The 57671-nt window shown below is 65.7% G+C and carries 47 protein-coding genes and 3 pseudogenes (2 of these 50 only partly in view); 26 read left to right on the top strand and 24 right to left on the bottom strand.

Going from position 1 to position 57671, the window contains the following annotated elements:
• The 3 genes from ACQP2D_RS12845 to ACQP2D_RS12835 all read left to right on the top strand — a co-directional run.
• Nucleotides 1–785 carry the 3' portion of an FIST signal transduction protein gene (locus ACQP2D_RS12845; protein WP_433683930.1) on the top strand. It extends 373 nt beyond the left edge of the window, so only the last 785 of its 1158 coding nucleotides appear in the window; its start codon lies off the left edge, out of view; the stop codon is at nucleotides 783–785.
• Nucleotides 782–1531 carry a Mut7-C RNAse domain-containing protein gene (locus ACQP2D_RS12840; RefSeq protein ID WP_433683929.1) on the top strand — a complete coding sequence of 250 codons (750 nt, stop codon included), beginning with the start codon at nucleotides 782–784 and terminating at the stop codon, nucleotides 1529–1531. Before ACQP2D_RS12845 ends, ACQP2D_RS12840 begins: the two co-directional genes overlap by 4 nt.
• A 232-nt stretch (nucleotides 1532–1763) precedes the next feature.
• Complete coding sequence (locus ACQP2D_RS12835) at nucleotides 1764–2111, top strand: Rieske (2Fe-2S) protein (protein WP_433683928.1); 348 nt, start codon at nucleotides 1764–1766, stop codon at nucleotides 2109–2111.
• A gap of 174 nt (nucleotides 2112–2285) precedes the next feature.
• Here the strand turns inward: ACQP2D_RS12835 and ACQP2D_RS12830 are convergent, their stop codons facing one another.
• Entirely contained in the window at nucleotides 2286–2963 is a 678-nt protein-coding gene (locus tag ACQP2D_RS12830; protein ID WP_433683927.1) for a FadR/GntR family transcriptional regulator, read from the bottom strand.
• Nucleotides 2964–3166: 203 nt separating this feature from the next.
• On the opposite strand from ACQP2D_RS12830, the gene ACQP2D_RS12825 reads away from it, so the two are divergent.
• The 6 genes from ACQP2D_RS12825 (at nucleotide 3167) to ACQP2D_RS12800 (ending at nucleotide 9322) form a co-directional block, all read left to right on the top strand.
• Nucleotides 3167–4648, top strand: coding sequence for an amino acid permease (locus tag ACQP2D_RS12825; protein WP_433683926.1), 1482 nt, complete (start codon nucleotides 3167–3169; stop codon nucleotides 4646–4648).
• On the top strand, nucleotides 4645–5712 hold the full coding sequence (locus tag ACQP2D_RS12820; protein WP_433683925.1) for an asparaginase domain-containing protein: 1068 nt from the start codon (nucleotides 4645–4647) through the stop codon (nucleotides 5710–5712). The genes ACQP2D_RS12825 and ACQP2D_RS12820 overlap by 4 nt, the downstream gene beginning before the upstream one ends.
• 13 nt (nucleotides 5713–5725) lie before the next feature.
• Nucleotides 5726–7159: an aspartate ammonia-lyase gene (locus ACQP2D_RS12815; protein WP_433683924.1), complete on the top strand. Its 1434-nt coding sequence runs from the start codon at nucleotides 5726–5728 to the stop codon at nucleotides 7157–7159.
• A 295-nt stretch (nucleotides 7160–7454) separates the two neighbouring features.
• The gene (locus ACQP2D_RS12810; protein WP_433685630.1) at nucleotides 7455–8027 is read left to right on the top strand and encodes an aminotransferase class I/II-fold pyridoxal phosphate-dependent enzyme; all 573 of its coding nucleotides are present in this window, start codon (nucleotides 7455–7457) and stop codon (nucleotides 8025–8027) included.
• Nucleotides 8028–8169: 142 nt separating this feature from the next.
• Nucleotides 8170–8655, top strand: a complete 486-nt coding sequence (locus tag ACQP2D_RS12805; protein ID WP_433683923.1) for a YbhB/YbcL family Raf kinase inhibitor-like protein — start codon at nucleotides 8170–8172, stop codon at nucleotides 8653–8655.
• Nucleotides 8656–8737: 82 nt separating this feature from the next.
• Nucleotides 8738–9322 (top strand): DUF3558 family protein, encoded by a 585-nt coding sequence (locus ACQP2D_RS12800; protein ID WP_433683922.1) that lies wholly within the window; start codon nucleotides 8738–8740, stop codon nucleotides 9320–9322.
• A gap of 74 nt (nucleotides 9323–9396) precedes the next feature.
• On the opposite strand, the gene ACQP2D_RS12795 is transcribed toward ACQP2D_RS12800, so the two are convergent.
• Nucleotides 9397–10173 carry an NAD(P)H-dependent oxidoreductase gene (locus ACQP2D_RS12795; protein WP_433683921.1) on the bottom strand — a complete coding sequence of 259 codons (777 nt, stop codon included), beginning with the start codon at nucleotides 10171–10173 and terminating at the stop codon, nucleotides 9397–9399.
• Between the two features lie 139 nt (nucleotides 10174–10312).
• On the opposite strand from ACQP2D_RS12795, the gene ACQP2D_RS12790 reads away from it, so the two are divergent.
• The 6 genes from ACQP2D_RS12790 (at nucleotide 10313) to ACQP2D_RS12765 (ending at nucleotide 15647) form a co-directional block, all read left to right on the top strand.
• Entirely contained in the window at nucleotides 10313–11182 is an 870-nt protein-coding gene (locus ACQP2D_RS12790; RefSeq protein WP_433683920.1) for a helix-turn-helix transcriptional regulator, read from the top strand.
• Nucleotides 11183–11239: 57 nt separating this feature from the next.
• Complete coding sequence (locus tag ACQP2D_RS12785; RefSeq protein WP_433683919.1) at nucleotides 11240–12088, top strand: tryptophan 2,3-dioxygenase; 849 nt, start codon at nucleotides 11240–11242, stop codon at nucleotides 12086–12088.
• A gap of 23 nt (nucleotides 12089–12111) precedes the next feature.
• A complete protein-coding gene (locus ACQP2D_RS12780; protein WP_433683918.1) occupies nucleotides 12112–13020 on the top strand; it encodes a PaaX family transcriptional regulator in 909 nt (302 codons plus the stop codon).
• A 309-nt stretch (nucleotides 13021–13329) separates the two neighbouring features.
• The gene (locus ACQP2D_RS12775; RefSeq protein WP_433683917.1) at nucleotides 13330–13827 is read left to right on the top strand and encodes a GbsR/MarR family transcriptional regulator; all 498 of its coding nucleotides are present in this window, start codon (nucleotides 13330–13332) and stop codon (nucleotides 13825–13827) included.
• 72 nt (nucleotides 13828–13899) lie between these two features.
• Entirely contained in the window at nucleotides 13900–15345 is a 1446-nt protein-coding gene (gene gndA, locus ACQP2D_RS12770; protein WP_433683916.1) for an NADP-dependent phosphogluconate dehydrogenase, read from the top strand.
• An 80-nt stretch (nucleotides 15346–15425) separates the two neighbouring features.
• On the top strand, nucleotides 15426–15647 hold the full coding sequence (locus ACQP2D_RS12765; RefSeq protein WP_433683915.1) for a hypothetical protein: 222 nt from the start codon (nucleotides 15426–15428) through the stop codon (nucleotides 15645–15647).
• Nucleotides 15648–15720: 73 nt separating this feature from the next.
• Here the strand turns inward: ACQP2D_RS12765 and ACQP2D_RS12760 are convergent, their stop codons facing one another.
• Genes ACQP2D_RS12760 through ACQP2D_RS12750 form a run of 3 tightly spaced genes read right to left on the bottom strand, consistent with a single transcriptional unit; the run spans nucleotide 15721 to nucleotide 19285 of the window.
• Nucleotides 15721–17004 (bottom strand): KamA family radical SAM protein, encoded by a 1284-nt coding sequence (locus tag ACQP2D_RS12760; RefSeq protein WP_433683914.1) that lies wholly within the window; start codon nucleotides 17002–17004, stop codon nucleotides 15721–15723.
• The gene (locus ACQP2D_RS12755; protein WP_433683913.1) at nucleotides 17001–18254 is read right to left on the bottom strand and encodes an MFS transporter; all 1254 of its coding nucleotides are present in this window, start codon (nucleotides 18252–18254) and stop codon (nucleotides 17001–17003) included. The genes ACQP2D_RS12760 and ACQP2D_RS12755 overlap by 4 nt, the downstream gene beginning before the upstream one ends.
• Nucleotides 18242–19285 (bottom strand): GNAT family N-acetyltransferase, encoded by a 1044-nt coding sequence (locus tag ACQP2D_RS12750; RefSeq protein ID WP_433683912.1) that lies wholly within the window; start codon nucleotides 19283–19285, stop codon nucleotides 18242–18244. The genes ACQP2D_RS12755 and ACQP2D_RS12750 overlap by 13 nt, the downstream gene beginning before the upstream one ends.
• 312 nt (nucleotides 19286–19597) lie before the next feature.
• Between ACQP2D_RS12750 and ACQP2D_RS12745 the strand changes: the two genes are divergently transcribed.
• A complete protein-coding gene (locus ACQP2D_RS12745) occupies nucleotides 19598–20329 on the top strand; it encodes a response regulator transcription factor (RefSeq protein ID WP_433683911.1) in 732 nt (243 codons plus the stop codon).
• A gap of 72 nt (nucleotides 20330–20401) precedes the next feature.
• Here the strand turns inward: ACQP2D_RS12745 and ACQP2D_RS12740 are convergent, their stop codons facing one another.
• The 7 genes from ACQP2D_RS12740 to ACQP2D_RS12710 all read right to left on the bottom strand — a co-directional run bounded on the left by ACQP2D_RS12740 (nucleotide 20402) and on the right by ACQP2D_RS12710 (nucleotide 30227).
• Complete coding sequence (locus ACQP2D_RS12740) at nucleotides 20402–21160, bottom strand: LysE family translocator (RefSeq protein WP_433683910.1); 759 nt, start codon at nucleotides 21158–21160, stop codon at nucleotides 20402–20404.
• Nucleotides 21138–22370 carry a hypothetical protein gene (locus ACQP2D_RS12735; RefSeq protein ID WP_433683909.1) on the bottom strand — a complete coding sequence of 411 codons (1233 nt, stop codon included), beginning with the start codon at nucleotides 22368–22370 and terminating at the stop codon, nucleotides 21138–21140. Before ACQP2D_RS12735 ends, ACQP2D_RS12740 begins: the two co-directional genes overlap by 23 nt.
• An 18-nt stretch (nucleotides 22371–22388) precedes the next feature.
• Nucleotides 22389–23462 (bottom strand): ATP-grasp domain-containing protein, encoded by a 1074-nt coding sequence (locus tag ACQP2D_RS12730; RefSeq protein WP_433683908.1) that lies wholly within the window; start codon nucleotides 23460–23462, stop codon nucleotides 22389–22391.
• A 512-nt stretch (nucleotides 23463–23974) separates the two neighbouring features.
• Complete coding sequence (locus tag ACQP2D_RS12725; protein ID WP_433685629.1) at nucleotides 23975–25306, bottom strand: DHA2 family efflux MFS transporter permease subunit; 1332 nt, start codon at nucleotides 25304–25306, stop codon at nucleotides 23975–23977.
• A gap of 503 nt (nucleotides 25307–25809) precedes the next feature.
• Nucleotides 25810–26181, bottom strand: coding sequence for a hypothetical protein (locus tag ACQP2D_RS12720; protein ID WP_433683907.1), 372 nt, complete (start codon nucleotides 26179–26181; stop codon nucleotides 25810–25812).
• Between the two features lie 49 nt (nucleotides 26182–26230).
• On the bottom strand, nucleotides 26231–27400 hold the full coding sequence (locus tag ACQP2D_RS12715; protein ID WP_433683906.1) for an FAD-dependent monooxygenase: 1170 nt from the start codon (nucleotides 27398–27400) through the stop codon (nucleotides 26231–26233).
• 79 nt (nucleotides 27401–27479) lie between these two features.
• Entirely contained in the window at nucleotides 27480–30227 is a 2748-nt protein-coding gene (locus tag ACQP2D_RS12710; RefSeq protein WP_433683905.1) for an AAA family ATPase, read from the bottom strand.
• Between the two features lie 83 nt (nucleotides 30228–30310).
• Between ACQP2D_RS12710 and ACQP2D_RS12705 the strand changes: the two genes are divergently transcribed.
• The 3 genes and pseudogenes from ACQP2D_RS12705 (at nucleotide 30311) to ACQP2D_RS12695 (ending at nucleotide 33311) form a co-directional block, all read left to right on the top strand.
• Nucleotides 30311–31381 (top strand): helix-turn-helix domain-containing protein, encoded by a 1071-nt coding sequence (locus tag ACQP2D_RS12705; RefSeq protein ID WP_433683904.1) that lies wholly within the window; start codon nucleotides 30311–30313, stop codon nucleotides 31379–31381.
• Nucleotides 31347–32240, top strand: coding sequence for an alpha/beta hydrolase (locus ACQP2D_RS12700; RefSeq protein WP_433683903.1), 894 nt, complete (start codon nucleotides 31347–31349; stop codon nucleotides 32238–32240). The genes ACQP2D_RS12705 and ACQP2D_RS12700 overlap by 35 nt, the downstream gene beginning before the upstream one ends.
• 170 nt (nucleotides 32241–32410) lie before the next feature.
• Nucleotides 32411–33311, top strand: a pseudogene (locus ACQP2D_RS12695) (IS5 family transposase).
• Here ACQP2D_RS12695 and ACQP2D_RS12690 read toward each other — a convergent pair.
• Genes ACQP2D_RS12690 through ACQP2D_RS12680 form a run of 3 tightly spaced genes read right to left on the bottom strand, consistent with a single transcriptional unit; the run spans nucleotide 33312 to nucleotide 37097 of the window.
• Nucleotides 33312–35000 (bottom strand): ATP-binding cassette domain-containing protein, encoded by a 1689-nt coding sequence (locus ACQP2D_RS12690; RefSeq protein ID WP_433683902.1) that lies wholly within the window; start codon nucleotides 34998–35000, stop codon nucleotides 33312–33314. It lies immediately after the preceding pseudogene.
• Entirely contained in the window at nucleotides 34981–36654 is a 1674-nt protein-coding gene (locus ACQP2D_RS12685) for an asparagine synthase-related protein (protein ID WP_433683901.1), read from the bottom strand. Before ACQP2D_RS12685 ends, ACQP2D_RS12690 begins: the two co-directional genes overlap by 20 nt.
• Complete coding sequence (locus ACQP2D_RS12680) at nucleotides 36651–37097, bottom strand: lasso peptide biosynthesis B2 protein (protein WP_433685628.1); 447 nt, start codon at nucleotides 37095–37097, stop codon at nucleotides 36651–36653. The genes ACQP2D_RS12685 and ACQP2D_RS12680 overlap by 4 nt, the downstream gene beginning before the upstream one ends.
• 760 nt (nucleotides 37098–37857) lie before the next feature.
• On the opposite strand from ACQP2D_RS12680, the pseudogene ACQP2D_RS12675 reads away from it, so the two are divergent.
• A pseudogene (locus tag ACQP2D_RS12675) lies at nucleotides 37858–38758 on the top strand (IS5 family transposase).
• 155 nt (nucleotides 38759–38913) lie between these two features.
• Here ACQP2D_RS12675 and ACQP2D_RS12670 read toward each other — a convergent pair.
• On the bottom strand, nucleotides 38914–39846 hold the full coding sequence (locus ACQP2D_RS12670) for a class I SAM-dependent methyltransferase (RefSeq protein ID WP_433683900.1): 933 nt from the start codon (nucleotides 39844–39846) through the stop codon (nucleotides 38914–38916).
• Between the two features lie 249 nt (nucleotides 39847–40095).
• A complete protein-coding gene (locus ACQP2D_RS12665) occupies nucleotides 40096–42870 on the bottom strand; it encodes a helix-turn-helix transcriptional regulator (RefSeq protein ID WP_433683899.1) in 2775 nt (924 codons plus the stop codon).
• A 211-nt stretch (nucleotides 42871–43081) separates the two neighbouring features.
• Here ACQP2D_RS12665 and ACQP2D_RS12660 point away from each other — a divergent pair, with 211 nt between their 5' ends.
• From ACQP2D_RS12660 to ACQP2D_RS12645, 4 genes are all read left to right on the top strand, one after another.
• Nucleotides 43082–44287, top strand: coding sequence for an aminoglycoside phosphotransferase family protein (locus ACQP2D_RS12660; RefSeq protein ID WP_433683898.1), 1206 nt, complete (start codon nucleotides 43082–43084; stop codon nucleotides 44285–44287).
• An 18-nt stretch (nucleotides 44288–44305) separates the two neighbouring features.
• Complete coding sequence (locus ACQP2D_RS12655) at nucleotides 44306–44869, top strand: threonyl-tRNA synthetase editing domain-containing protein (RefSeq protein WP_433683897.1); 564 nt, start codon at nucleotides 44306–44308, stop codon at nucleotides 44867–44869.
• A gap of 9 nt (nucleotides 44870–44878) precedes the next feature.
• On the top strand, nucleotides 44879–45301 hold the full coding sequence (locus ACQP2D_RS12650) for a threonyl-tRNA synthetase editing domain-containing protein (protein ID WP_433683896.1): 423 nt from the start codon (nucleotides 44879–44881) through the stop codon (nucleotides 45299–45301).
• A 336-nt stretch (nucleotides 45302–45637) separates the two neighbouring features.
• Entirely contained in the window at nucleotides 45638–45934 is a 297-nt protein-coding gene (locus ACQP2D_RS12645) for a hypothetical protein (RefSeq protein WP_433683895.1), read from the top strand.
• A 269-nt stretch (nucleotides 45935–46203) separates the two neighbouring features.
• On the opposite strand, the gene ACQP2D_RS12640 is transcribed toward ACQP2D_RS12645, so the two are convergent.
• A complete protein-coding gene (locus ACQP2D_RS12640; protein ID WP_433683894.1) occupies nucleotides 46204–46785 on the bottom strand; it encodes a hypothetical protein in 582 nt (193 codons plus the stop codon).
• 223 nt (nucleotides 46786–47008) lie between these two features.
• Nucleotides 47009–47743, bottom strand: coding sequence for a MerR family transcriptional regulator (locus tag ACQP2D_RS12635; protein WP_433683893.1), 735 nt, complete (start codon nucleotides 47741–47743; stop codon nucleotides 47009–47011).
• A gap of 171 nt (nucleotides 47744–47914) precedes the next feature.
• Here ACQP2D_RS12635 and ACQP2D_RS12630 point away from each other — a divergent pair, with 171 nt between their 5' ends.
• Nucleotides 47915–48268: a DUF1707 SHOCT-like domain-containing protein gene (locus tag ACQP2D_RS12630; RefSeq protein WP_433683892.1), complete on the top strand. Its 354-nt coding sequence runs from the start codon at nucleotides 47915–47917 to the stop codon at nucleotides 48266–48268.
• A gap of 12 nt (nucleotides 48269–48280) precedes the next feature.
• On the opposite strand, the gene ACQP2D_RS12625 is transcribed toward ACQP2D_RS12630, so the two are convergent.
• Nucleotides 48281–50503, bottom strand: a complete 2223-nt coding sequence (locus ACQP2D_RS12625) for a tetratricopeptide repeat protein (protein WP_433683891.1) — start codon at nucleotides 50501–50503, stop codon at nucleotides 48281–48283.
• A 369-nt stretch (nucleotides 50504–50872) separates the two neighbouring features.
• A complete protein-coding gene (locus ACQP2D_RS12620; protein ID WP_433683890.1) occupies nucleotides 50873–52408 on the bottom strand; it encodes an amino acid permease in 1536 nt (511 codons plus the stop codon).
• 198 nt (nucleotides 52409–52606) lie between these two features.
• On the opposite strand from ACQP2D_RS12620, the gene ACQP2D_RS12615 reads away from it, so the two are divergent.
• The gene (locus ACQP2D_RS12615; protein ID WP_433683889.1) at nucleotides 52607–53653 is read left to right on the top strand and encodes an SPFH domain-containing protein; all 1047 of its coding nucleotides are present in this window, start codon (nucleotides 52607–52609) and stop codon (nucleotides 53651–53653) included.
• A gap of 267 nt (nucleotides 53654–53920) precedes the next feature.
• On the opposite strand, the gene ACQP2D_RS12610 is transcribed toward ACQP2D_RS12615, so the two are convergent.
• From ACQP2D_RS12610 to ACQP2D_RS12600, 3 genes and pseudogenes are all read right to left on the bottom strand, one after another.
• Nucleotides 53921–54193 (bottom strand): type VII secretion target, encoded by a 273-nt coding sequence (locus ACQP2D_RS12610; protein WP_433683888.1) that lies wholly within the window; start codon nucleotides 54191–54193, stop codon nucleotides 53921–53923.
• Between the two features lie 213 nt (nucleotides 54194–54406).
• A pseudogene (locus tag ACQP2D_RS12605) lies at nucleotides 54407–54532 on the bottom strand (DUF397 domain-containing protein); the annotation flags it as partial.
• Between the two features lie 176 nt (nucleotides 54533–54708).
• Nucleotides 54709–57671 carry the 3' portion of an NAD-glutamate dehydrogenase gene (locus ACQP2D_RS12600; protein WP_433683887.1) on the bottom strand. 1942 nt of this gene lie beyond the right edge of the window, so only the last 2963 of its 4905 coding nucleotides appear in the window; its start codon lies off the right edge, out of view; its stop codon occupies nucleotides 54709–54711.

Genomic DNA, 57671 nt, shown 5'->3' with positions numbered 1-57671 from the left:
TCCACCTGCTGCTGCCCGACCCGTTCTCCTTCCCCGCCGACATACTGCTCCAGCACTTGAACACCGATCTGCCCGGCACCACCGTGATGGGCGGGCTGGTGAGCGGCGCGCAGTGGCCCGGCGGCAGCAGACTGTTCTGCGACCATGAGCTGGTGACCTCCGGTGCCGTCGGCGTGCGACTGCCCGGCCTGCACAGTGTCCCCATCGTGTCGCAGGGCTGCCGTCCGATCGGGTACCCGTATATCGTCACCGGCGCGCGTGGTGCGCTGATCACCGAACTGGGCGGCCGCCCACCGTTCGATCGGTTGCGCGAGATGGTCGAGGCGCTGCCGCCCGACCAGCAGGAACTGGTGACGCGCGGGCTGCAGATCGGAATAGTGGTCGACGAACATCTGGCGACGCCCGGACAGGGCGATTTCCTGATCCGCGGCCTGCTCGGTGCCGACCCGTCCAGCGGCGCGATCGAAATCGGTGAGCTCGTCGAGGTCGGCACGACCGTGCAGTTCCAGGTCCGCGACGCGGTCGGGGCGGACGAGGATCTGCGGGCGGCCCTCGTTCACATGGGTTCGGATCTGCCGGGACGCCCGGCCGGTGCATTGCTGTTCACCTGCAACGGACGCGGTCGGCGGATGTTCGGGGTCGCCGACCACGACGCCGCGACCATCGAGGACCTGCTCGACGGCATACCGCTCGCGGGCTTCTTCGCCGCGGGCGAGATCGGTCCCATCGCGGGCCGCAATGCGTTGCACGGATTCACGGCGTCGATGGCGGTCTTCACCGAATGAGCGTCGATATGCGGGTCTACGCCGAACTGAACGACTTCCTGCGGCCCGGCGAGCGATACACGGTGCAGCGCCGACAGTTTCGTTCGCACCAGACTGTGAAGGATGTCATCGAGGCGGCTGGCATTCCGCACACCGAGGTCGACCTGGTCCTGGTCAACGGGCACCCGGTGGCCTTCGACAAGCGTCCGCACGACGGCGATCGGATCACCGCCTATCCGGTGTTCGAGAGCCTGGATATCGGCCCGGTCACCAAGGTGCGTCCTCGCCCGCTGCGCGAGCCGCGCTTCGTTGTCGATGTCAATCTCGGCGGCCTTGCCAAGCTGATGCGGCTGATGGGCTTGGACGTGCGCTGTCCGTGGGACGCCGAGGATGCCGCACTCGCCGAACTGTCGGCGGCCGAGCATCGGACCCTGCTCACCCGCGACCGCGGACTGCTGAAGCGGCGCAACGTAACTCACGGCGTGTACATCCGCTCGGACCGGCCGGTCGATCAGATCGTCGAGGTGATCCGGCGGCTCGACCTCGGCGAGCAACTCGCACCGTTCACCCGCTGCCTGCGCTGCGGTGGCGCCGTCGTCGCGGTCGCCAAAGCCGAGGTCGAAGATCTGCTGGAGCCGCTCACCCGCCGCCATTACGACACGTTTCGGCGGTGCCACGGCTGCGGGCGGGTCTACTGGCAGGGCTCGCACCAGCGTCGGCTCGATGCCACGGTCGAGGCGATCCGCAGCGAGCTGACTCGATCCTGACACCGGTGTCGTGGTGACACGGCCGGGCTATTTCGACACCGATGCCGCGGTCGGAATCTAGTGTTGAACCAGATGGTGCTGCATCCGCTATCCGCTCGTCGGCCTCGGCCGACCGGTGCCGCCGCGTTGAGCGCGGTGGCGCGTGCGTAGCCGCTGACGTTGTCACCGGTCACCGGCTCGATGCCGTCCTCCAGCCAGATCCATCTTCTTGTGGCTCGAACGGGAGAAAAGCATGACGAAGCAGATCAAGGTGTGCTCGGTCGAGGACCTACCTCCGGGAACCGTGACCGGCGCGGGCCCGTATGCCGTCGGAAATATCGACGGTGAATACTTCGCGGTCACGCGCCGGTGCCGACATCTGCGGGCCGATCTCGCGGGCGGGTCGATCGAGAACGGCCGACTCGTCTGTCCATGGCATCAGGCTGCCTACGACGTGCAGACTGGGCACATGGTGCGCGGGCCGCAGCAGATCTTCGCGAAGATCCCCGGGCTCGGCACCATGTACACGACGCTGACCAAGGTGTGGCCGCTCGGACGCGGCAGGGTGACGTTTTCGGGCGACGACATCGTGGTCGAGTAGATCCGACCAGCCGGGCTCGGTCCGGTCTGCGCACCTACCCCGCCGAGCAGGTCTTGACGTCGGGTCACCCGAATCCCACACCGCCGGAGGGGTTTTCGTCGCGCGAGAGGTACTGCCCAACCACGAGCGACGACCGGGAATTCGCACGGAGCGCTGTCGCTCTGAGCGTTGGCGTCAGGCGCCGATGCGGGCCACCGTCGCGGCCACTCGCTCCAGGTGATCGGTCATCGCGGCGCGTGCGGACTCCGGCGAACCGGCCTCGATGGCGCGCACGATGGCCTCGTGCTCGCGGTCGGAATCGGTGCGGCGGTCCTGGGTCAGATTGAGGAATTCCGACTGTAGGTCCAGCGCGCGGCGAGTGTCGGCGACCATGGCGGCGAGCATGGTGTTACCGCTGGCGGCCGCGATGGCGGTGTGCAGTTCGCCGTCGTAGCGCACCCAGTCCTGCGCATCGGTGGCCGTCGCCAGCTTGTCGAGGATCTCGAACAGCAGCCGCACCTGGTCCAGCGTGCGCCGCTCGGCGGCGAAACCGGCGGCCGGTATCTCGACGAGCCGTCGCGCCTCGATCAGGTCATCGGCGCCGACACCCGCGAAGGTCGGCTGCGTATCGGCATTCTTGGAGACGATGAAAGTGCCTCGGCCGGTATGGGTTTCGGTGAGTCCGAGGATCGCGCAGGCATGCAGTGCCTCGCGGACCACCGGTCGGCTCACGCCGAACTGCTTGGCCAGCGCCAGCTCCGCCGGCAGGCGGTCGCCCACCGCGTAGTCCTCGCTCTGGATGAGACTCTTCAGCCGACGAAAGACCGCCTCGGTGGCGCCGATGCGCTGCACGTATCCCTCTTCGACTGTCACGCGACCAGTATGGAGACTTCCGCGATATGGCGTCAAAATGCTCGTTCCAGCGGGTATCGGCCACTGGCGGACCCGCGTTGACAGCCGCTGTGACCCCCGTTACAGTCAACCTGTCTGACAGCCTGACAGCCTTACTCCTCAGCGCTCCGAAGCGCTGAGCCCGCCCATCCGCGGAGGCTGGATCCGGCCCATGGAAGGTTTCGATGCAAGACCACGACCAACAGTCGACCGCCACCGCCATCGCGCCCCAGTCGCGCATCGATATCGGCGACCTCGGCTACCAGAAGCGGCTGCGCAAGCGCCATATGCAGATGATCGCGATCGGCGGTTCGATCGGCACCGGGTTGTTCCTCGGCGCCAGCGGCCGAATGGCGCTGGCCGGCCCCTCCCTCGCCCTCGTCTACATCGTGTGCGGGATCTTCACGTTCATGGTGGTGCGCGCGCTCGGCGAACTGGTGATGTACCGGCCGTCATCGGGAGCGTTCGTGTCCTATGCCCGCGAATTCCTCGGTGAACGCGGGGCGTATTCGGTGGGTTGGCTGTACTTCTTGAACTGGTCGACGACGCTCGTCGCCGACATCACGGCGGTCGCGCTGTACGCGCACTTCTGGTCGTTCTTCGTACCCGTGCCGCAGTGGGTGCTCGCGCTGATCGCGCTCACGGTCGTCGTCGGGCTCAATGTGGTGTCGGTGCGGCTGTTCGGCGAACTGGAATTCTGGTTCGCGCTGGTCAAGGTCGGGACCATCATCGTGTTCATGGCGCTGGCCGTCGGGTTCATCGTCACCGGAACATCGGTGGGCGACAATGTCGCCGGCATCTCGACGATCACCGACCACGGCGGGCTTTTCCCGCGCGGCCTGGCGCCCATGCTCACCATCGCCCTCGGGGTGGTGTTCGCATTCGGTGGTACCGAGATGATCGGTGTCGCGGCGGGCGAATCCGATGATCCGCGGGCCGTGGTGCCGCGCGCGGTGAACTCCATCATGTGGCGGATCATCCTGTTCTACGCCGGATCGGTCATCCTGTTCACGCTGCTGCTGCCGTGGACGGCCTACTCTTCCAGTGAAAGTCCGTTCGTCACGGTGATGAGCTCGGTCGGCATCCCACACGCGGGCGATGTCATGAATCTGGTGGTGCTCACCGCGGCGATGTCGAGTCTGAACGCGGGGCTCTACGCGACCGGCCGCACCCTGCGCTCGATGGCGGTGGCGGGCGCCGCGCCGCGCTTCGCACAGCGGATGAATCGCAGCGGCGCCCCGTACGGCGGGATCCTGATCACCAGTGTGGTCGGCATCGCCGGGGTGGTGCTCAATCTGGCCATGCCGCACAAGGCCTTCGAGATCGTGCTGAACCTGGCCGGACTCGGCATTGTCGGCACCTGGGCCTCGATCATGATCTGCCACTGGATCTTCGTGCGCAGAGCCCAGCAGGGGCACTACGACCGGCCCGCCTTCCGGCTGCCGTTCGCGCCGGTGCTCAACATTCTCACGCTCGGCTTCCTGGCCGCGGTGATCGTGCTGATGTTCTTCGACGATGAGATCGGCCGCATCACCCTGGCGGCGTTCCTGCTCGTCGTCGCTGCCATGGTCGCTGGCTGGTTCCGGGTGCGCGGACGGCTCGATCCGGATGTCCTCGCTCCCATCGAGCGGCCCGGCACCGCCGCGGACGGATCGGTGCCCGCGTGACCGCTCGCGAGCTGCCGGTTGCGACTGTGCCGCACCTGCTTTCGCCGGTCACTGTCGACATCCTCTACACCGGCGGAACGTTCGGGATGGTCGATCACGGTGCCGGCCTGCGACCCCGCCGGGGCCTCGGCAGCGAGATCGCCGATGTCGTCGGACAATTCGAGCGCACGAGTGGTATCGCGGTTCGATTCGAGTACACCGAGCTCGAGCAGGTCATCGACAGTGCCGATGCGGGCGCAGGCACCGCGCGCCGGATCGCCGAACGGGTGCGCTCCGGTATCGCGCGACGGCGCCCCGACGGGATCATCGTCGTGCACGGCACGGACACGATGGCCTACGTGGGTGCGCGGATGGCATTCGAACTGCACGATCTGGACGCGCCGGTCGTACTCACCGGCGCCCAGATCCCGCTTGGTCAGCGCGGCAGCGATGCCGCGAGCAACCTGAGGCTTGCGTTGAACCATATTGCCGCCCAACCGGTTCCGGGAGCTTTCATCGCCTTCGGTACGTCGCTGCATCCCGCAGTGCGGGCCAGCAAACGCGCCTGCGACCACTACGACGGATTCACCACAGTCCGGGGGTTCACACCGCCGCCGACACCGCCCAGGCTGCCCGGGACGCAGCCGCGCTCGGACAGTCCACCGGTCGGACTATTCGCCGTCTTCCCCGGTATGGATCCGGACCTGCTCGACGCGGCACTGCGCCACTATCGCGGCGGACTCGTCCTCGAATGCTACGGATCCGGCACGCTGCCACGGCACGGTGACGCCACGGTCGCGGCCATTCGGGCGGCGACCACACGCGGGACTTCCGTGGTCGTCATCACCCACTGTGACAGCGGCGCAGTGGATCTCGACCGCTATCAGGCCGGCCGAGCCCTGCGCGCCGCCGGCGCCATCGGTGGTGGCGATATGACCAGGGAGGCCGCGCTCGCGAAGCTGGCGTACCTGGTCGACCTCGGCATATCCGGTGGCGAACTGCGCCGGTGGATGACCACCAATCTGCTCGGCGAACTCTCGAATCATCATGCGACACAGTCGCTCCCGAATCCGACACACAACTGAACAGGAGCTTTTGATGATCGAAGGCACCCGCACCGAACGCGATTCCCTCGGCACCCATGAGGTGCCGCGCGATGCCTACTGGGGCGTCCACACCGCCCGCGCGCTGGACAATTTCGCCATCACGGGCGATCGCATCGGCAACTATCCGGCCCTGATCACCGCGCTCGCCGCGGTCAAACAGGCCGCCTGCCGCGCCAATCGGGACCTCGGTCTGCTCGATGAGCGCCGCGCCGACGCGATCGATACCGCCTGCGACGAGATCCGCGGCGGCGCGCTGCACGACCAATTCCCCATCGATCCCGTCCAGGGCGGGGCCGGGACTTCGACGAATATGAATGCCAACGAGGTCATCGCCAATCGCGCGCTGGAACTGCTCGGCCACGACCGCGGCGCCTACACCGAACTCGACCCGCTCGACCACGTGAACCTCGGCCAATCCACCAATGACGTCTATCCGACCGCTGTGAAACTCGCCGTCGTGCACCACATCCACGACCTGGTGGCGGCATTGGGCCGGTTGGCAACCGAATTCGACGGCAAGGCAATCGAATTCGCCGAGGTCATCAAGATGGGCCGCACCCAGCTGCAGGACGCGGTACCCATGACGCTCGGGCAGGAGTTCTGCACCTTCGCCATCATGGTGCGCGAGGACTGCGCCCGCCTCGGCGAGGGCACCGCGCTGCTACGCGAGTGCAACCTCGGAGGCACCGCGATCGGCACCGGGATCAACGGGCACCCCGACTATCCGGCGCTGGCCTGCACCCATCTCAGTGAGCTCACCGGCATTCCGGTGATATCGGCCGCCGACCTCATCGAGGCCACCCAGGATTGCGGCGCCTTCGTACAGGTCTCCGGGATCGTCAAACGCGTCGCCGTCAAGCTGTCCAAGATCTGCAATGACCTGCGGCTCATGTCCTCGGGGCCGACGACCGGCCTCGGTGAGATAAGCCTGCCCCCGGTCCAGGCCGGGTCCTCGATCATGCCCGGCAAGGTCAACCCGGTCATCCCCGAGGTCGTCAACCAGGTCGCGTTCGCGGCCATCGGCAACGATATGACCGTCACCATCGCCGCCGAGGCGGGCCAGCTCCAGCTCAACGCCTTCGAGCCGATCATCGCCTACAGCATGCTGCGCACCACCGCACATCTGACCGCCGCCGTCGACACCCTCGCGACCAGATGTATCGCGGGCATAACCCCGCACCGCGAACATCTGGAACAGGGCGTCCGGCGCTCGATCGGCATTGTCACCGCCCTCACCCCACACATCGGATACGCCGCCAGCGCCCGAATCGCCAAGCAGGCATTGCACACCGGCCGCCCCGTCGAGGAGATCGCCACCGAACTCGGCCTGCTTTCGGCCGACATCGTGAAGGCACTGCTGGCACCGCACCGCCTCGCCGGACTTTCGCGTCCGGCGACCGAAGGTGCAGTGCAGCAGTGGACGTGAATAGCTGGTATCAGCTCCTGGCTGTCCGGGGAGGACGTGCCGCTGCAGGGGCACATCTGAATCCCTCCGGGTCGGGTGCGGGGGCTGCCGAGCATGTGTCGCACTGGCCGAAGCCGTTGTCGGCTTTCCGCAGACACCGGGGCTCGATCCACGTAAGGACGACGTCGAGGTAATGGTGGGCACTGCACGCCCTCGCCCGTATCGCGACCGCGTGGATGGGCGTGCGGATACACCCAGGGTACGGACGGCACACCCTCGGGTTTGCTGGGCGGATACCTGAGGCAGGCACCAGGCGCTGCTGATGATCGACGAGGCACACAGCATCGGCGTACTCGGCGCGCGCGGCGGCGGGATCGGTGAGCACTTCGGCGTCGACCGCGGCGATGTCGAGTTGTGGGCGGGCACGATGTCGAAGGCACTGGCCGGTTGCGGTGGCTATGTGGCGGGCAGCGCCGAACTGATCCGCTTCCTGAAATACACCACGCCGGGATTCGTCTACAGCGTCGGCATGACGCCGATGAATGCGGCCGCATCCTTGGCGGCCATCCGTCAACTGCGGGCCGACCGCGAACCGCTCGATCGACTGGAGCGCAATGCGCGGCTGTTCCTGCGCCTGGCCCGCGACGCCGGAATCAATACCGGTGACAGCCAGGACACCCCCATCATCCCGTGTATCGTCGGCGACTCGCTGAAGACGCTGAAACTGTCCAATGCGCTGCTGAAGCGCGGTATCAACGTCAATCCGATCCTGTATCCCGCCGTCCCGGACAACCTCGCTCGCCTGCGGTTCTTCGTTACCGCATGCCATACCGAGGATCAGATTCGCGACACGGGCAAGATCCTCGCCGAGGAGCTGGCACTGATCTGACCTGCTCGACGATGGATCGCACAGCGCGGCGGTTTAGCAGATCGCTCAGTGGTAACTCGCACAATGCCCCTGCTCGGCGAGCGCGGCCGCCGCGCTCCGATCCCTCGCGGGCAACGCAAGCACAATCGACGGGAGGAAGACGATGGCGAATCCTGGTAGCCACGTGCAACGGACCCCGGTGCGGGCCGAGCTGCGCAGTACCGCGTTCAGCGACCACACGACGATTCCCGAGCGCTACTCATACGATGGCGGAAATGTCTCCCCGCCGCTGGAGTGGCACGGCATCCCCGACGACGCCGTGGAGTTGGTCCTGCTGTGCGAGGACCAGGACGCACCGGGTGGCCCGTTCACACACTGGGTCCTGACCGGCATCGCACCGACGACCATCGGTGTCCGTGCGGAAGCGTCACCACTGCCTGCCGTCGCGGGTCGCAATGATTTCGGCGAAATCGGCTGGAGCGGTCCGCGTCCGCCCAAGGGCGACGACCCACACCGGTACTTCTTCCGCCTCTACGCGCTCGACCAAGCGCTCGGGTTCACCGAGGAAACCAGCGCCGACGTGATCCGATCGGATATCACCGAACACGTCGTCGCCAGCGGCACCCTTGTCGGGCTGTTCGCCCGCTGACTCGCCCACGAGCTCCGACCGGTCGGCATGCGATGTAGCGCAAGCGCAGTATCATGTGTACGCGCTTCGGGAGGGGCCGATCATGCTTTCGCGTTGCCATACCGGAAACCGATACTCGCTCACGGCAGTTGGGCTGCTCGTGGTCCTCGGAGCAGCAACCGGTTGCGGGCCCGGCGCCCGGGACTCCGGCCCGCACGAATCGCATCCGTCGACGGCCAGCACGTCGGTGGCGAATTCATCGGTCCCACGCACCTTCGCCGAACTCGCGACTCATCCCTGCGACGCCCTCGACGAGACGGATAGGGCCAGCTTCGTGGTCACCGCCGCCGGATCCGCACAACCCGGTGCGCCGGGTGGATGCTTCTGGATGACGCACACCATCGGACTGAGCTTCTATCCCCATCCGTCCTCCGACCTGACGACACCGCTGCCGCCCGCACCGGGTGCGACGGAGATATCCGTCGCGGGACAGCGAGCCGTCCGGACTCGGGAATCGCTCCCGAACGGCAAGGAGGCGGGGTGCACGATCACGGTCGCCGTGGCGGCCGATGCGTCGTTCACCATCGAAGTCGCCATTGCGGGCGCCGGAAGCAGCCCGGCGCCCGCCATCGACAGCTGCGCATTGGGCACCGATGTCGCCACGGCGGTGCTGGCGCATCTGCGGTGACCGCACCGGCAGCGGCGCAGGGGTGCCCGGTGATCGCCGATCAGCGGCGCGGGCACGCCATGCGATTCGCGAAATCAAGCACGCACGTGTAGCCCGAAACCCGTGCGGCCCTTGGCTTCCAGCCCCTCGCGCAGGCGCAGGGCGGGCATTTCGTAATCGCCGCCGTTCTGGGTGCGGAAGGCGATCGGATCGGTCTGCTCGATCGATAGCAACCGCTGCTCCCATGCCTTGGCGACATCGGTGAAGTCCGCTGGCGATATCCGATCCGCGCCGTATGTCACGAACGGCGGCAGCACGTCCATACCGGGGTAGTAGAGGATGCCGTGCTGGATCGGGAAGAGCAGATCGTCGATGGGGCCGTTGATTCCGCGGTCGGTGTAATGCGGTTCGCGGCCGCCGATCGTCACCGACAGCATGGCCCGCTTGCCCGCGAGGGTGCCCTCGCCGTAGCGATCGCCATAGCGGGTGTCGCTGTGTTCGCCGACGCCATAGGCGAAGTGGTAGGTGAAGACCCGGTCGACCCAGCCCTTGAGGATCGCGGGCATCGAGTACCACCACAGCGGGAATTGCAGGATCACCGTATCGGCCCAGCGCAGTTTTTCCTGCTCGGCCGCGATATCGGCGGTGAGTGTCCCGGTGTCGTAGGCGTGACCGGAGTCTTGCGCGACCCGCAGCGGGCTGCTGGTCGCGCCGAAGTCGTCGGCGTCGACCGACGGCTTCCATCGCATCGCGTACAGGTCACTGACCTGCACCTCGTGCCCGGCTTCGCGCAGGGTGGTGACCGCGATGTCCTTGAGTGCGCCATTGAGCGACCGCGATTCGGGGTGGGCGTGGACGATGAGTGTCCGCATTGCTGCTCCTTCGGATCGGATGTGTTCGATCCTGGGAGTCGGCGGGCCCGCCGTTCAGAGACGCTTCATCCATCGGACGGGACTTCCTGGTATCGGCAGGACCACCCTCGCGCCGCGAACCCATGGCAATACTGGAGGGATGGACGATCTCTCCGACTTCCTGCGCACGCGGCGATCGCGGGTGGATCCGGGGTCGGTGGGCATTGCCACCGATTCGCGCCGGCGAGTGGCGGGACTGCGCCGTGAGGAGGTCGCGCACCTGTCCGGGGTGAGCGTCGACTATTACGTGCGCTTGGAGCAGGGGCGGGCCCGGCAGCCGTCGGCGCAGGTGCTCGATGCGCTGGCCCGGGTTCTCGGCCTCGACGAGGTGGAGCGCGAGCACCTGCACCGGCTGGCACGCCGCCCGCAGCGCCCGGCGAGGTCGGCACCGAATGTCCGCGTCCGTCCCGAGTTGCTGCGGGTGCTGGACCTCATCCCCGATGCGCCCGCGTTCATCGTCGATCACCGCCTCGACGTGGTGGCGGGCAACCAGCTCGCGGAACTGCTATACGGACACAGTCCGATGAAGGGTCTGAATATCGCCCGGCACATCTTCCTGGACGACCCCGACGACGAGGGCCGCTCGCTCTATGCCGAATGGGATGTCTGCACCCGCGATACGGTCGGCCATCTGCGCTTGGCCGCGGGCAAGTATCCGGACGACCCGAAACTGGCGGGCCTGATCGGTGAACTGGCCGTGCACAGCGACCGCTTCCGCAAACTGTGGGCCCGCGCCGATGTCCGCTCCCGGACCCACGGCCGCAAGGCCTTCGCCCATCCCCTGGTCGGCACCCTGGACCTACACCAGGAAAACTTCGCCCTCCCTGAGGAAACCGGCACCGAACTTGTTGTCCTGTCCGCCCAACCCGGTACCGAATCCCACGACAACTTGCGCCTGCTGGCCAGCCTCGGCGCTACCGATGCCCGGACTCTCGATCGGTCATCGGAGCGCGATATGACACAATCCTAGCGGGCGTCATGATGGTGTAATACGGTGAATCGGGACCGCAAAAGAACGAGGCCGCTGATGACCATTCACCGTGACGGACTCGAACACGACATCGTCACTGATTTCAGTTCGCGCATGAGCTACAGCGCCTACCTGGACCTCGAAACGTTGCTCAGTGCGCAGCATCCGGTCAGTCGGCCGGAGCACCATGATGAATTGCTGTTCATTATTCAGCATCAGACCACTGAGCTGTGGCTGAAGCTCGTGCTGCATGAAATACGGGCCGCGCGAGCGGCTTTCGATGCCGACGACATGGGGGTCGCGCTGAAATGTGTTGCGCGGGTCGAACACATCCAGAAAACGCTGACCGAGCAGTGGTCGGTGCTGGCAACGCTGACACCCACCGAGTACGCGCAGTTTCGCCGCTTCCTGGGGAACTCTTCGGGCTTCCAGTCCCATCAGTACCGCGCCATCGAGTTCATCCTCGGCAATAAGAACGCGGCGGTGCTCCGGGTCTTCGAATCCGATGCGGCGGCGCATGCTCAGCTGGCCACGCTGTTGCGCGAACCGACCCTTTACGACGCTTTCTGGCGTCACCTGTCCCGCATCGGGCTCGATGTGCCCCGCTCGATGTTGGAAAGGGATGTCACCGAGGCCCACACCCTGGACCGCGAACTCCTCGCCTTGGTCCAGTCCATTTACCAAGCGCCGGAACAACATTGGTCCGTGTACGAAGCATTCGAGGAACTGGTCGACCTCGAGGAGAACTTCCAGCTGTGGCGGTTCCGGCATCTGCGCACCGTGCTGCGCGTCATCGGAAGAAAAGGCGGGACGGGCGGATCGAGCGGCGCCGGATTCCTGCAACGCGCACTCGAACACACCTACTTCCCCGAACTCTTCGCCGTCCGCACCTGGACCGGACACTGACCCGCAATGGCGGATCGAATCACATGACGGCTCAGCACCCCAGCCACCGTTCGCCCCGCCGCGAGAGAACGCCCGATCCGCAGCTCGCGGGCGCGGTACTGGATGACATCGACGGGCGGCCCGGGAGCGCGACCTCGCTGGCCCGCACCGTGCTCGGCGCATACGTCCGCGACCTCGGCGGGTGGATCGCGATCGCGGACTTCACCGAACTGCTGGCCCTACTCGACATTCCGGCACCGAGCACCCGCACGGCGATCACCCGCCTCAAGACCAAGGGCGTGCTGCGCGCCGAAAGCCGCAGTGGACGTGCGGGTTATGCGTTGACCGAGCCCGCACTGGCCATGTTCGCCCGCGGCGACCCGCGCATCTTCGGATTCCGCCAGATGGCACCGGGTGATGCCTGGCGGCTCCTATCCTTCGGCATCCCGGAGTCCGAACGCGGCGCCAGACACCAACTTCGGCGCCGACTGACCGCGATCGGCTGCGGCACAGTCTCGGCGGGTCTGTGGATCTATCCGGAGTACCTCGCGACGGAGGCCGCCGCCATCATCACCGCCTTGGCACTCGACGACTACGTAACGTCGTTCCGCGCCACCGACCCCGTCGTACCCGGCAATGTGCGACAGGCCGCCGCGCAGTGGTGGAACCTGGACGATCTCGCAGCCCGGCACCGAACCTTCTACCAGCGACACCGCAAGATCCTCGAACTCGACGACACCAGCGACCGAAATGCCTTCACGCACTTCACCCACATGCTCGACGAATGGCGAATCATCCCCTACATCGACCCCGGCCTACCCGATGAGATGCTCCCGCTCAACTGGCCAGGACTGGCCAGCGTTTACCTGTTCACCGAGGCTCGCCAGCGTTATCTAGAACCAAGCCGCCAGTGGGTGCGAACGCTGGTCGAGCCGCACCAGATCCGGCAATAGCACCCCCAACCCGGCACTCCCCGCGGAGGCGCTGCCGCCGCCCCGACTCCTCGCCCCAGCCTCCGGTTGGACAAGCGATCACCATGGGCTCATGCAGGGAAACACCGAGAGCCCACCTGCACCAGCGCATTCCCGGCGGTACACCGAAGCGCCGGGTGCCGGAGAGGTCGCCCGCTGCGACGACATCGAGCAGGGCCGGGTTCGAGTCCGACGTGCGGTCGGCTCGTTCGTTGGGAGGCATGGCGGATGCTATTACTAGTCTCTGATAGTTGCAATAGTTCAGAAACTTGAACAAGTAGGCTCTGCGCCATGACGGCAACAGACGCGACGACGGCGGAATCGGAGGGAGCACGAGCGTTCGTCGAACGACTCGGCGGAGCAATGGCGGCCAGCGGCGTGCCACCGATGGCCGCCCGGGTCCTCGCACAGCTGCTGATCAGCGAAAAAGGCGTCATGACCTCGGCCGAACTCGCCGAAGCGCTACAGGTCGGTCAGCCGTCGATCTCGGGCGCGGTCCGCTTCCTCGCGCAGTTCGGATTCGTCTCCCGGGAGCGGGTGCCGCGCACCCGCAAGGACCAGTACCGCATTCGGGACAACGTATGGGAAACGGTGCTCACCCTGCGTAACGACTCACTCGACGCATGGAAGGCCAACCTGCAGTACGGCGTCGACACCTTCGGCGCGGGCACCCCGACCGGGCAACGACTCACCGAGGCCGTCGACTTCTTCGACTTCGTCCAGCAGGATATGCACGGCCTCATCGCCCGCTGGCGCGAACATCAGCGAAAGGCCGAGCGACACGGATGAATCATCGCCGCCGGGGGTGACTAAGCTTCGAACGATAGGTAACAACGCCCGTCGAACGGAGAGAGCTGATTCATGGCGTCCGCAACAGCATCCGCACAGATCGGGGTTACCGGCCTCGCGGTCATGGGTAGCAATATCGCGCGCAACTTCGCCAAGCACGGCTACACGGTGGCACTGCACAACCGCAGCATCGCCAAGACCGACACGCTGCTGGCCGAACACGGTGGCGACGGCAACTTCGTGCGCACCGAGACGATCGAGGAGTTCGTCGCGGCGCTGGAGAAGCCGCGCCGGGTGCTGATCATGGTCAAGGCGGGCGATCCGACCGACGCCGTCATCGAGGAACTGGCCGCCGCTATGGAGCCCGGCGACATCATCATCGACGGCGGCAACGCGCTCTACACCGACACCATCCGCCGCGAGGCCGCGATGAAGGCGCGCGGGCTGAACTTCGTCGGCGCGGGCATCTCCGGCGGCGAGGAGGGTGCGCTCAACGGCCCCGCGATCATGCCCGGTGGCCCGAAGGAGTCCTACGAATCCCTCGGACCACTGCTGGAATCCATTGCAGCGCAGGTGGACGGCACGCCGTGCTGCACGCATATCGGCCCCGACGGTTCCGGCCACTTCGTCAAGATGGTGCACAACGGCATCGAATACGCCGATATGCAGCTGATCGGCGAGGCCTACCACCTGTTCCGCGACGCGCTGGGCTTCGACGCCAAGCAGATCGCCGACGTCTTCACCGAGTGGAACTCCGGCGAACTGGAGAGCTACCTCGTCGAGATCACCGCCGAGGTGCTCGAGCAGGTCGACGCGAAGACCGGCAAGCCGCTGGTCGATGTGATCGTGGACGCGGCCGAGCAGAAGGGCACCGGTCGCTGGACCGTGAAGTCCGCACTCGATCTGGGCATCCCGGTCACCGGCATCGCCGAGGCGGTTTTCGCGCGGGCACTGTCGGGCTCGCGTGCCCAGCGCAAGGCCGCGGTCGGTCTGGCCGCCGGCAAGCTGGGCGAAAAGCCCACCGACGCAGCGCAATTCACCGAGGACATCCGCCAGGCGCTCTACGCGTCGAAGATCGTCGCCTACGCCCAGGGCTTCGACCAGATCGCCGCGGGCAGCGTGGAATACAACTGGGACCTGCACCCCGGCGATCTCGCCACCATCTGGCGCGGCGGCTGCATCATTCGCGCCCGCTTCCTGAACCGCATCAAAGAGGCCTACGACCAGAACCCGGCCCTGCCGAGCCTGATCCTGGCACCGTACTTCCGCGAGGCGATCGAGACGGCCATCGACAGCTGGCGCCGCGTGGTCTCCACCGCCACCATGCTCGGCATCCCGGTGCCCGCGTTCGCGTCCTCACTGTCGTACTACGACGCCCTGCGCGCCGAGCGGCTCCCGGCCGCACTCACCCAGGGCCAGCGCGACTTCTTCGGCGCCCACACCTACGAGCGGATCGACGCGCCGGGCAAGTACCACACCCTGTGGAGCGGCGACCGCAGCGAGGTCTCCGCGGACTGAGCTCGCTCGCGCCAGCGCGCATGCCCGGCGTGCGCGCTGGCACACGGGTCGACTCGTTCGTAAGCGCACGATTCCCAATCGTGACAACACCTACCGTGGCATTCGTGTCGCAGGACGAGCAGGATTTCATCGCCAACTCGACACCCACCGCGGAACCGCCACTGATAATGGCCATGGTCGACGGCAAGATGCTGTGCGGTGCGGCCGGTCTCGATCGGGACGGCACGCTATCGCTGCGCGCCGAACCGTTGAACGAGGCGAGCTTTGTCATCGTCGTCACTGCGTGCCCCACGTACCGCTAGGTCGACCGGCCAGCGGTCGAAACCAGACGGGGTGCGTACACAACCACAGGACGGCACCCCAAGCGTTGCGCAACTAAACAACCTCGCTGGCGGGCTGCCCGGGAATCGTCGTACCGAGGGCCGGTGTGAGGTCGTCGAGCCAATGTGCGCCGGGGTCATAGTGCGCGAAGAACTGCTTGCCGGTGTCACGCGGGTCGCGTGATTGCAGCATGCGCAGCGCAAAGACCTTGGTACCCATGATCGTTGGGGCACCATCGAGCACGACCTTGCCGATGTGGGTGGACATGACCGGGCCGCGGGCGCTGCGGGCCAGGCCGGATACCTGTCGAATGGCATCGGTGTAGATCTCGAGTGCCCGTGCCAGCGGAACCTCGAAATAGTTGCGGGCGCCGGTGTCTCGTTCGACGAACATGTAGTACGGGATCACGCCGGATTCGACCAGCGCCTGCCACATCCGCGCCCAGACATCGGCATCGTCGTTGACGTGGGCGATCAGCGGCGCCTGCGCCCGGATCACCGCACCCGTGTCCCGGATGCGGGCAATGGCCCTGCGCACCGCGGCGGTGGACAGCTCGCGCGGATGCGAGAAGTGCGCCATGACGGCGACGTGCCGCCCCGCGGCCACGCACCGTTCGAACAGGCGCAACAGGTCGTCCGCATCCGCGTCGTCGGTGAATCGGGTCGGCCAGTAGGACAGCGCCTTGGTACCGAAACGCAGTGTGCGGATATGTTCCAGGCCCGGCTCCAGCAGTGGATCGACCCAGCGGCGCAGCACTGCGGTCCGCATGATCATCGGGTCCCCGCCGGTGAACAGCGCATCGGTGACCTCCGGATGCTCGCGCAGGTAGGCGGTCACTACGGTGGGATCCGAAATCGCCTGGCGGGTCTCGGTTCCGACGAACTGGGCCCAGCGGAAGCAGTAACCGCAGTAGGCATGGCAGGTCTGGCTCTGCGACGGGAACACCAGCACGGTCTCCCGATACTTGTGCTGTAGCCCGAGTAACGACTGCCCTTGCAGGACAGGAATATTCGCGTCGAGCTGGCCGCCGGGATGTGGGTTGAGCAACCGACGCGCCTGTGCGCCCGCCTTGGCCAGCACTTCCCGCGAGGCGTCGGCGTCGTACAACTCGGCAATACTGCTGAATACCGTGGGCGGCAGCATATCTCGGTGCGGAAAGGTGAGCCGGAAGATCGGATCGTCGGGCGCTGCCGTCCAGTCGATCAACTCGCGATCGACATAGTTGTTGACGCGGAACGGCAACACCGCGGCCACGATCCGAAGATCACGCAGGTAGTCCTCGGAAAGGCCACGCGCCAGGGCCAACTCGGCCAGGCGCTCGCCGGTGTAGAGCTTCATACGGTCACCAACTCTTCGTCGCGGCGGAGCAGGGGAATGGCGCGATGGCGTCGCAGTCCGAAAATCCAGACGATCGGGGAACACACTCCGATGAGTATCGCGGCCGCAAGGAAGATCGGACGCGGGTTATTGCCGTCGAGGTGCGTGAGCAGGCCCGCGAGCACCGCACCGACCGGTGCGGCCGCCAGCACGACCGTCCGCATCGCGCTGGTGACCCGGCCCAGTAGCTCGCGCGGCACGAGTTGCTGCCGCAATGTGCGGACCACGATGCTGGCCAGCACATCGGCCCAGATCAACACGGCATTGGCGAGGGTGAGCCACCAGAGGTTCGGCGCGAAACCCGCCGTGCCCAAGGCGATGCCGATCAGCAGGATAGCCGCCACACACAGCGGTACCGGACGGTACCGCGTCATGAACACGGGAGCGGTTGCCGCACCCAGGATTCCGCCGATGCCACCGGCGGCAACCACTACGCCGACCAGCCCCGCCGACATGCCCAGATAGTCGTGCGCGAAGAACACGATCAGCGTCTGAACCGCAAGACACAGATTGGTGACCACTTGCAGCACGGCCAATGCACCGATGGCCGAGGACGCAGTGAGATAGCGCAACCCGGCGCGGAACTCGGCCCCGAATCGTCGCCACGACACTGGAGCTCGGCGATCGATCGGCTCCGGTGGGCGACGGTGGGTGCTCCACAGCGTCGCAAGCGACACCACGAATGTCGCCGCTTCCACCACCAGCGCGGCACCCAATCCGATTGTGGCGGCGAGCAATCCGACTATCGGCGGCCCGAGCAGTATCGAGGTCTGGCTCGCTGTCTCGAGAATTGCATTGGTGCGCACCAACGCTCGATCACGGTAGATATCCCGCACCGCGACCGCCAGCGCCGTCTCGAAAAACACCCCGGCAACCCCGGCCCCGAAGGCGAGCGCCAGGATGACACCCACCGAACCGACTCGGGCGACGGTCAGCACGAAGAGCGCGACGAAGACAGCCGCCCGCGCCAGATCGGCGATGATGAGCACCCGCCAGGGATCGGCACGATCCACCACCGGCCCGGCCGGTAGCCCGGCGACCAGGTAGCCGACCGTGCGCGGTGTGGCGGCCAATGCCGCCGCGACGGGACTATGGGTCAACTGCAACACCAGCAGCGGAATGGCCAGCACGGCCAGCCCGTCGCCGAGCAGGGAGACGATTTGGCCCGGAATGAACAACCGAGTTCCGCAGTGGCCGTTCACAATAGACATGTGTGACCCGCCAATTGCTCCAGACGGCAGCCGAAGGAAACCTTCTCCTGCCACTTGAGGGTTCCGTAGTCGATGCTGGTGCACCCCCGACGCAATGCGGCCGCCACCAGCCCGTAGAACAGCATCACAAAATACGTGCCGTATGCCTCCGGCCGCTGCCCACACCACAGCGCTCGCAGCGTATTCCCGTGCCGCAGCGATAGCGAGAAGCCGATAATCCGATCCCCCTGCCGGACGGTGGTCACCACTCGATCCTCGGGCGGGTAATGCCGGATCATCCGGTCCAATGTCGCCGCTTGGGCGGCACGGTCGCCTGCGGAGTTGTACTTGCGCAGCAACCCCATCCGCAGTTCCAACACCGCGTCGCGGACCTCGCCGAGATCCTCCTCGCGCAATTGCGCTCCGCTCTCCTCCATCCGGCGCAGCAGCCGTCGCAGATCCCGCCGCCGTTCCCGTGACAACTGCGCCAGATACCCAGCGATATCTCCGAAATCGAGCGGCATGACGCACGTCGGATACAGCTGGACCGGCTGTGCGCCAACCTCTTCCAGCGTGCTGTGCAAGATCTGTTGCCGTTCCGGGACGTACAGATACGACATCGACCGGGCACCCTGCTGCTCGGCCCAGGCATGTACGGCCTGGACGGTGTGGCCGAGGACAACCGGGTCGGTCGCTCCGGGGCCGGCGGGAATGCAGGTGTAGCCGGGCTGCAGCGCCAGCACCGCCGGATACAGCGATGTGGCATCCGGTGCGGACGGTAGCGGCGATCGCGGCCCGGGTGATGGGATCTCCCCGCGCAAGATGGCGGCGATGTCGTAACGCGGTTCTGCCGGTGCGGATTTCAGCAACCGGGTGTACAGCCCGACTTCCGGCCGTCCGTCGACATAGGCCACCAGCCAGCGCGGCTCGCCCGGCAATAGCGGCCCCATCGTTTCCAGCCAACGATCCGACACGGCGAAGTCCGCGGTCGCGGCCGCGAGCATGGCCCATTCGGTGGGGCGGATCTCGGACGTTCTCAGCTCAACGCGCATCGCTCACCCGCAGATTCCCCGATGAGTGAGCGAGATCGACGCTGATGCCGCGGATTCACCCAATCGAACGTGCCGTCAGTTGATGACACCATATTAAGTGGCGCGTTGGACTGCGATATAGAAAGAGTTGTCCCCGCACATGGGAACGCGAACTCATCGCCGCTGACCTTGGCGGTCCACCGCGCATCGATGCGGATATTCCCATCCGGAATGGCGGATGATCTCGCCACGCGGCTGCCCTAGTGTCCGAATCGCGACCGTCCGAATCGAAATCGGCCGGGCACAGAGCATTCGAAGGCAGAGGTGTCGAGTATGCGGGTGATCGTGGTCGATGACAATGGCGATGAGGCCGACGCGCTGGTGCACCGGCTGCGCCGCCGTGGCCATCAGGCGGATCACAAACGCAGAGGTGCGGACCTGCTGGTCGCGCACCATCGCTATCACGCCGCCATCCTCGACCTCGAGCTGCCGGATATGCCGGGGCTGGAGGCGCTGCGCAAGCTGCGCGAAGTCAGTTCGATGTCGGTGCTCGTGCTCACCGCGGACTCCGACGAGCGCTCGGTGGTGCGCGCGCTGCGCAGCGGAGCCGACGATTACCTGGTGAAGCCGCCCCGCATCGGCGAGTTGACGGCTCGGTTGGACGCGATCGCCCGACGCGCTCCGGCGGTCCGCCGAAACCTCGCGCCGGCAACGACGGTCGTCGCGGGGGACGTTCGGGTGGATCTGCTGGCCGGGATGGTAGAGGTCGCCGGGCGGCCGGTGCAGCTGACCCCGGTCGAGTTCGAACTGCTGCGCGAGCTGGTCGAGCGCCCCGGAGTGGCGGTCAGCCGTCAGCAGTTGCTGGACCGCATCTGGGGCGATGCGTTCGTCGGGGTGTCGCACGCGCTGTACGTGCACATCACCAGGCTGCGGACAAAATTGAACCGCCCAGGTCTGATCACGACCATCCATAGTTACGGCTACCGGTGGAACCCGGAAGCCGCGGCGCCAGGGCCGGTCATACCGACTGCGCTTCCGGCGCTCGCGGCATCGGGGGCGCGGTGAAGTGCTTCGACCAACGATCCGCGATGCCTGCCGACGTCGCTTCGATCATCCCCTCGGACAGTGATTTTCGAGCTAGCGACCCATGATCGCCGGGTGACCGGTCACCGGCACCGACATATCCACATGCACTGGGAATCCGGCCTTCACCTCGTCGGTTGCCGGTCCGGGCAGACCGCCTAACGCGACGTGCAGACCGAGCGCCATCAGTACCACAGCGGTGGCCACGTCCATCGCGCGGCGATTGCGGTGCGCTGCGAAGAAGCGCTGCAGACGGGAGAAGCCGAAAGCCACTACCAGCAGCCAGATCAGCACCGGAAGCACCATGATGGTGCCGAGCGTCAGCTTGTGCGCGAACGACGAACCCGGCGGTAGGAAGTGCGTCATCAGTGCCACCAGGAACAGGATCGCTTTCGGATTCGTCACATTGACCACGAACCCACGCCGGAACGGCTCCGCGTCGAGACTGCCCGGCAGATCGCCGACCACGGGCTGAACGGTCTTCGACAGCGACCACAGCAATTTGGCGCCCAGGAACAGTAGATATCCGGCACCGACCACGCGGATTACGGTGAACGCCCCCGGCGTCGCGGCGATCGCCGCACCGATGCCCACGACAGCGGCGGTAGTGTTCACCGCCATACCGACGGTGATCCCCAGCGCCGCGGTGATACCGGTCCGCAGCCCTCTGATCGACGAATAACGTGTGACCAACGCGAAATCGGGACCCGGCAAGATGGCCCCGAGAGTCGCCGCGAGTGTAAAGGAAATCAGATCCACCGGTGCCCCTCCGTGGCCCAGATATTCGTATTCACAGCGCCGGAACGAGCGCATACCGGTCGCGTGTCGACGCGACCCGCCTGATGACCACCGGCGCGAGCAGCCCGGCCGCCAGCAGGATGAATCCCGTTACGTACCAGCCGATTACGCCCAAGCTGATGCACAGCCACGTCAGCAATGCCGGGCCTACCGCATCGGCCATGCGCAATCCGATGCCGAAAACACCCAGATACAGCCCGAGGTCCTGGGGCGGCGCCAGTGCGTTCGATGCCTCGAAACCACCTGCCGTCTGCCACAATTCGCCGACGCTGAGCACGGCGGCACCGACCCCGAGGATCAGCACGACAACCCAGCCGCCGCGTCCGTGCGCGGTGGCCAGCAGCACACATGCGATAAGAAACACCCAACCGCTGCGGCGCAGCGCGACCCCCGCGGCGGTGGCATCGACGACCCGTCGGCTGGCTCGGACCTGGAACCCGACCACAATGGCGATATTCACCATGTCTATCGCGGCGATCGACCAGCGCGGCGCGGCCGTGGCACCGATGATCCACAGCGGTATGGCGACCGATTGGATTCGGTACTGCAGCGACAACACGCCGTCCAATGCGGTCAGTGCCAGATATGGCCGGTCCCGCAGCGCGATCCAGCGGTCACCGTGATATTCGGCGGTCGCCGCTGCTGGCCCCATCACGGGCAGTCCGGCGACCAGCGGTACCGCCGCGGTCAGGAAACCGGCGGCGATAATGATGGCGACCCGATAGACCAGCGCGGAATCCCATTGCACGGCTACCGCGGCCAGGCCGATGCCGATGGCGATACCGACATTGAGCACCGAGCGGATATAGGCACGAAACTCGTTGGCGCGACTGGTGACAACCCGCGGAATCATCGCCGAGATCAGTAGCTGGACGCAGGCCTGCGCCGCGGCTGCCGCCGGAATGACGATCAGGTACATCGCGAATCCGTCGACCGCGAGAAAGCCGACGGTCGCGACGGCCCCGACGAACAGGCTGGCGCGCAGCACACCGAGCGGGCCACGCCGATCCGAGATTCGGCCGACCAGAATATTGCTGACCACGCAGGCGACACCGGCGACGCTGAGTCCCGCGCCGACCTGCATCGGCGAGATCCGCACGATTCTGGTGAAGTAGAGGACGACGGTGGACAAATAGATACCGCTGGAGACGGCCGCCGCGACTGTGATCAGCGTCAGCATGCTCTGCGGTCCGGCCGACGGCAGCAAGGCGCGAAACCAGGACATGAGAACAGTCCGGGCGTTTCAGGCGACGGCCGCGTCGGTCGGCGAATCGAGTGCGACGCAATCCATCCGGAATCCGGCGATGGTGCGCCGCACTGCCTCGACCACTTCCCTATTCGAACGTCCACGGAAGCGGAACGCCGCACCGATCTCGGCGTAGCCGAATGTTTCGGTGATCATCGTCCCCACCGGCGGCACCGAATAGTGGTACGGGGCATATGCGCGCGGAATATCCAATCGCACGTCCAGCACCGTGCAGGGTGGGCTGAGCGGCGGGTGGATCAGCAATTCGGCGACCACCTCCGAATCGGCGAGCGAAGCGGTGACCGGCGTGCGACCGAGCTGAATATCGATCGCGGCGCCGAGGAGGTCGTAGCCGTGCACTTCCCGCCACATATGGGTGGTCTCCCCACCGGCGGCGCGCGCCGCCACTTCGAGGAATCGAATGTGCGGTATACCGAAGGCGTAGCCGAGGAAGAATTCGAGATGAAAGACGGTGGGGACACCAGCACTGAGCGCGGAAAGCACGGATTCGGCAAAGGTGGCGAGCGGGCCGATAAGGGCAGGGTCGTCGATCTCGATATAGCCCAGGCTGGTTCCGTTGTCGGCGAACTCGAGACACGTACCGAGATATTTCGAGGCACGCCATGGGCCGAGCCCACTGCCGGTCCAGACGCCGTCTATCGCACCCACCTCGTCCGGGCAGAATTCCTGTACGAGAAAGGGTTCGGCACTCAGGTCGGGCAGATCGGCGAGGTCTTCGGCGGAATCCAGCTTGACCACATCTCGGCTCCCCGCGCCGAGCCGCGGCTTGACGATCAGCGGAAACCTGTGCTCGGAGGCGAATTCTCGGATGGCGGCCACATCGGCCGCAGCACGGAATGCGGGCACCGAAACACCCTGCTCACGAACGGTTTCGCCCATCGACAGCTTATCGCGGAACCGTACCGAATATTCCGGCCGATCGCCCGGCAGATCGAATTCCGCACGCAGTTCAGCGGCCGTGAGCAGGTCGAATTCATGGAGCGCGACAATCCGTTCCGGCGTACCGAACCGGGCCGCGAGATCACGCACCGCCGCTGGTACGAGAGCCATATCATCGAGAATCATCACCGCAGCCGCGGCATGCGCCGGTATACCGTCCAGCACACTGCGCGAGCAAACATAGGTGACGGAATTGGAAACGTGATCGATACGGTCGAGATACGGGACGTCGACGCCGCGCACTCTATGTATGACAGTCACGTGTGATTGCACAGATTCCTCCGCTCGAAGCCAGGCTGACACACTTGAATTTAGTGCCGAAAATTAAGCTGAAGTAACGCATCTGCCAACATGCGGCAGCGGCATGGAGAACCTATTGTCGATCGACGCACTTCTCTTTTGTGAGCGATATCTCACAAGCGCCGCACAGCATTTGGTTCGCGCGGTTTGTGAGAATTCTTTCAACAGCAGCGCAGATCAGGGCTACGGAATATTTCGGCACACCCGGGACACATCAAATGTACCGACCACGCAATAAAGCGAATCGGTGTGAGATTTCCGCGAGGCCGGATACACGACCATCCACGGCTACGGCTATCGGAATGCCGCAGTGCCAGGGCCGGTCATATCAGCGAAGATTCCGGCGTTCGCGGCATGAGGGTCGCGGTGAGTACCGCACCGGCGAAAAGTAGTGCACCGCATATCCACAGCGCGTCACGGAAACCGCTGCCGAAGCCGATGGCATCGGTGAGCGGCGCGCCCGAGATACCGACGAGCCCCGGCAGCGCGGCGACGGCGAGCAGTTGTGCGGTCCGGGCGACCGCATTGTTCACCCCGGAGGCGATTCCGGTGTCCGACACCGACACCGCGGCGAACACCGCACCGGTCAGCGGGGCAACGAAGACGGCCAGACCCGCACCGAGCACGACGGTCCCCGGCAGCACATCGCTCAGATAGGTTGCGCGCGGACCGATCTCCGTCAACAGGACGGCACCGAACCCGGCAAGTGCCGAGCCGAGTGTCATCGGGATCCGTGCACCGTGCCGTTGCGCCCACCGACCCGCGGCCGGGGACGACACCAGCATGATCCCGGTGATCGGCACCGTGGCCAGGCCCGCCGCCAATGGCGAATACCCCGCGACCACCTGCAATTGGAGTGGCAGCAGGAAGTAGACGCCACCCAGGCCCGCGTACACGGCCGCGGTCACCATATTGGCCGCGGTGAATATCCGCGAGTGGAACAGTGATGGCGGCAGCAGCGGATGTTCACCGCGCAACTGGATGAGCGCGAACATCCCGAGCAACGCCGCGCCGAGCAGCGACATCCACCCGCGTGCGCCGATGAACCCGTAGGTGAGCGCACCCAACCCGGCCACGGCGGTGGCCGCACCCGATAGATCGAGTGGTCGCCCGTGCGCATCCCGCGACTCCGGAAGGTAGCGCACCGAAACGACGGTCACGGCCACCGCGAACGGCACGGTAATGAGAAATACCGAGCGCCACCCGGCCGACTCGGTCAGCCAACCGCCGACCACGGGTCCGACCGCCTCGACGACCCCGACAAGTCCGGCCCACAACCCGATTGCCGCACCGTGATCACGACGATCGATCGAGGCCGTGATCAAGGCCAGGCTGCCCGGGGTGAGCAACGCACCCGCGATCCCCTGCACAACCCGCGCCACGATCAGCATTTCCATGGTGGGCGCGACGCTGCACAGTAGCGATGCCACCGCGAAACCGATACTGCCCCACACGAATACCGCACGCCGACCCACCCGGTCGCCCAATCCCCCGCCCACCAGGATCAGCGATGCCAGCGCCAGCGTGTAACCGCCGACGACCCACTGCAAGTCGGCCACTTCGGCACCCAGACTCGAACCGATACGCGGCACAGCGACATTGACGACCGGCGCATCCAGCAGGACCACCGCCGACCCGAGCACCGCGGCCGTCATGACCCACCGTCCGGTGACCGAACTCAGTCGCGGCGGTGCGGGCCCGGCCCGGTTCGGCGCAACAAGATCGCTCACGATGGGAATTCTCGACTCGCCCGCCGCACCCCCGCCAACCGGCGACCCCCACATTTACATCGGCTTAAGTTTGGCAGTCGACCGACCAGTTCGGCCGCGGGCACTCGCGCGATCCGCCGTGGATCGATACCGAGTTCGCGCCGGGCCGTGGGACGCGGCGATCGGCGACACTGGCCAGACATCGTGTCTGCCTGGGATCGCATCGAGTCCACCCGCGCGTGAGGTGGGAGATTCACTTCGGTGCCGCGCATCGACTGCTCACCGCGATCGGCACGGCGGTCGTCTACCGGTACCCCGGCACCGGAACCGATCCACCGCGGTCCGCGTTCGGCGGTAGCCGGGCTTGGCGTTTGTCGGTTTCGCCGCAATCGCTGTGGAAGCGCACTGTGAGTGGCAACGGGTCGCTGACAGCGATGTCACATCAGGTGTCATCCCGGCGAACAGCTCTGACCTGCTGGGCCTGACACCAGGATGAGTAGGCCGAACCCGCACATCATGGCGAGAATCCCACAGCTGCTCACAGTAAGTCGTACCAGGCTGATCTGGTGGTGGTGGGCCCACAGATCGGCCAGCAGGACAAGCCCGAATGCCAGCATGGTGCATGCGCCGGTGATCTGAAAGCCTTGCGCAGCTGTGAATGCCGCGTCGCGTGAAGCTGGGGCGCCAAAGACCTCGTCGCAGTAATCGCCGACTCCTCCGGTGAAGAGGGCATAGCCACCCAGGAAGATGGCTGGCCCGAGCAGGACCGAGCCGACGACATAGGTCAACGCAAGGACGACCGGACGTTCCAAGAGCTTCACCCTACGTACCGTAGTTCGCCTCCAGCAGTGGACATCTCACGAGCAGCCTTCAGCCGACGCGCTGCGGATCGATACCGAGTTCGGACAGGTTCATGGCCATCTTGTGGTGCACGGCCGGAACCCAGTCCAACGCGCGCAGCACGGTATTGCGCAGGCCGCGCAGGGGTGCGCTGTCCACGGTCGCGACCCGAGTCATCTTGTCGGTGAACGCTACAACACTCTCCGCGACCGGTCGCCGCTCGGCCTCGTACGCGTCCAAGAGGCTGTCGTCTGCACCATCGCGGATCACCGCAGCGAGCTTTGCGGCCAAATTGAGCCCATCCTGGAGACCGGTGTTCATACCCTGCCCACCAGCCGGACTGTGCACATGCGCGGCATCCCCGGCGAGGAAGATACGCCCCGCCCGATAACGCGCTGCCAATCGGTGGTGCACACGGAAGCGCGAACTCCACACGATGTGCTCCACGGTGGCCGGATGCTGTTGCGGGCCACGGGTACTCAGCAGGTGCTGGACGTGGAAGTGGTCGGGCTGCGGCGGTGCGTCGTCCACGGTGGCCACGATGCGGTGGCGACCGCCCGGCAGTGGCGCGAGGACGGTGACCCCCTCCGGCGAGAAGTACAGCCGGATCTCCGCATCGGGCACATCACCGCCCAGTACGGCATCGGCGAGTACGAACGACTGCGCGTAAGTATCTCCCTCGAAGGCGATTCCGGACTGTTCGCGGACGAGGCTGTGCATCCCGTCGGCCCCGACGACATAGCGCGCACGGATCACCTCACCGGTGGCCAGGGTCGCGGTGACGCCGTCCGGGTCCTCGGCCAGCGCGGTCAGCTCACACGGCCGCGACACCTGGGCGCCGGTCGTCACCAACCGCTCCAGCAGTACCTCTTCGGTGAGGTCCTGTGGGATCAGCAGCGTGAAGGGATAGTCGGTGGGCAGGTCCTCGAAACCGACGTGCAGCAGCACGCGATCGCGTTCGCGAACCGTGGCCTGCCCGACGATGATTCCCCGCGACACCAGCTTGTCGGTGACATCCAGTTCGGTCAGCACCTCGAGGGTGCGGGCGTGGACGACGGCGGCACGCGAGGTGTTCTCCCCTGCGGCCTGCTTGTCGATGAGTACGACGGGGACACCTTTGTCGGCGAGCGATGCGGTCAGCGCCATGCCGACCGGGCCCGCACCGACGACGAGTACTTCGGTCTGGGTGGGAATGTTCATGGTGGTGACGCTACGAACCATCCGACCGGGACCGCGTCTGTCGAATGACGGTAATAGCCAGCGTGCTTCACACCGCCGGTTAAGTCATCGCATACCTGGCGAGTTCGGCACGCGAGGCCACACCCAGCTTCGGAAACGCCTTGTACAGGTGATAGCCGACAGTCCGGGCGCTCAGGAACAGCTGGGTGCCGATCTCCCGATTGGTGGCACCGGTCGCGGCCAGACGCACCACCTGAAGTTCCTGCGGGGTGAGTGAAGCCAGCGGATCGGACTCACGGCCCTGGTCCGATATCGAGATTCCGGTCGCCCGCAATTCCGCCGCCGCGCGCTCGGACCACGGGACCGCGCCCAGCAGATCGAAGGTCGCCATGGCCGCCTGCAACTGGGTCCGCGCCTCGGCGCGACGGTTGTGGCGGCGCAGCCATTCGCCGTACATCAGTTCGGTTCTGGCCTGTTCGAAGGGCTGATCGCCGCGCGCGTGCAAACGCAGCGCGCGCTCGTAGAGATCCGCCGCGTCACCATCGGTCAGCAGGGCGTGACAGCGGTGCAGGACCGCGAGCGCCCATGGTTGGTCGATTGCCCTGGCCCAGTTGGTGAACCGCGTCAGCGCCTGGTGTGCGCGCTGCGGATCGCCGATGCGGACGGCGGCCTCGACATAATCGGGATAGGCATAGCGCCAGACGAATGCGTGCCTGCCCGGACCGGCTGCCGATTTGTCGAGCCGGTCCAGCACCTGTGCGTACCGGCCGTAGCCGGAGTCGAGTGCGGCGAGAGCGTAGGTGGCCCAGGTGATCCCGGTCATCCACATCCCACCCTCCGCGATCGCTTCCGCGGCCAGCGCCCGGCATTCCTGCTCCGCGCCCGCCACCCCGGCCGACCATGCGGCGACCCCGGCCAGGTAGTACTTCCAGTAGTGCTGGCCGATGTCCTCGGCGAGTCGCCGTGCCTCGGCCGCGGTGGCCCGCGCCGCGCGATGCCGTCCGGTCGCGAGTTCGGCGATCGCGAGCATCATCATGGCCTGGGGCATGCGCCCGATCCGGCCCGCGGTGCGGCAGGCGTCGACCAGACGCGTCGCATCCCGGTACATACCGTCCACATCGCCACGGGCGAAACCCAGATAAGCGGCGACAATATGCAGGTCGACCGGCAGGTCGGCGACATCGCCGAGATTGTGCGGTGCGATATTGACGGCCAGTCGATCCCCTTCCAGCAGCAGGCGAACATCGCGCGCCAGCGCGTGAATCGCGTGCTCCGGCCCACACATTCCGGCTGCGAGGTCTTCGGTGCGACGAGCCAGTACGAGTTGGTCCGGATGCGGGCGGCTGGACCAGGCATAGATGACCGCCCAGCCGAGCATCGCCAGGCAGGTCGGTCGATCATGCGCAGCCCCCGCAGTGAGTGCGCGGACCCCGTCGTGCAGCAGTCGCGTGGCCTCGAGCGGATGTCCCGCCTCGAAGGCCAGCCCGGCGCGCACCCGGGCGAGTTCCGCCACGACCGACGGCTCGACGGGCGGCGGTCCCGAGTTCGCGCGCTCCGCCAAATCGGTTGCGCGCTCGGATAATCCGGCCTCGTAGGCGGCAGTTGCCGCGATTGTCCAGCGACGAGACCTATCTGCCGCGGCGGGTGAGAGTTCCGCGGCCCTGGCATAGCCTGCGCTGACCGCGATCTGCCCACCGCGGCGGCGTGCCCGCACCGCGGCGTCCTCCAATTGCGCGGCGACCGCCTCGTCGGGCAGTGTGGTCACCGCGGCCAGATGCCAAGCCCTGCGGTCGTCGTCCACGGCCCCGGCCAGTGCCCGATGCGCCGTGACCCGCTCCGCGACATCGCAGGCCAATCGGGCGGCGGTGCGGATGAGCGGATGCCGGAATTCGATGCCGGAGGACGTGACCCGGGCCAGATCGGCCTGTTCAGCGGGCGCGAAATCGGTCAGTGCGGCACCGAGCGCGGGTAGGGCCCTGGTCACCGGCTCGATATGTCCGCTGTCGTCCAGGGCCGCAACCAGTAAACACAGCCGCGACGCCGCTGGCATCGCCCGGATCCGTGTCCGAAATCCGGTCAGCACCAGACTCGAGGGCGGTTCGGATCCGCCGAGTGAGTACCCGAGCGGTGTGTCGGCTCCGGCGCGCTGCGCGGGCGTGAGTGTGCGCGGAATCTCCAGCAGGGCGAGCGGATTGCCACCGGCCTCGGCGATGACATGATCCCGCGCGGATGGTGCGAGGGCGGCTGCGGCATCGACGAGCTGTTGTGCGGCAACAGAATCGAGTCCGATCAGCTGCAAATCGGGCACGCCGGGTGCGAGAAAGGGACGCTCGCCGTCGCGGGCGGCGAAGATCAGCGTCACCGGCTCGCTGTGCAGGCGCCGCACCGCGAACAATAGTGCGTCGGCGGACTCCTGATCCAGCCAGTGTGCGTCATCGATCAGGCACAGCAGCGGTCCGTCCATCGAAAGTTCGGTGAGCAGGCTCAGGGTGGCCAGGCCGATGAGAAAGCGGTCGGCCGGTGTCGCCGAACCGAATCCCAATGCCGCCAGCAGCGCATCGGATTGCTGTCGCGGCAATTGCGAGACCGTATCCAGCACCGAACTCAGCAGCACATGCAATGCGGCGAAAGGCAATTCCGTCTCGGACTCGATACCGGTGACCGAGAGCAGTCGAGCATCGGCCGACCTGGCGTATTCCAGCAGCGCGGACTTGCCGATCCCCGCCTCGCCGCGCACGACCAGCGCGCCGGGACGCCCCGCAACGGCGTCGGCGAGCAGTGTGTCGATCCTCGCCTGCTCCACCGTGCGGCCGTATAACATCCGTTCGCCCTGACTTCCGTCCACCATCGATCAGAGCGCACCCTAACGTCTTCCGGAAGCTTCTTCTCAATGCCGGGACGGGATGTGGATGTTCGCGGGCGCGATGGCGGATGATCGCGGTGCGCGGCTGGCTTAGGGTGCCAATGGCGCGAGCCCGAGACGATATCGGCCGGGCAGCGCGTGTCGCCGATCAGGGAGGTCTATTGGAGCGCGAAATTCCCATGCGGCGAGACGGATTCGACGGACCGGGGATGCCGTTCGTGCCGGATGACCTGTCCGATGTGATGGTGGTGGCCGGGGCGGCGCGGTCGTATCGCAACAGCGTGCACGAGGAAATCAAACTCGTGCAGGTGACGGGCTCGGGATTCACCGTGCGCAGGCGCGGCAGCGTGTATCGGGCCGCGCCCGGTGAGCTGGTCGCGCTGCATGCCGACGATGCGCACTCCGGGGCGCCCGATGAGCTGGGCTCGGCGAGTTGGCGCATGATGTGCCTGTCGCCATCGCTGATCGCCGAGGTCATGCCGTCGCAGACGATGCGGTTCGGCGATGTCGTCGTCGGCGACCGTGCGCTGTCGAACCATTTCCGGACCTTGCACACGCTCCTGCATCGGCCCGGTGGCCGTCCCGGTTCGGCGCTGCACCGGGAGGGTGGCCTGCTGGAATTCCTCGGCGCGTTGGCGTTGCGCGCGGACCGGGTCGAGGTTCCCGATATCGGGTCGAAGGCGGTCGGCCGGATCACGGAGGACGTCCGGGATTACTTGCGCGAGAACGTCTCCCGCAATGTGACACTGGACGAACTCAGCGGCGTCACCGGCACCAGCAAGTACCAGCTCGTACGCGCCTGCACCGCGCACTTCGGTCTGCCGCCGCACAAACTGCATGTGCGCCTGCGCCTCGACTACGTCCGGTGGATGCTGCGCGGCGGTATGCGGATCGCCGAAATCGCCTATGCGACGGGCTTTCACGATCAACCGCATCTGACGCGCGCGTTCACCGCCGCGTACGGCATGACACCGGCGACCTATCGGGCGAGCTTCCACGGCGCCGCGCGGCGCAACTGGACCCTGAGTGCCGCGCAAGAACGTACAAGACCGATCCAGTCGAATACGCCTAGCGTCGTGGTCCAGTCATGCGAAAGGGACACAGATGACGCTGCTCGAGAAGGTCGAGTTCACCAGTGACGGGTATCGGCTGACGGGCGATCTGCACCTGCCCGAACCCGGCACCGTACGCGGTGCGGTGGTATTGACCGGCCCGTTTTCCGGTGTGCGAGAACAGGTTACCGGCTTCTACGCGGAGCGCTTCGCCCAGCGCGGTTACGCCGCATTGTCCTTCGACCACCGCAACTGGGGCGATAGCGAGGGCCTGCCGCGCCAGCACGAGGACGCCACCGCCAAGGTCGCCGACCTGCGGCACGCGGTGAGCTTCCTGGCGACGCGGCCGGAGGTCGACCCGAACAAGATCGCCGTATGCGGGGTGTGCCTGGGCGGGATCTACGCGACGCAACTGGCCGCATTCGATCCGCGGATCAAGGCAATCGCGCTCATCGCCGCCGCCTACAACAACCCGACGTTGATCCGAAACCGCTTCGGGGCGGACAACTTCGCCGCCTTGCTCGAGCAGTTCGCACAGATCGCCCAGCGCCAGTTCGAAACCGGCGAGATCGAATACTGGCCCGCCGTCAACCCGGCCGGAATGCCCGCCGGAAATCCCGGTCCGGAACCGTTCGCCTACTACGGAACCGACCGCGGCGCGCGAACCGGCTGGGAAAACCGCTGCACCGCGCTGTCGGTCCTGCAGGAACTGACCCTGGACGTGGACGCCTACCTGCCGCTGCTGACCGCCCCCGCGCTGATCGTGCACGGACGCGGCGACCAGGCCATCCCCGTAGCCGATGCCGAAGCCGCCTTCGCCAGCACCCCCGAACCCAAGGAACTTCTGCTGCTCGACACCACCGATCACATCGAGCTCTACGACGACGACACCTACGTGCTACCCGCCATCGACCGCGCCGTAGCCCACTTCGACCGAACCCTGTGACGCGGTCTCGACCGGCCCGGGCTGCGCGTATCCGAACTATGCCTCGGCGTGATGCCCTTCGACGAGCACTACGCTGGGCGCCGCCTTCCGCGCTATTCGGCCATGGCTCTAGGTTCTGTCTCCCAATGAGGTGAATCGATCAGGCCCGTGATCGGGGCCGATCGTGCATCATGTCCGTCGTGGCGACCGTGATCGGTGATCGATATCGGATTCTGACCGACAAGCATTGGGAACTACTGGAGTTGCTGCTACCGAAATCCGAAGGCCACGTTGGTCGGAACTTCTCCAACAATCGCCTGGTGGTGGAGGGCATGCTGTATCGGCTGCGTACCGGCTTACCGTGGCGTGACCTGCCCGAGCATTTCGGTCCGTGGCAGACGGTGTGGAAGCGCCACCGCCGCTACGCCGCCGACGGTACCTGGGACCGGGTGCTGACCGCCTTGGTCGCCCTCGCCGATACCACCGGCGACTTGGACTGGATCACCTCGATCGACTCGACGATCGTGCGGGCACACCAGCACGCCGCTGGAGCGCGCAGCGATGCGGTGACCGGGCTATGAACCGGCCGACCACGCCATCGGACGCTCCCGCGGTGGGCTGACGACCAAGGTGCACTTGGCCGCCGACGGCGGCGGCCGCGGCCTGGCCGTGCTGCTCACGCCCGGGCAGGCCCATGACTCGCCGATGCTGGCGCCGCTGCTGAAGGCGATCGCGGTGCCACGACTGGAAGGCGGGCCACCACGACGCAACCCCGAGGTGGTGATCGCCGACCGCGCCTACTCAGCGGCGGCGAACCGAACCCTGTTGCGGCGCAAGCGCATTCAAGCCGTGATCCCTGAACGCCGCGATCAAGTCGCCAACCGCAAACGCAAGGGACGAACCGGCGGTCGGGCACCGCGTTTCGACGCGCAACTCTACAAGCGGCGCAACGTAATCGAACGCGCCTTCAACAAGGCCAAGCACTGGCGGGCGGTGGCCACACGCTACGACAAGCTCGCGACCACCTACCGTGCCGGATTCGTCCTAGCCCTCATCGTCGAATGGCGCAAATCATTGGGAGACAGAACCTAGCTAGGCGTGCACCGCAGTGGGTGTCAGATCGAGCACGTTGTCGGAGGTGGCGATGGTGTCGGTGCGGTGGGTGATGGCGATGATGGTGGTGTCGCTGGCCAGGGCGCGCAGTGAGTTCAGGATGGCGTTTTCGGTGTCGCTGTCGAGGGCGGAGCTGGCCTCGTCGAGGAAAAGGATGCTCGGTTTGGCGATGAGGGCTCGAGCGATCGAGAGCCGTTGTTTCTCGCCACCGCTGAGTAGGCGTCCACCCTCCCCGATGCAGGTGTCGATACCGTCGGGCAGCTGGTCGAGTTTGTTGGCCAGCCCGACTTCGGACAGGGTGTCGATGATCTCGTCGTCGGTGAATTCTCTTCCCAGCAGGATGTTTTCGCGGATTGACAGGTTCATCATCATCGGTTCTTGGGGTACATAGCCGACGGCAGACCAGTAGGTGTGGTCATCGAAGGTGTCGAGTGGTTGTCCGTTGACGCGGACGGCACCGGTGTAGGTGGTGTTGAGTCTGAGCAGGATGTTCATCAAGGTGGACTTGCCGACACCGGAGGGGCCGATGATGAAGTTGAGCGCCCCGGGGGTGAAACAGGTGTTGAGACCGTCCAGGACTGGAAAGCCGCCCGGAGTGTATCGCTGGGTGAGGGCTTCAATATCGAAGACGGGTGCTCGGGTGAGCGTGGCTGGCGTGTGGTTCGTGGTCGGGCCGGAGGCGAGGCTCGTTGGCTGATCCTTGAGGAGGTCGAGCACGGGTTCTGCCATGGCTTTGGCTTGTGCGAAGTCTCGCAGCGATGTGCCGACGAGTTCGAAGGGCCGGTTGAGTTGGGCGAGCACGAGGACGAGCAGCAGAATCTGCGCCAGGTCGTGGCCGTCGTGGTGAAGCAGGAGCAGGGCGGCGAACGCGCCGCAGTATTGCACCATGACGAGCAGTCCTTGGAATCCGCCGTAGATGACGCGGCGGCTGTAGAAGGCGTTCCAGTTGGTGCGTGCGTCGTCGTAGTTGCGGCGGTTGACGTCGGCGATCCAGGGTTGGCCTCGGTAGACCCGGATCGAGATGATGTTGGCGACGACGTTGCCGAGAAGGTTGGCGTTGTCGTTTGTTTTGCGTTGTGCCGCGCGCAGATATTTGTCGGTGACATTGTTGCTACGCAGTGTCAACCACACCGTCGCGGTGCCGTAAACGAGCACGAATACGGCTACGACCGGGTTGATGCTGTGGCTGATCACCGCCATGGATATGGCCACATCGGATACGGCACCGAGGATCACCATCATGAACATCTGGATGTAGATCTTGTTCGACAGGTTGAAGCTCTGCACAAGCGCGGAGATCTTTGCGGCGTTAGCTTGAGCGAACACTGAGCCGTCAGCATTCATCACCTTGGCTAGCAGTTCGTCGCTGGCGACGTAGCCGACATCTTGTTGGACGCGGTTCATCAGAACGGTCTTGGCGTCTTGAAGAAAGCGCGCGGCTGCGGTGGCAGCGGCGAACACGACGAAGTAACCGAACAACTCCGTAGTTGGCCGGGCGATGTTCGAGACAGCGCGAACGAAGATCAGCGGGCCCGCGATAGCGCTGATCGAGGCGAGCAGTGTGATCGCGACGAAAACGGCGATGTGTCTGCGGGAGCTGCGCAGTCCTTGCCGCAGGATCGCCGCCTGGTCGCGGCTGATGATTCGATCAGGTCGTTGCCAAGGCATGGGCAATCCATTCATTGGTGACGGCGGCGCGGATAAGGGCGAATCTGGTGTCGCCGTCGGGTGTGTGTCCGTCGGCGAGCTGGGTGAGTTCCTGTCGATCGAGCAGATTCCGGTCGCACAGTTCGCTGTCGAGGATCCCCTGCGCGAGCCGACGGTAATCGTAGCGAGTATCCAGATCTCGGCCTCCGCCCTTGCCGATGCGGTGGACGATCTCGATGGGAAGCTGGGTGAACATCGCCCGCTCCACCGCGCGGTCGATGCCATCGTGCAGGTGGTGGGTTCTCGGTGCCGTCAGGCTGGCGCGGATCAATGGCCAGAACAGCGCCGGTTTGCGTTCGGTGCTTGTGCTATCAGCCAAGGCGATTCGGTTCATTTCCGCGTTGCGCAACGCGACGTATTGGAATGCCACGGACAGCGGCCAGGTTGACACCTTTTCCGTGCTCGGGATCAGGGCCATCTCCCGCGGAGGGCGGGCGAGGACGGAGGGTGCTCGGAAGGCTAGGTCGCCGAACATGTTTCGCCAGTGCTCGGTGTCTTCAGCGGGCCGTCGGGCTGCCCGCACCATCGTCCATATCGATTTGTGCTGGTGCGCCGCGAGCGCGCTCAGGACGCGGACCCGGGCGGCGCGGGTAGCGGCTTCACCGACCAGTTCGGGGGCGAGCGTGGCTCGGGAGAGTCGGAGGAAGAGTTGATCCCCGCCGTCGCCGCTGAGCAGGCGGGTGCATCCCAGTTCTGCGAGCTTGGCGTGGATCCGCTGGTTCAGTGGGCCCGCGGCGGCGATTTTGGATGGTCGCGGCGCGGGGGTGAATAAGTCCGCGGAGGTGTCGGTGCGCGACACGCCTTCGCTGGTTTCGATGTAGTGGGGTTGGGCGCCGGGGATGGCCCGGGCGAGCGCGGCGAAGTATTCGCGTTCGTCGCTGCTCTCGTCATCGTCGCGATGGGTGTTGATCAACGGTAGGGCGCTGTCGGGATGGCATAACGCGGTCGCGACCGCGACCACCGAGGAGTCCAAGCCACCGGAGGCAGCTATTCCTACCTTGCCTTCGTATCCGCTGGTTTTGTGCGCAACGCTGGCCAGCAACAGCTCGCGGCACATGTCGCGGGTCTGGTCGAACGACGATTCAGTGCGCCGAGGTGTCGCCGCGAACAGGTTCGGCAGGTGATCGGTTTGGTTGACCTCACCGTCGCGGCAGTCGAGGATCGCACCGGACAACAATTCGTATACACCGATGAACCCCGTTTGGGGCGTCACCCACGTCGAGTTGATCATCGAGCCATGCAGATATTCCCAGTTCAGAGACCACGAGTGAGTCGTAATGTCCACGGGCAGAGCGGTTCCCGACCACAACGTGAGCGTGTCACCGTCGAGGTGGTAGTAGACCTCCAGCTCAGAGAAGGCTGGTCTCGCCACGTATGCGACTCCACCGGTCTGGACGACGAACACGGTGTCACCGGCGAGGTTGTGGATCAGGTATTCGGCGATCTCGCGGGGGCGTCTTTTGCGGAGCACGGCTGGGTCTGGCCAGGCGGGCAGGCCGGTGAGCGCATCGACCGCGGCGCCGACCTGGGTGATCGTCGTCCACTTGGTGATGCGGTATTCGGTCACCGCGGCGTAGGCCTGCTGCGTAGCAAGGCGGGAAAGGTCGATGTTCATCGGCGCGGGGATAGTCGGAGGATCTCGCGGTAGGACTCGATGCGCCAGCGAAGGTCGTTGAGCAGATAGCCGTCGGCTTCCACCCAGGCGTGGGCCTGAAATGCCGGTTGAACTGTGATACCCAGGACGATGTCGGCGCAGACTCCGGGGAGCCTGTTGAAGTACAGGTATGCGCAGAGCGAGTCTTCGAGACACGGGATGTCGCGTCCACGGAATGCGCGGAGATATCTGTACACGCGGGCGTGGTGTTCGAGGGCTTCGGTCGGAGCGTTGGTTGTTGGCCGTGGCCCGATGGTGTCCCTGCAGACGGCCAGTTGGTGGCGGACCGGCACGGTGCGCATGCGTGCAGCGCGAGCCGCGGACCGTGCGAACAGAGTCGTCGAGCGCGGCGGCGGTATCAGGGACTCGTGTGCGTGGCGAACATCGCGAAGGTGGTGCCGCACGCTGGGACCTCGTTGGCCCGGCGCATCGGCGATGTCCGGCTCGACCAGGCTGTACCTGTTGACGTGCAGGTCAAGCTGCACACAACGCCCGTTCGACCAAGCTCTGTGGTAGCGAGTATCGAGCACATCTGAAGTCACAACGACTGGCCTTCCTGGTCGAGCCGGATCATCATTTACGGTGGACCTGGCGGTCAGGTCCACTTATCGAACGTCAACTGGTCGACGACGAAGTCGAACTCGAAACCCTGCGTCAGCTCGGTAGCATCCCCCAGGTCGATCGTGTTCCCCATACAGATTCACCCCCTCTCCATTTAGTGCTCTTGAATACTTGGACGCGCTGGGCACCTGATCGGTTCCATCGTTGTCGCAGTTAATATTTCGAGCGCTCGCCACCGCTTGATGGGCCCCACCACAGCAAGTTTCTCCGCAGTGGCGCATCCGAGCCCAGCCGTCCAGTGACCTCGCTGCAGGTCGTGGCCCGGGAGCGGTTCGGCGACAACGCGATCAGGCGGAATGCTCGGTGAGACATCGCGAGCCGCGGGTGCGGACTATGGTGGCTGGTTCATAAACATCAATGCGCAGACTGGACCGCGACGAGGTTGGCACATGAACGGCAGCGGGTGGTCCTTGGGACATCCCACCGAGGGGTGCATCCGACCGCCCAGGTGATGTCGGGCACCTGCGGCTGACGGCAAGCACTAGGTTCTGTCTCCCAATGAGGTGAATCGATCAGGCCCGTGATCGGGGCCGATCGTGCATCATGTCCGTCGTGGCGACCGTGATCGGTGATCGATATCGGATTCTGACCGACAAGCATTGGGAACTACTGGAGTTGCTGCTACCGAAATCCGAAGGCCACGTTGGTCGGAACTTCTCCAACAATCGCCTGGTGGTGGAGGGCATGCTGTATCGGCTGCGTACCGGCTTACCGTGGCGTGACCTGCCCGAGCATTTCGGTCCGTGGCAGACGGTGTGGAAACGCCACCGCCGCTACGCCGCCGACGGTACCTGGGACCGGGTGCTGACCGCCTTGGTCGCCCTCGCCGATACCACCGGCGACTTGGACTGGATCACCTCGATCGACTCGACGATCGTGCGGGCACACCAGCACGCCGCTGGAGCGCGCAGCGATGCGGTGACCGGGCTATGAACCGGCCGACCACGCCATCGGACGCTCCCGCGGTGGGCTGACGACCAAGGTGCACTTGGCCGCCGACGGCGGCGGCCGCGGCCTGGCCGTGCTGCTCACGCCCGGGCAGGCCCATGACTCGCCGATGCTGGCGCCGCTGCTGAAGGCGATCGCGGTGCCACGACTGGAAGGCGGGCCACCACGACGCAACCCCGAGGTGGTGATCGCCGACCGCGCCTACTCAGCGGCGGCGAACCGAACCCTGTTGCGGCGCAAGCGCATTCAAGCCGTGATCCCTGAACGCCGCGATCAAGTCGCCAACCGCAAACGCAAGGGACGAACCGGCGGTCGGGCACCGCGTTTCGACGCGCAACTCTACAAGCGGCGCAACGTAATCGAACGCGCCTTCAACAAGGCCAAGCACTGGCGGGCGGTGGCCACACGCTACGACAAGCTCGCGACCACCTACCGTGCCGGATTCGTCCTAGCCCTCATCGTCGAATGGCGCAAATCATTGGGAGACAGAACCTAGTGCCCCGTCCAGGGCTTCTGCCGTATCGCCCCCGGTCCAGCGGTCCGTTGAACGTAGTCGAATGGTCGTCGACCAGGCCGGATTCGACCGCCATACGACTACGTTCGGCGAGCAGCCGGCGCCGAAGGCGGAGCAGCCGCCTTGCGACCTATGGGTCACCCGCGCTTCTCGGCGGAGATGTAGCGCGCCTCCTGCATGCGGTCGAGCAGTTCGGCGGGCAAGTCGGCGGGCAGGTCGGTGATCGGGCGGCCGTAGTCGGCGGCCAGGTCGAAGGGGGTGGCGCGGTGGACCGACCAGCCGTGCTGAGACAGCCAGTCCCCGGGATCGGCGCGGTCGTCGTCGTACCACAGGTCGCGTACGTTCAGGCTGCCGAACGGGTTGTCGCCGAAGAACTTTTCCTCCATATCGAAGTGGCGCTGGTCCAGGCCGCGGCCGAAGTCGTCGGTGGCCACGCTGCTGCCGAGCGCGGACAGGGCGTCGATGCGTTCGAACAAAGCGTCGTGTGCCGAACCCGGCAGGAACGGCAACAGCCCCTCGGCCGACCACGCTGCCGGGCGCCCCGGATCGAAATCCGCGGCTGTGAGCGCGGCGGGCCAGTCGTCGCGTAGATCGACCGCCAGCGCGCGCAGATCGGCCCTGGCCACGGCACCGTGATCGGCGAGCACCTGATTCTTGAACTCCAGCACCCGGGGCTGATCGATCTCGAAGACGACCGTGCCCGCGGGCCAGTCCAACCGATATGCCCGCGCGTCCAGACCGGATGCCAGGATCACTGCCTGCCGCACACCCCGATGCCACGCCGCGGCGAAGAACTCGTCGAAGAACTTTGTCCGGACCCCCATGAACCGCCCGAACAAACCGACCGAGCCCGCCGACGCGGGGTCGTCCAGCATCCGCAGAAAGTGCGGTTCACCCGCCGCCGCGACGAACCACGCCGCATAGTCGTCGCGGATCATCGGTTCGGGATCGATCGTCTCGAGTGCGCGAAACGTGGCGACGCCCAAGGCGGTCAGACCCACGCTCGTCACGATGTCCCAGCTGTCTCCGTCCGCTCGCATAGATATCACCCCATCGGTGTCAGCGATCATCAGAGCTCCGCTGAAGCGGAGTTAACGCCCCGCATCTACCCCATCGATTTTCCTCCCGTGTAGAACATCCGGGCAACGCCCCGGACCCGCGTCCGCCGGGGACACTGTCGGCGGCGACCTGACGCACGTGGCACTATCGGGCGTCACACGAACGTTATGCGCTGCCCCTGTGCCCGCCCCGAACGGCACGCCGAAACCCTTGGTCACGCCAATGCCGGGACGTCCAAGGCGTCGGCGGTGCCGATAGCGTCAGTAATCGGAGATCGCGGCAGCGATCTCCCGGCGCGAACCGACCCCGAGTTTGGCCAGAATGTTGGACACGTGGGACTGGATCGTCCTGCGGGACAAGAACATTTGCGCGGCGATATCGGAATTGGAGCAACCTTCCGCCACCAGGGCGGCGACCTTGCGCTCGGTGTCGGTCAGTGCCGCACGGCCGGTTTTGGGGCGGTTGCGTGGGCCGCGCACGCCGCGGCGAATTCCGTAGGGCCGCAGGCGGGCCACCGCACGGGCGATATCCCAGGATGCGCCGAGGGTGGTGTAGAGCCCGATGGCGGCGTCGAGCGCGCTGCGGGCATCGGCGTCGTGTCCGTCTGCGGCGAAGAGCGCGGCGGCGTTCTCGTAGGCCTGTGCCTCATTGAGCGGTCGGCTGGCTTGCCGAAATGCCGCCGCGGCAGAGAGGAGGACCGCAGGCTCGCGATCGGCCAGACCTCGGCACAGCAGGGCGGTGCCGGTTCTGGCGGCCGTCGGCTGGCGCTGCGCCAGCTCCGCCGCGGCCGCGACCACCGAACGAGCCGCGTCCTCGTCACCGACATCGGCGGCCAGCCGGGCGATATCCGGGAAGATGTAATAGAGCGTCGCCGCAGTCAAGTTGTCGGCCAGGCCCTTGTACGCATCGATGAGCAGGTCAAGTGCGCCACGCGGATCCCCGCGCGTCTCGAGCATCAGTGCCTTGATCCACGGATAGAACTGGCCGTAACTACTGCTGCCGAGTTGGTCGTTCGGTGCGGGGATATCGTCCGGATCCGGCAGAAAGGTACCGCGGTGGATGCCGATCAGCGCGGACAGGCTCTGCAGGATCGGCGTGTAGCCGAAGGCATCGGGCACCGACTGGCCCGAAGTGCATTCGATGATTGCATCGTCCCAGCGTCCGTCCAGTACGTAGAGCCGCGCCTTGGCGACCGTATTCGCACTGAGATAGACGCCGTGGATCCGGCGACTGTGTCCGATCGCCTTGTGCAGCACCGCTTCCGCGTCGGCGAACCGATCGAGTTCGATCAAGCAGTGCGCGTAGAGCGCATAGGGATCGAACTGGTCGGAACCGAATCCGTTCTCGAAGACGGCCAGAATGCGGCTGCTCAGTTCCAATGCCTCGTCGAGATATCCCTGGACGTAACGCACGGCCCCCACGGTCAACAGCCCATATCCGGTCACGAGGGGGTTCTCGGTGGCATCCCCGATCGCCAACGCCTGTGCACCGGCCGCCTCCGCCGCGTCGAACCGGCCGAGGTAGAAATTGTTCAAACCGCTCATCCCGTGGAACCGGCCCGCGTCCTCGTCCGTGAGGTTCGGTGTGGCCAGGGTCTTTTCGGCAACGGCAACGACTTCACGCAGATCGCCGCGCGCATGGCAGGCCTGCATCAGCAACCACCGCAGTTCGATATCGTCCTCCGGCCGGTTCAGCAGGGCCGTGCGCACCAGGGCTTCGGCCTCGGCCGCGCGACCGTTCCACAGCAGCGCTTGGGCGTGCAGCCGCAGCAGTATCGGACGCATGCCGAGTTCCGCCGTGGCGGCCGCGCGCCGCAATAGCTGCACCGCGATTTCGGGCGCGCGCACGATCAACTTGTCGGCCACCGCGACCAGCCAGTCGAGTGTCCGCGCATCGAGTTCGTTCTCCCCCGCCGACAGGTAGTAGGCGATCCGCTCGATCGGTGCGTCGGTCGCCAGCAGCATCTGTCCGGCCCGCCGCAACAATCCGGCGCGCAGCGAATCGGGCAGCTGATCGGCGAGGACCTGGCGGATCAGATCGTGCCGGAAGACCAGCTCGGAGTCGGCACGGGTGAGCAGTCCACCGTCGGTCGCCTCGGTGACCACATTCCAGATTTCCATGATCGGACTGTCCAGCACCGCGGCCAGTTCCGGAACGTACACGGTCGGTCCGAGCGCCGCGGCCATCGGAAGTACTTGCCTCGCCGACCACGACAGGAATTCCAGCCGCTGCGCAATCGCGCCCGCCAGCGACGCGGAGGGACCATCGACCAGTTCGGTCGGATCGGCGGTATCCGCGACCACCGTGATCGCCGCGTCGCGCAATAGCGAGGCCACCAATTCCGTTATGTAGAGCGGATTTCCGCCCGCTCCGACCACCTGTCGCATCAGGCCGGGCCCTGGAATCGCACCGACCATATGCCGAACCAGCTCCGCCGCAGCCGGTTCAGCAAGCGCGCCGAGCCGGATCATCGGGGCACGACGTTCCACGAGTTCAGCCGTCAACGCGACGAATCCGGCGTCGCGGGGCAGCGGACGTGCCGCCAGCACCAGCAGCAGTGGCAAATCACCGAGCACACCACAGAGCCGGTTCAGCACCGCGAGACTCTGCCGATCCGCCCAGTGCACATCATCGATGATCAACGCGACCGGGCCGGCGGCACACCAGGTATCGACCAGATCGAGGATCGCCTCGGTGATCGCGAATTCGTGCGTCGCCGCACCGTCGCCCGCTCGATCCCCACTGCGCAGCAGCGCCCGTACCGGATCGGAGCCACGATCGCTGTCCAGCCAGGAGCACACGGCCGCGAACGGAACCTGCCGCTGCAATTCCTTCGCGGCTCCCCGGCGCACGCTCAGACCGCCCGCCGAGTAACGAGCAACAGCCGCATCGAGTAGTGCGGTCTTGCCGATACCGGGCTCACCCTCGACGAGCACCACCACCCCCTTCCCCGCAGTCGCTCGCAAACCCAGCGCGACAACACGCTCGACCTCGGCATCTCGACCGACGAATACGGAGGTAAGGGGACCCTGCACCCGGGAGATCCTATGTGCCCGCTTGACGTTGTGCAGATTGCATACCCCCCGCTCAGCGCGATATCTCGCCTCCCGATGCGGATATTCCCACGGGCTATGACGGATGTTCCCGCTCTGCGGCTGCCATAGGGTCGGCAATTGCGGCCGGCTCACGACCGGCAAACCGGCTGGGTACAGCGCATTCGATCGGTAGCCGAACAGAGGAGAACCGTTGCGGTCCGAGGCACCCACTCGGCACCCCGCACTCGCGGTGGTGCGCGGAATCACTCGCGTCGGTGGTCATATCGCGCGGGAAGCGGTCACCCGTCCACAGGCCCTCCGTGCGGCCGATGTGCCGGTGACCGGTCGAGAATTGACCACCGATTGGCTGACCGCTGTGCTGTGCTACGACCATCCGGGCGCGGTGGTCAAGGCATTCGACACCACGGATAGGAGCAGCGGGACCTCGACACGGTGGAAACTCACCATTGGCTACAACGAGATCGGCCAGGTCGCGGGCCTGCCGGAGAACCTTTTCGCGAAGACGACCGCGGACTTCAAACAGCGGCTCACCCTCGACCTGGCCGGCACCCTGCACGGTGAACCCGGCTTCTTCAAACATCTACGCCCCCACCTGGAAATCGAGGCGCCGCGCGGCTATCACAGCGCCGTCAACAGCCGGTCGGGGCGCTCGATCTCCCTACTCGAGGACATCGTCAGTACCAAAGGCGCCAGCTTCTGCACGCCACGCACCCCGATCGGACGCGAAGAGATCGAAGATCTGCTGCGCACCATGGCGACCTGGCACGCCCGGTACTGGGACGACGAAGGGCTGCGGCTGCACGGGTGGCTCAAGGCACCGCGCTCGCATTTTGCCAATCTCGACCGGTTGATCGGCCTGTCCAAGCGGGCGCGGGTCGGGGCCCGACGTGCGGCTGCGGTGATTCCGCAAGCCCTACCTGCCCAACATGATCGGCTGTATCGCGCACTGGAACGCTCGCTCGAGATCGCCAGCACCGGACCGCAGACCTTCCTGCACGGCGACAGCCACATCGGAAATACCTATGTCACCGCGGCGGGCCGGATGGGTTTCACCGACTGGCAGGTTGCGCTGCGCGGCAGCTGGGCCTACGACTTCGCGTATGTCGTCGCCTCCGGTCTGGATGTGGCCGACCGGCGGGCCTGGGAAGGCGAACTGCTCACCATCTACCTGGAACGGCTCGCGGCCTGCGGGGCTCCGGCTCCTGACTACGACACGGCCTGGCTGGCCTATCGCCAGCAGGCGCTGTACCCGTACTTCATTTGGCTCTCGACCATCGGCCACAGCGCCATTCAACCGAAATACCAGCCTGATGAGGTCTGCCTCGGGATCATCGAGCGCACGGCAACGGCGGTTGTCGACCTCGATGCCGCCGGAGCCGTCGGGGCGACCGGATGAACGGACCGGAGGTAGCCGATGCGCATCGTCAGTAATCGTTGCCGCACCGTCGAATACACGGTGACGACGGCGAGCCCGTGCGCAATTGATATCCAGCCGTCGGTGATCGGGGCCCGCCGATGCTTCCACGACTGCCTGCTGGTGACAATCGGGGTGGATCGCGGCGACCGCACACTCGCTGGCACCGCTGTACAACTCCTCCGGCGTATCGTCACCGAATCCGATGCCGGACCGATTGTCGTCGAGGGCTTCGCCTGCCTGCCCCGCCCCGGCGAAAGACACAGCACGCCAGCGGACTTCGATGTGCTCTCCGAACTCGCAGAGGCCCTCGACGTGCTGACCGAGGTCACCGAGCGGCTAGAGGAACGCGGTGAGCAGGTCCATCTGATGCCGTTCGGCTGGTACAAGAATTGTCGGATCGACTCGCTCGACGGGGTAGGCACACAGCATGTGATCCAGATGTCGGCCTACGACAGCCGACAGTGCGAGCCGGTGCTGCGCTGGCCCGGTCCGCGTTCGCAGATCTTGGCATCCACACAGGTTAGAAAGGTGTGTGTCACCCCCGAGCGTGGCCGTCGCTGAAAACCGAACATGAAGATCTTAAGTAGTCGCTGCCGCACCTTCGAATACACCGTCACCACCGCGAGTCCAGCCGCCGTCGATCTCGAATCGACAGCGATCGGCGTGCCCAAGACGTTCTCCGACTGCCTACTGCTGATGGTCGGTGTGGAGCGTGGTGATTCGGCCTCGTCGACAGCGGCCGCGAAGATCGTGTGGCGCATCGCGTCCAAGACCGATGCGGCGCATATCGTCATCAACGGGTTCTCCCATCTGGCGACCCCCGGTGAACGATCCGATATCCCAACGGCTTTGCACGTGCTGGCAGATCTCGCCGAATCCCTCGAGGCCCGCGGCGCCCACGTCCATCTCATGCCGTTCGGCTGGAACAAGCGCTGGCATGCCGATGTCCTCGACGGCGAATGGGAACAGCGCGTCGTCCACCTGCCGATGTGATCCACAGCGGGGAGGGGTACCTCGAAAATTTTCGAGGTACCCCTCCCCGCTGCTGGAAATCGCCACCGCGAGCCGAGCACTACGCTGTCCGACCGTGGCCGAATATGTGGGTGATGGCCGGGCGCACCACCGTGGGCCGCTCGAATCACGGTAAGCGGAACCGCAGCCTTGCTCTCAGGGATGGGATGCTGCGAGATGCTGCAAATTATTTGCAACGGTTCACTATTGATTGTGCCGTCAAATAGCGGCACAATAGAATTCATACAACCTGCATCCCCGGCACACCCACTACCGACCAAGTCCGGGCTCGGCGGGACGAAGGAGATATCGGTAACCATGAACCTCAAGTCGAAGAAGGTTGTCATAGCCGGTGCCGTCGCCGGTGCACTGGTGATCACCCCCGCCGCCATGGCGATTCAGTCGACCGTCGCGGCCCCTGGGAACCACAGCAACAGCAATGGCGGCGGCGCCCGCGGCGGCAGCTACGGCAACAGCACCAGCGGAGGCAACCGCCGCGTCGCCGATCAGGATCACTCCGCCACCGGCAACAACAACTCGAGCCGGGGCTCCTACGAGAACAACAACGACAGCGGACGCTGGGTCTGGGTGCCCGGCGAGGGTAACAGCCGCTGACCTAATCCATTTGCGGCTCTTCATATTACGAATGCGACCGCCGCTCCGGAAGGAGCGGCGGTCGCATTCGTATGTATGTCGCAGGCGACGAATCGTCTCCGCCTAACCCATCTACCCCGCCCCACGAACCCCGCCGAGAGGCCAATTGCACTCCGCCAGTATCCCTTTGCCCGCTCGACACAGCTCGATGCCCTTCCGAGTGGCGCGCGCGGAGTTGCACGACCATCCGAAAGGGCATCGGCGGTATTAAGTTTCGCGGTCCGACCGACTCAGGTCAGGTTACCGTCGACGCACAGGCTCGACGAACGCCACGACGGTCCTGGCCGGTTCGCACTCATATCGAAAGTCCAGTTCGAAATCGGCCCTGCCGCACGCCAATACAGCCCGCCGCGGCCATCCGCGATCGCCTCGTACATATCTTCGCGGCCTTCGATCAACTGACTGCCTACGCAGGAGTCCATGTAGTCGGTGCCCGGCTGCTGCGCACCCGGACTGAACTGGCCGGCCGGATTGCCGTTGGTACCAGGGTTGTACACCGTGCTGCGCCCCGCGGCCAGACCCTCACGGGACCAGCGCGCGAAGCCGAAGAAATCGGATTGGCACCGGTAGTTCCAGCCGCCCGCGGAGATGAGCACCCCCTGCGGATGACCGACACCGGCCCACAGGCAGCGCACGCCGATATCAGCATTGGCCGCGGGCGCCTCGGTGCCGATACCGAATCCGCCGACCCCCGCCGCGATCGCCGCGAGCAATGACAGTGCTCGGATCTTGTTGCGCCCCTTGGCTTTACGTGCCGGATCGGGACATTCGGAAAGTCTGGGCGCGTGCTGCTGTTCGCTGACGTTGATCATCGACGTCTCCTTCATCATTGTCTCGCCCACCGGCCGACGTCGATCCGGGCCGACGGGAGGTGCTGATCCCGCTGCCTAATGTAACGCTATTTAACGGCACGTTGGACTAAGTATCGCCAGCCATGGGAACGATGAAGAAGGAAGGCCTGGTCAGGCCATGCAACAACGAAAAAGTGGCTGTGGGCCAGGTAGAGAAATGCGCGCCTCGGCGCGGGCCGTTGCCTCAGGCGTCCGGCAGGGCCTCGGCGAGTTCGCTGTCCTGCTCGAGATACCGCGCGATAAAGCGATTCACGAGTTCGGCGCTCGCCTGTCCCGGGCGGACCCGGGTCTCGGCCGCCCGCGCGGCGAGTGCGGCCTTATCCGCAGAGGTACGTTCGGAGCGCTGGTACGGCTCCCAGGCTGTCCGGTGGAACAGGTCGACGAAGCGGCGGGCGATCCGGTCACAGTCCGCGCGCAGCCGCTCCAACTCGCCGAGCAGGTCATCTACCGGAATGCCCGCGCCCTCCAGTTGGTCGAAGGTGCGGATCAGCTGTGGATCGGCAATGCGGTAGGTCGCGGCGTCGACCGGTTCGTACAGTCCGGCCGAGACCACACGAGCCAGGCCGTTGGGCACATCACGATAGCGCTGCTCGAGCTCGGTCGCCGCGATCGTGTCAGCGGGAGACGGCGCGGTGGATTGCGGCGCGCCGGGCTCCGCGACGCCGAGGATGTCACCGAGGTCGTCACCGCGGTCCCAGGCCTCGAGCAGTTCTCTGATCCCGTTGAGCTTGATCCCCCGGTCCAGCAGACGGCTGATCGTCTGCACCCGATTGAGATGATCCGGTCCATAAAAGCCGGTGCGGCCCTTCACCTGTGGTGGAGGCAGGATGCCGCGCTCGGCGTAGACCCGCAGGCTGCGCACGGTCGTACCAGCCTCGCGCGCCAGCTCATCGATCGTGTACTCCACGTCCCCTGCCATATGTCTAGGAAACCACATAGAAACATTACCCACAGGTAAGCATACGGCAGTGATGCCGGTCACCTATGATCTGCGAGGCCCGCTGTCAAGCCCCGATGACACCGCAAACTATTCCCGCCGTTGGCAATTCGCTGTGCCGGATCCGGCTCCTGCGGGGCTTATCCTTCGGATATGACCGAAGCGCAGGCTTCTCGAATTACCGTGGCGGAGCGGGAACGGGCGCTGGAACAACTGTCGCACCATCTCGGCACGGGGCGACTGAGCCTCACCGAGTTCGACGAACGCAGCGCCATTGCCGCCGCGGCAACCACCAAGGGACAATTGGCGGAATTGTTCGTGGACCTGCCGGGTATCACCCCGGCCGCACCGCAGGTACATACCGACAATCGACTGCGACAACTCTCGACGATCGCCGCGGTGATCGCGATCATCGCGGTCGTACTCGCCGTCGCGACCGGGAACTGGCTGTGGTTGCTGGCGGGCACCGGCGTCGTCGTCGTATTCCTGGTCGAGCGGCTGCGCTGAGCGTCGGCCGCCCTACCACCTCGTGCGCGGACGGACGTAGTTGGCCAGATCGACCAACCGGTAGCGGTGCCAGCGATCCGGCGCGGCTCGCGCCAGCGCCCGCAGACTCGTCTCGAGTCCGAGCCGCAGCCCCGCATGGGTGAGTGGAAAACCCAGAATGGTCTGGCTCGATTTCCGCGGTCGGCCGCCGACACGCAGCCACTCCATCGCGGCGCCGACCACGATGACCTGCAGCTGCAATGTGCGAGCGTCATCCGGCAATGCCTCGAGCCGCGACGCGGCGGCGCAGATATCCGCCTCGGTGATATCGGCGATCGGTCGTGAGACCAGCAGCAGGCAGCCGGTGGTGTGCGCGACGCCGTGATGGCGTGACGCGGCGGGCACCTGATCGAGCACCGCGACGGCTTCGAGCAGTTGCCCGTCGGCCGCGAGGCGGCGGGCCAGCCCGAAGGCCGCGCTCACCACACCGTGGTTGGTCCGCCACACCGCCCGGTAGTGCTCCATCGCGGCCCGGTGCCAGCGCTCGGTATCGGCCGGAATATCGAGATGCTGCAGTACGAGTTCCGCGGTGGCGGCCAGTGCCAGCTCCGGGCCGATCTCACCGGGCAGCATCGCGTGCACGGTTTCGAAATGCAGCCAAGCCCGGTCGTAGAGGCCGTCGAGCAACTCGGCGATGCCCTCATACCACTCGATTCGCCAGTCCGCGTCGTAGTCGGGTCGCAGACCGGCGAGCTGTTGGCGGGCTATGGCCGTCTCCCCCAAGTCGAGATACGCGCGCACCGCCGTGATCGGCCCCTCCAATTCGAACGATTCCGGTGCGACGATGGTGCCGGAGCGGATGCGCTCATGGGCGCGGCGCAACGCGTCCAGCGCATGCCTCGGCTCGCCGTGCAGCAGGCTGGACAGCAGTTCGGCACTCGGATCCTCGCTGTCGATCATTGGTGTCGGCAGCGCTGCCACGACATCGCCGACCGCGAGCATGGGCATCCGGGTCACCCCGTCGGTAATCCCGTCGGTCTGGCCGATGAGCGTATCGGTGCCGAAATCATCACGCATTGCGCTGAATTCGACCGATGGCTGGGGATGTTCCAGACCGGTGTCGATGGCAAGGACCATACGCAGCGCACCGGCGAGTTGGCAGTACATCGAGTACGCGGATGGGAATCTGCGCTCGGGCTCCGGATCGGTGGCGCGCAACAGAATTCGGTACAGGCACTGGTAGCGCGCCAGCAGCGGATCCTCATCGGGCTCGGGTATGCCGCCGAGAAAGTGGCCATCGCGGTCCCTCGGCAGATTCAGCGCAAGGGCGGCCAGAGTCCGGCCGACGGTGTAGATATCCGACACCACGGTGGGCCCGGTCTCGGTGATCTCGGGCGCCTGAAAACCGGGCGTGCCGTAGATGCTGCCGTAGGAGTCCATCGCCGCGACCGCACCCAGGTCGATGAGTTTGACCTCGTGCTCGCTCACCATGATGTTGTCGGGCTTCAGATCGTTGTAGGCCAATCCGAAGGAATGCAGATAGTCCAGCGCGGGCAGAATTTCCATTATGTACGCGATGGCCTCGACAACCGGAATACGCTCGTCGCCGCGGGTGTCGAGCAGCTTCTTCAGCGATTGCCCGCCGACATATTCCATGACGATATAGCCATCCGGCACATCGCGCGAGGACCGATGCTTGACGAAGTTGTAAATCTTCACAACGCCGGGGTGGGCGACTTCGGAAAGAAATTGCCGTTCGGCGAGGGCGACCACATGCGCCTCGAAGTCGAGCGGATTCTGTAATCCCTTCAGCACCACCCAGCGGTCGCTCACATTGCGGTCGATGGCCAGATAGATCCAGCCGAGGCCGCCGTGCGCCAACGATCCCTGGACCTCGTACTGGTCGGCCACCAGTTCCCCCGGCTGCAGGGCCGGCCGGAAGTTGAACGGCGATCCGCAGCGGCCGCATTCGCCGACCACCTCACCGGGCCCGGACGCGCTGCGGCGGCCCACCGGCTCCTGACACTTCCAACAGAACCGTTTCAGTTCGGGCACTTCGGGATTCGCGAGAATGGCACTGCGCGGATCGACTGGCGCCACCCGCGGCATCGGCACCAGACCGGCGCCGAGCCGGCGCACGCTCGGCCGTGACCGGCCACTGCGTCCGGAACCGGGCTCGTCGAGTTCGTCGAGTTCGTCGAGTCCGACGATCGGACCGGAGACCGACTCGGAGGTATCCGTGATCGGCTGGGTCATACTCGCCTCGACCGGCGAACCCCGCGGCCCGGGCCCGGGCAGTGGGAACCGTTGCGACGGGGTGCCTTCGGTACTGCGCGGGCGCGACCACGGATGCGGAAGACGTTGGGACGAATCGACTTTCGACATGCCCCTGGTCGCCCAGGGAAGCGGAGTTCGCCGCGGCACCTCGGTGCCACGCATCCGCCGATTCGCCCATGGGTGCGGCAGCGGATTCTCGGAGGGCCTGGCTTGCTCCGGCATGGGAACCTTTCGAGCCTGTTGAATCGGGGTCCCATTCTCTTCCGCCGTCCGCCGCCGTGCGCCTAACCTGTTCCCCGCAATGGGAATAACTCCGCCCCGGACATGTTGTCCGGGGCGGAAATCGGTTTACTTGTCGTCGGGCTCGTCGAGGATGACGACCGGCTCGCCGTCGCGCGCACGCGGTGGCCGCTCGGCCAGCACCGGGAACTGACCGGTGATGCCCTCGCGTTCCTGAGCGACCTGCAGCACCCGCTTGCGGGCCAGGAACCAGCCGCCGACGAAGGCCGGAACCACGACCACCGCCATGGCGATCACAGCACCGCGCTGCTCGATTTCGTGGCTGCATGCCATCAGCACGATCACAGCGACCAGGAATGCCAGCGTGGCGTAGCTGGTGTAAGGGGCACCGACCAGCCGGAACGACGGACGTTCGGCCAGCCCCTTCTGCGACCAACGGAACAGTTGCAGCTGGCAGACCACGATCGCACCCCAGGCCGCGATGGTGCCGAGAGCGGACATGTTCAGCACGATCTCGAAGGCCTTGTCCGGCACCATCGCATTGAGCCCGACACCGACCAGCGCGATCGCGCCGGTGGCGAGGATGCCGACGTAAGGCACACCGCCGCTGGACATCCGCGAGGCGATCTTCGGCGCGCTGCCGTTCATCGACATCGAGCGCAGGATGCGGCCGGTCGAGTACAGACCCGCGTTGAGGCTGGAGAAGGCCGCGGTCAGCACCACCAGGTTCATGATCGAACCCGCACCGCCGACACCGAGCTTGGAGAAGAAGGTGACGAACGGGCTCTCACCGGCCTTGAAGGCGACGTAGGGCAGCAGCAGGCCGAGCAGCACCAGCGAACCGACGTAGAACAGCGCGATGCGGGCGATGACCGAGTTGATGGCCCGCGGCATGATCTTTTCCGGATTCTCCGCCTCACCGGCTGCGGTACCGATCAATTCCACTGCGGCGTAGGCGAATACGACACCGGTGGTGACGGTGACCAGTGGCAGCAGACCGGTCGGGAACAGACCGCCATTGTCGGAGAGCACGCTGAAACCGGTGGTCTCACCGTCCACCTTGAATCGGCCCGCCAGGAAGATGGTGCCGATGACCAGGAAGGCGACCAGCGCGACGACCTTGATCAGCGCGGCCCAGAACTCCAGCTCACCGAACCATTTCACCGAGATCAGGTTGATGCTGACCACGATGGCCAACGCCACCAGCGCGATCAACCACTGCGGTATCGCCTCGGTGGCTCCCCAGAAGTGAACATAGGTGGCGATCGCGGTGATGTCTACGATGCCGGTCATGCACCAGTGGAAGAAGTACATCCACCCGACCGCGAAAGCCAGCTTCTCGCCATAGAACTCACGCGCGTAGGAAACGAACGATCCGGAGGACGGACGATGCAACACCAGCTCGCCCAGCGCCCGCAGGATGAAGAACACGAAGATGCCACAGACCGCGTACACCAGGAACAGCCCGGGACCGGCAGTGTGCAACCGACCACCCGCACCCAGGAACAGTCCGGTTCCGATCGCGCCGCCGATCGCGATCATCTGCAGCTGGCGCGGGCGCAACGCCTTGTGATAGCCCGCATCCTCAGCATGCAGAGCGTCCGCGGGCGCCGACACTTCCGCGGAGGGTTGAACGGTTGTCATGGTGAAGCCTTTCACGTGACGGCGATCATATCGCTGCTTAATGTAACGCTATTCAACGGCACGTTCAATAGGGAGCGCAAAGTCGTAACAACGCGGAAACGGAGCACTGCGCTCCCACCCGCTCTGACCTCGCGTTTGCTTGATCGTGCCGCTGAATATCGGTACGCTAGGTACGTTTTCGGCTGATGGAGCGCGCACATGGCATGGTTCGAACGGGAGTTCATCGCGGTCCCCGAAGACCGGAAGCACCAACTGGTGTACAAGTGGCCCGATGTCAACATCCGGCGCTACAGCCGGGCCATCGTCAATGCCGACGAGATCGCCCTGTTCGTCAAGTCGGGGCAGGTCGTGGCAGCGATGGGGCCCGGACGGCATCGGATCGATGCCGATGAGCTGCCGGTGCTCGGCGCGCTCGTGGATACGCTGACCGGCAACAACTTCTACCGCGCCGAACTCTATTTCGTCTCCACCCGCGAGTTTCCCGGCATCAAGTTCGGCGGCCGTCTGGCCGATATCGCCGATCCGGTCAGCGAGCAGGTCGTGACGCTGCGGGTCTTCGGTGAATTCGCGCTGTCGGTACGGGATCCGGCCGAACTGGTCACCTCACTGGCGGGCACCACCGACCTGAGCGTTCCGGCGACGGTGGAATCCTGGAGCTCGGACCTGCTGCTGAAGTCCATGAAAGTCGCTGTCACACAGGGCATTTCCCGGGGCGAGTGGCCGGTACTCGGCCTGTCGGGACAGTTGGAGCCGATCGAGTCCGCCGTGGTGCGCCAGACCAATCTGACACTCTACGAATACGGCCTGCGCATCCCGCGCCTGGGCAACTTCGACATCACCCTGGCACCGGAGGATGCGGAACGCATCAAGCGACTCGCGAAGGACGTCACCTACATTCGCCTCGCCGGCGACTTCCAGCGTTATGCGGCAGGCGAAATGGCGCTCGGCGCGGGCCAGGGCTTCGCTCATGGCCACGGTGGTGGAGACGGATTCCTCGGCGCGGCACTGGGTTTGAACGCCATCCAGCAGCACGCCCCGACCAACCCGTGGCAGCGGCAGGCGATTCCCGCTGTCGCACAGCCGGTATGCGCTGGATGCGGAACCAACAACCCGTCCGAGGCACGCTTCTGCATGAACTGCGGTGACCCCCTGGCCCCCCGCCCACGCCACTGCACCGAATGCGGGGCCGACCTCACCCCCACAGCCAAGTTCTGCGGCAACTGCGGCACCGCAGCCGCCAGCTGACCCGACTCCCGTCGATCTCCCGGAACCACCTCAGCTCCTGACGCAAATCTTCCGTGTTCGTGCATACCTTCGACGCAGTCGCATACCGACTGTCCGCGCGACACACCGGTTCGATAACCAAAAGCTCTGCGTGAGCCAAGTTTTGGCGCGGCTATGCACCGGTGGACTCATAGTCCATGTCGTCGAGATGATCGCTGATGAAACCGGCCAGGCCGGACAACCGGGCCACGATCCGATCGAGATCATCGAGATCGATCGAGAACTCGCTCATGGCAAATCCAAACTCGAGGTGTTGGACGCGTTGCTCTCATCACGGGCTTGATACGCCTCGGCGGTGACGCCGCGCTTCTCCGCCATGGCAGCAAGCACGGTGATGATCTGACCGCCACCGTCGCGGACATCACCCCAGCCGTCGGCGAACTCCGCTGCCAAGCCACCGGCCCAACTGCCGTTGGCCACCGCAGAAACGTCCATGCCCGCGGAATCCAATGCCGTGCACAGTGTCTCGGCCAATTCGCAGACGTGACGGATGCTACCCACCTCGGATATCGGTGTCGACCCAACACGGCCGCAGTCGAGTTGGCGTACACCTACTGCACAGTCGCACATCGACTCTCCGCACGACGCTCCGGTCCAAAAACCAGAAGCTATGCGCGAGCGTGGATTTGATCGATGTTGAGATAGCAGACGGCCCCATCGCGACATTGGGCTCGTCAGGATGGGGCCGCTGTGGTGGTCGGTATTGCGGGAGGATCAGGCGCGGCGCCCGAAGTCTCCGTCCGCGACGCCTGCGGTGAAGGCGTCCCACTCGCCGGGCGTGAAGACCAATGCCGGGCCGGTCGGGTTCTTGCTGGGCCGAATGGCCGAAGGCGGGTCTGGCCGCGCGGCGACGGACTATGTGACCAGATCGGTGGGTGCCCGCAACACAGAGCGCACCGTCGTCCCCGCGAATACCGGGATCCGCTGCGGAGTCCGGATCCCGGTATTCGCGGGGACGACGGGGAACCATGCCGGGATCCAGCAGTGGGCCGGATCCCGGGCATCCGAGCCGAGGTTCAGCTCGAAACGGCCGCCGTCGCAGCGGATTCCCCGCTGCTGACCATGCTGCGCACCTGTCGCGCGGCCACCGACAGGGTGGCCAGGTCGTGCGTGCCCGCGGCGAAGATCTCGCCGAGCGACGCATCGGCGCGCGCCAGGCGCGAGCGGTTGACCGACTCCCAGTCGGCGATCTTGGCCGCGGCATCCTCGTGCGGTTCGGATCCGGTCAGCACGTCCAAGGTCAGCGAGCGCAGCGAATCGTAGAGATCGTCGCGGAGCGCGAGCCGGGCCAGCGTGCGCCACCTGTCGTCGCGCGCGAGATTGCTCACCGCGGTCAGCAGCCGCTCGATGTGGAAGTGTTCGTCGAGCGCGTAGTAGAGCACCGCGACCTCCTCCGCATCCCGGTCGGCGATATCGGCCACGTCGATGATGTCCAACAGCGGAAACAGATGGATGAGGCGGAACACGTGCTCGGCCAATTCCGCTGGCGCACCCTGTTCGACGGCGGCGCGCGCATGCGTCGCCAGATCCTCGGCATGAGCCGCGGGCAGCCGAGCGGGCAGCATTTGTTCCGCCAGCTTGCGCACACCATCGCGGTAGCGGGCGATATCGGCGCCGATGGCAATCGGCTGTGGACGGCTGGTCAGCAGCCAGCGGGATACCCGATCGAGGGTGCGCCTGGTCTCCCGCTCGAGCGTGTCGCGCGCGGCCGTCGGCATCGGAGTCGTCCGGATGCGCTGCCAGAGCGTGTGCAGATCGAACACCTCGGTGGCGACGGTAAAGGCGCGCACCGCGTCTTCGGTACTCGCGCCCGCCTCCTCGGCCAGGCGGAACGCGTAGGTGATGCCGCCGTGGTCTACCACATCGTTGACCACCATGGTGGCCACAATCTGGCGGCGCAGCGGATGCCTGCCGATCGCGTCGGCGAACCGATCCCGCAGCGGCTTCGGGAAGTACGACCGAAGCACCGACTCGAAGGCCGCATTATCCGGCAGATCCCCGGCCAGCAAATCGTCCTTGAGCGAAAGCTTCACGTGCGCGAGCAGATTCGCCAGTTCCGGCGAGGTGAGCCCGCGCCCTTCGGCCGTCCGCTTTTTCAGCTCGGCATCCGAGGGCAGTGCCTCGAGCCGCCGGTCCACGCCCCGGCGGAATTCGAGGTCGGCGATCAGCCTGCGATGCACGCCGGACAAGGGAACCGATTGGGCGCGCGAGAGGCCCATTCGGAAGTTCTGCGAAATATTGTCGCGCAGTACGAGTTCGGCGACCTCGTCGGTCATCGCGGCCAGCAGTTCGGTGCGGTCGCCCGCGGCAAGCTCGCCGCCGGAGATAACCGCATCGAGCAGCACCTTGATATTGACCTCGTGGTCGGAGCAGTCGACGCCCGCCGAATTGTCGAGCGCATCGGTGTTCATCCGGCCGCCGTTCGCGCAGTATTCGATGCGGCCGAGTGCGGTGGCACCGAGGTTGCCGCCCTCGCCGATCACCTTGGCGCGCAACTGGTTCGCATCCACGCGCACCGCATCATTGGATTTGTCGCCGGCGTCGACATTCGACTCGGTGGAAGCCTTGATGTAGGTGCCGATGCCGCCGTTCCAGAACAGATCCACCGGGGCGAGCAGAATCGCGCGGATCATTTCTGGCGGAGACAGCGTGGTCACGCTCGGATCCAGATCCAGTGCGGCACGCACCTGGGGGCTGACCGGCACCGCCTTGGCGGACCGGTCATAGACGCCGCCGCCCGTGCTGATCAGCGACTTGTCGTAGTCGGCCCACGACGAGCGCGGCAGTGCGAACATCCGCTGCCGCTCCCGGAACGATATCGCCGCGTCGGGATTAGGGTCCAGGAAGATATGCCGATGGTCGAACGCGGCCACCAGGCGGATGTGCTCGGACAGCAGCATTCCGTTACCGAAGACGTCGCCGCTCATATCGCCGACGCCGGCCACAGTGAAATCGGTTGTCTGCGTGTCGATATCCATCTCGGCGAAATGCCGTTTGACGCTCTCCCACGCACCCTTGGCGGTAATGCCCATCGCCTTGTGGTCGTAGCCGACCGAACCACCCGAGGCAAAGGCGTCACCCAGCCAGAAACCATATTGGCGCGCAACATCATTGGCGATATCGGAGAAAGTGGCGGTGCCCTTGTCGGCCGCGACCACCAGGTAGGTGTCATCACCGTCGCGGCGTACCACCCGCTCCGGCGGCAGCACTTCGCCGGAGGCGTGGTCGACATTGTCGGTCACATCCAGCAGTCCGGAGATGAACGTGCGGTAGCAGGCGATGCCCTCGGTCAACTGTGCCTGCCGGTCCGCGGTCGGATCACCGGTCGCCGTCGGCGGCTGCTTGACTACGAATCCGCCCTTGGCGCCGACCGGCACGATGACCGCATTCTTCACTGCCTGCGCCTTCACCAGGCCGAGGATCTCGGTGCGGAAATCCTCCAACCGGTCCGACCAGCGCAACCCGCCGCGCGCCACCGGACCGAAGCGCAGATGTACACCCTCGACCCGCGGCGAGTACACGAAGATCTCGAATTGCGGCCGGGGCCGAGGCAGTTCGGCAATGGCATGCGGGTCGAACTTGAACGACAGGGATTCCGGCACATTTCCGTCGGCGTCGCGCCGGAAGTAGTTGGTGCGCAGCGTCGCGGTGATCAGTCCGAGCACGGCGCGCAGGATGCGGTCGGTGTCGAGGCTGACGACCGCATCGATCTCGGCCTGCAGCCGCTCCGCGATACCGGCGGCCCGAGCCGAAGCAACGGCGCCGACGCCATCGGGATCGAAGTAGGCATCGAAGAGTTCGGTGAACAACCGCGCCATCGCAGGCTGCGCCAACAGGACCCGGGAGATATTGCCGAGGGTGTAGGCGAATCCGGCCTGCTGCAGGTACTTCGCGTAGGCGCGCAGTATCGAGATCTGCCGCCAGTGCAGACCCGCGCGCAGCACCAGTTCGTTCAGGCCATCGACCTCGGCGCGCCCGA

The organism is Nocardia sp. CA-119907, assembly GCF_050955995.1.
Classification (GTDB): domain Bacteria; phylum Actinomycetota; class Actinomycetes; order Mycobacteriales; family Mycobacteriaceae; genus Nocardia.
Note: the sequence above shows the minus strand (reverse complement) of the source record. Positions and strands in the feature narration are given on the sequence as shown.

What these genes read in the sequence shown, in the direction of transcription:
- ACQP2D_RS12840 (WP_433683929.1), top strand. Translation starts at nt 782, where the DNA reads ATGAGCGTCGATATGCGGGTCTACGCCGAACTGAACGACTTCCTGCGG.
- ACQP2D_RS12835 (WP_433683928.1), top strand. Translation starts at nt 1,764, where the DNA reads ATGACGAAGCAGATCAAGGTGTGCTCGGTCGAGGACCTACCTCCGGGA.
- ACQP2D_RS12825 (WP_433683926.1), top strand. Translation starts at nt 3,167, where the DNA reads ATGCAAGACCACGACCAACAGTCGACCGCCACCGCCATCGCGCCCCAG.
- ACQP2D_RS12815 (WP_433683924.1), top strand. Translation starts at nt 5,726, where the DNA reads ATGATCGAAGGCACCCGCACCGAACGCGATTCCCTCGGCACCCATGAG.
- ACQP2D_RS12805 (WP_433683923.1), top strand. Translation starts at nt 8,170, where the DNA reads ATGGCGAATCCTGGTAGCCACGTGCAACGGACCCCGGTGCGGGCCGAG.
- ACQP2D_RS12800 (WP_433683922.1), top strand. Translation starts at nt 8,738, where the DNA reads ATGCTTTCGCGTTGCCATACCGGAAACCGATACTCGCTCACGGCAGTT.
- ACQP2D_RS12795 (WP_433683921.1), bottom strand. Translation starts at nt 10,173, where the DNA reads ATGCGGACACTCATCGTCCACGCCCACCCCGAATCGCGGTCGCTCAAT.
- ACQP2D_RS12790 (WP_433683920.1), top strand. Translation starts at nt 10,313, where the DNA reads ATGGACGATCTCTCCGACTTCCTGCGCACGCGGCGATCGCGGGTGGAT.
- ACQP2D_RS12785 (WP_433683919.1), top strand. Translation starts at nt 11,240, where the DNA reads ATGACCATTCACCGTGACGGACTCGAACACGACATCGTCACTGATTTC.
- ACQP2D_RS12780 (WP_433683918.1), top strand. Translation starts at nt 12,112, where the DNA reads ATGACGGCTCAGCACCCCAGCCACCGTTCGCCCCGCCGCGAGAGAACG.
- ACQP2D_RS12775 (WP_433683917.1), top strand. Translation starts at nt 13,330, where the DNA reads ATGACGGCAACAGACGCGACGACGGCGGAATCGGAGGGAGCACGAGCG.
- gndA (WP_433683916.1), top strand. Translation starts at nt 13,900, where the DNA reads ATGGCGTCCGCAACAGCATCCGCACAGATCGGGGTTACCGGCCTCGCG.
- ACQP2D_RS12760 (WP_433683914.1), bottom strand. Translation starts at nt 17,004, where the DNA reads ATGAAGCTCTACACCGGCGAGCGCCTGGCCGAGTTGGCCCTGGCGCGT.
- ACQP2D_RS12755 (WP_433683913.1), bottom strand. Translation starts at nt 18,254, where the DNA reads ATGTCTATTGTGAACGGCCACTGCGGAACTCGGTTGTTCATTCCGGGC.
- ACQP2D_RS12750 (WP_433683912.1), bottom strand. Translation starts at nt 19,285, where the DNA reads ATGCGCGTTGAGCTGAGAACGTCCGAGATCCGCCCCACCGAATGGGCC.
- ACQP2D_RS12745 (WP_433683911.1), top strand. Translation starts at nt 19,598, where the DNA reads ATGCGGGTGATCGTGGTCGATGACAATGGCGATGAGGCCGACGCGCTG.
- ACQP2D_RS12740 (WP_433683910.1), bottom strand. Translation starts at nt 21,160, where the DNA reads ATGCGCTCGTTCCGGCGCTGTGAATACGAATATCTGGGCCACGGAGGG.
- ACQP2D_RS12735 (WP_433683909.1), bottom strand. Translation starts at nt 22,370, where the DNA reads ATGTCCTGGTTTCGCGCCTTGCTGCCGTCGGCCGGACCGCAGAGCATG.
- ACQP2D_RS12730 (WP_433683908.1), bottom strand. Translation starts at nt 23,462, where the DNA reads ATGGCTCTCGTACCAGCGGCGGTGCGTGATCTCGCGGCCCGGTTCGGT.
- ACQP2D_RS12725 (WP_433685629.1), bottom strand. Translation starts at nt 25,306, where the DNA reads ATGACGGCCGCGGTGCTCGGGTCGGCGGTGGTCCTGCTGGATGCGCCG.
- ACQP2D_RS12715 (WP_433683906.1), bottom strand. Translation starts at nt 27,400, where the DNA reads ATGAACATTCCCACCCAGACCGAAGTACTCGTCGTCGGTGCGGGCCCG.
- ACQP2D_RS12710 (WP_433683905.1), bottom strand. Translation starts at nt 30,227, where the DNA reads ATGGTGGACGGAAGTCAGGGCGAACGGATGTTATACGGCCGCACGGTG.
- ACQP2D_RS12705 (WP_433683904.1), top strand. Translation starts at nt 30,311, where the DNA reads ATGATCGCGGTGCGCGGCTGGCTTAGGGTGCCAATGGCGCGAGCCCGA.
- ACQP2D_RS12700 (WP_433683903.1), top strand. Translation starts at nt 31,347, where the DNA reads ATGACGCTGCTCGAGAAGGTCGAGTTCACCAGTGACGGGTATCGGCTG.
- ACQP2D_RS12690 (WP_433683902.1), bottom strand. Translation starts at nt 35,000, where the DNA reads ATGCCTTGGCAACGACCTGATCGAATCATCAGCCGCGACCAGGCGGCG.
- ACQP2D_RS12685 (WP_433683901.1), bottom strand. Translation starts at nt 36,654, where the DNA reads ATGAACATCGACCTTTCCCGCCTTGCTACGCAGCAGGCCTACGCCGCG.
- ACQP2D_RS12670 (WP_433683900.1), bottom strand. Translation starts at nt 39,846, where the DNA reads ATGATCGCTGACACCGATGGGGTGATATCTATGCGAGCGGACGGAGAC.
- ACQP2D_RS12655 (WP_433683897.1), top strand. Translation starts at nt 44,306, where the DNA reads ATGCGCATCGTCAGTAATCGTTGCCGCACCGTCGAATACACGGTGACG.
- ACQP2D_RS12650 (WP_433683896.1), top strand. Translation starts at nt 44,879, where the DNA reads ATGAAGATCTTAAGTAGTCGCTGCCGCACCTTCGAATACACCGTCACC.
- ACQP2D_RS12645 (WP_433683895.1), top strand. Translation starts at nt 45,638, where the DNA reads ATGAACCTCAAGTCGAAGAAGGTTGTCATAGCCGGTGCCGTCGCCGGT.
- ACQP2D_RS12640 (WP_433683894.1), bottom strand. Translation starts at nt 46,785, where the DNA reads ATGATCAACGTCAGCGAACAGCAGCACGCGCCCAGACTTTCCGAATGT.
- ACQP2D_RS12635 (WP_433683893.1), bottom strand. Translation starts at nt 47,743, where the DNA reads ATGGCAGGGGACGTGGAGTACACGATCGATGAGCTGGCGCGCGAGGCT.
- ACQP2D_RS12630 (WP_433683892.1), top strand. Translation starts at nt 47,915, where the DNA reads ATGACCGAAGCGCAGGCTTCTCGAATTACCGTGGCGGAGCGGGAACGG.
- ACQP2D_RS12625 (WP_433683891.1), bottom strand. Translation starts at nt 50,503, where the DNA reads ATGACCCAGCCGATCACGGATACCTCCGAGTCGGTCTCCGGTCCGATC.
- ACQP2D_RS12620 (WP_433683890.1), bottom strand. Translation starts at nt 52,408, where the DNA reads ATGACAACCGTTCAACCCTCCGCGGAAGTGTCGGCGCCCGCGGACGCT.
- ACQP2D_RS12615 (WP_433683889.1), top strand. Translation starts at nt 52,607, where the DNA reads ATGGCATGGTTCGAACGGGAGTTCATCGCGGTCCCCGAAGACCGGAAG.